Here is a 55,023-nt window from a genome sequence, read left to right on the forward strand (position 1 = left end):
GCAGCGTAAAAATCCAGGTTGGCGCCAACGACGCAACCGACGCTAACGTCATCAATATCGACCTGTCAGGTGCAGGCTTCCAGTCTTCTGGCCTGGGCGCAACCTTCAGCGTGACCGGCGGTAACCTGTCAGACCTCGACGCGCGTATCAAAGACGTTGATACCGCACGTAGCGGCCTGGGTGCGATTCAGAACCGTTTTGAATCCACCATCAACAACCTGAACACCTCTGTGACCAACCTGACCGCGTCACAGTCACGTATCCAGGATGCTGACTACGCAACTGAAGTTTCTAACATGTCGAAGGCGCAGATCCTTCAGCAGGCTGGTACCTCCGTGCTGTCAAAAGCCAACCAGGTTCCACAGGGCGTGCTGTCTCTGCTGCAGTAAGCCTCAGCTTTATCGGCAAAACTCCGCCCCGGCGGAGTTTTTTTTTGCCCTCTCCGCCTGCCCCGCCTTTATTTTCTGCGGCGGCTTCAAATCAAAACCTGCTTTAATGTGAATTCACTCACAAATCCCGCAACAACTTGTTTCTGACGCTATTCGGCGCGAGCGAGATTTAGCTCACAAAAATTAATCCATTAATAAACATATAGTTATATAAAAATCCCGAACTAACGCTGTTTTCCATGGTGATGTCCATCACAAAAATAAGTCATTTTTATTGCTGTCAATGACCGGCACGGGGCTATTTCATCCTTAAAGTGTGACCGGCTTCGAAAAATATAATTCAGGCATCTTTAACATCGATTCTCAGATTAACGATAAAAATTTAATTTGAGGTCGGCGATGAAAATAGGGCTGGTCATTAGCGGCGGTGATGTCAGCGGTATAAACAACGTCCTGTTTCAGATAAACAGAATGACGAATTATGAAATCGTTATTTTTGATGGTGGAATTAACGGCCTGCTTAAAAACAGCGCGAAGGATATAGCACGCCGCGATCTTGTTGATTTTTCCCTGTCGCCGGTACCGCTTATCGCCTCCGGTCGAAGAGAAGAAAAATGTAAAAAAGCTGAGTATGAAAAAATTGTAAAAAACATCCGTAAAAAGAAAATTGATTGTCTGGTTATGGGCGGCGGCGATGGTTCTTTCCAGTTTTTAAAAACCCTTAGCGGCTACGGTATTAACTGCTATGGCATAGGCATGACGATCGATAATGATATTATCGGCAATAGCTACACTATCGGCTTTTCCACCGCCTGCGAACAGGTTATCAGTGAGGTTGCCAAACTGCGCAATACCGGCCGCGGGCTTCCCGGCAGAATATTTATGATCGAATTACTGGGCGGCTACTGCGGTGAATTAACCCTACAGGCTGCCCTGAAAAGCAATGCGGATATTGCGCTTATTCCTGAATCGGTTTGGGATATCGATTTACTGGCAGAAACCATCAGGCAGAAAGCAGCGCAGCAGAACAGCGTTATTATCCTTTGCTCCGAAGGCTATACTAAAGAGTATACGCCCGGTTTCCAGGGTGCGATTGATACCATGATCGGCAAACTTGAGCACAAGGTTGGCATCAGGATCAGAAAAACCATTATGGGTTATGGTTTACGCAACGGTTTTCCAACAGGGGAGGAAATTATCCAGGGCGCGATCCTGGCTGAAGAAGTGGTCAGATGTATTAATAGCGGCCTGACCAATAAAATTATCGTCATCAACAACAATAACAAAGCCATCCCTATTGATCTGAATGACTCTGACAAACGTTTGCTAGATAAAGAGAGTAACTTCTACAAACTGGCTAAAGTAAATAATCTTATCTGAGGGTAATAACATGCTTAAAGTACTCTGCGTATGTGGCTGCGGCCTCGGCTCAAGCTTTGCTATTGAAATGAGCGCGAAGTCTGTTCTTCATAAATTATCTATTGATGCTGATATCGATCACACCACGGTATCGGAAGCTTCGTCATTTAAGTATGACATTATCCTCACACAAAAAATATTTGCTGACATTCTGAATTCCGACGCCAGTGAGGAAGAAAAAAAACGGGTCATCATCCTGAATAAGCTGACCGATAAAAAAGAACTGGAAGAGAAAATCCTGGCCTGGTTAGGCACCCAAAAAAAGTGAGGTGTTAAATGGACGCAATCATTCATTTTATTATTAAAGATTTTTTAGGCCAGGCTGCCATCTTAATCGCTTTAATTGCTATGACTGGCCTTATCCTGCAAAAAAAATCTTTCGGGAAAACGCTTGAGGGGACATTTAAAACCCTGCTCGGTTTTCTGATTATGATGGCGGGTATTAATATCATTGTAGAAACGCTGACCTTTCTCAATGATATCTTTACCAGCGGCTTTGGCATGAAAGGCTACATTACCGACGTGGCGGCCATCGCCGGCGTGGCTAACCGCGAATTGGGATCGGAAGTGGCGCTGACGCTGCTGGTCATTTTTGCCGTCAATATCCTGATTGCACGCCTTACGCCGTTTAAATATATCTTCCTTACCGGCCAGGCGCTGCTGTGGATGGCCACGATCGGCACGGTCATCGGCTACAAAGCCGGGCTGACCGGCCTCACGCTTATCCTTACCGGCGGCATATTTGGCGGCGTGATGGCCGTCCTGATGCCTGCTATCGCTCAGCCCGTAGTGCGGAAAATCACCGACTCGGACGATATTGCCCTTGGCCACTTTTGTACGCTTGGCTATCTGGTTCAGGCCGCCGTAGCGCGCGCTATCGGTAAGAACTCCCGTTCCACGGAAGATTTAGAGCTGCCCGATCACTTCAAATTTTTACAGGACACCTACCTGTCGATGGCCGTGGTGATGGTGCCGATGTACCTCATCCCCGCGTTTGTCGCCGGGCCGGAGTATATTGCCCGGTTCGCCGGGGGCACCAACTACCTTATGTATGCCTTTATGCAATCGATGCAGTTTGTCGCCGGGGTATTTGTGCTTTATAGCGGCGTACGCCTGCTGCTGAACGAGCTGGTTCCGGCATTCAGAGGTATTGCCATGCGCCTGGTGCCCGATGCCAAACCCGCGCTGGATTGTCCGGTGCTGTTCCCCTACGCGCCCAACGCGGTCATCGTCGGCTTTCTTGCCACTACCGTTGGTTCCCTTATTGGTATGATTGTTTTTCCCCTGTTTGGTCTGGCGATGATTTTGCCCGGCCTATTGACGAATTTCTTTGCCGGAGGAACGGCCGGCGTATTTGGCAACGCGCTGGGCGGCAGAAAAGGTGCCATTATTGGCGGCGTGGTGCATGGCTTATTTATCACTTTATTACCCGCCATTCTGGTGCCGCTGCTGGAAAACTTTGGTTTTCAAGGCGTCACCTTCAGTGATTCCGATGTTATCGGCGCAGGTCTGGTATTAGGGCACGCTCTGCAACATGACTGGCTGTTCGTGGCTGGCTTTATCGCCTTTGCCATTTTCATTACCTGGTTCGTTAATCGCAAACTGACCGGGCATTCCCTTCCTGACGTTGTTAAAACCGAAACGGATTAATAAAAAATGTGGAGAGGCTGATGTTTGCAAAATTGAAGAATATTTTTACATCATCGCACCAGCAGCAAAATAGTGAAGATGACGAAGAGGCATTAAGAACAGAAGACGAATTATCTCTACTGGAATCGGCGCTATCGAAAAACCCGACGGATAGCAACACGCAGAAAAAGCTAATGGTTAAATATAATCAGGCCATTAAGATTTTCTCTTCCCGGAAAAACTATCGTCACCGCGTCGATGACCTGTTTATAAGAATGGATGAACTGAGAAATACTATCCGCAGAAATATATGAGGTGATATGAGCATCCGACAGTTTCTTGCACAGAACCAGTATATTCAGATCGGCATAAACGTCGAAGCCTGGGAAGATTTAATAGCAATCGCCGCCGCGCCATTAATTAAAGGAGGATTCGTCACTGCTGAATATCCCCAGGCCGTTATCGATAACACCAGAAAATACGGCGCCTATTATGTGTTTGAAGAAGGCATAGCCATTCCTCATGCGCGACCGGAGTGTGGCGTTATTAAAAACGGTTTTAGTCTGCTCACTCTGGCGCGCCCTGTCTCAATCAGCGATAGCGAGCCAGTTGATATTATCGTGATGTTCAGCGGTATGGACAGCGACACGCATATTACGCAAGGGATTGCCTCTATTGTAGAACTACTGGACAAAGCGGAGACGCTGGCACAAATAAGACAAGCCACCACGGTTGATGAAATTATCAGGTTATTATGAAGAAAATAATTTTAGTCAATGGTATCCCGGCATCCGGGAAAAGCCGCATCGCGCAAATGCTTGCCGAACGCCTTAATGCGCCGGTATTAAGTATAGATGGGATTAAAGAGCCCTTTATGCTTCAGTTTGCGGACATTATCGACAGACCCTTAAACCGCAAGCTGGGCTATGCCGCCTATGAGGCCATGTTTAATATTGTGCGGATGGCACCGGAAAAAACGCTTTTCATTATGGACGCCTGGTTTGGCTTTCGTGAAAAAGAAATTTTAAAGCATTATCTGGCCGTCTCCGGCTGTCAGCACACTGTTGAAATATGGAATCAGATATCGCCGCAACTGGTCGCTCAACGTTATAAATCGCGCTGCGCCTGCCGGGTTAAAGGCCACCCGGGCGAAGACTATATTCCTGAATTAATGGATCTTGCAGGTAAAGCCCGGCCAATGCAATTGGGACATACCTTTATCGCCGATCAGGATAAAGGCATTAACGATAGCGAAATTATTTCCTGGATCGAATGTTTCCTCAGCCGCGTTTAGTTTATTTCCGATAATCAGCTCTATAAGGATCAGACTTATGAATAAAATGACAACAGCAGAACGTCGTGGTTATCAAATGATTTGTGATGCCACCGGTTCAATGATGGTCATCGCCTGCGATCAGCGGGGAGGAATGAGAACGCTGTTAGCCGCCACGCCCGAAGAGCAGGCAAAAATCAGCAACGAAACCTTAGGCAAAACTAAATATGACATTACCCGCTATCTGGCGGCAGAGGCAGGCTGCGTATTAGTCGATCCCATTTGTGCCGTGCCGGGAATTGTTGATGAAAACGTGGTGCCGCGTGATACCGCGCTGCTGGTTGGGCTGGATGCTTCCGGCTGGGATCTCTCCCCGCAGGGCTACCGTATTTCCAGAATGGTTGAAGGCATTAACGCGCGTAAGGTGCGTGAGCTGGGTGCCACGGGTGGAAAAATTATGATTTATTTACGTACGGATACGCCTGAGGCTAATACCGATAACCTTGCCACGCTGCGTGAGGTTATTGCCGACTTCGCGCGTGAAGATCTGCTTCTGGTAGTGGAGTTCCTGACTTATCAACTGGAAAATGAGAACAAGGAGACTTATCAGAATAAAATTCCTCAGCTTATTCAGGATGGCTGCCGTGCCTGTATTGACTGCGGCGCTAAGGTGCTGAAAATACCCTATCCGGGGACAGAAGCCGCCTGCGCCAGCGTCACCGAAATTTGCGGTTCCATTCCCTGGGCGGTGCTGTCTGCCGGCGTCGATCACCAGACCTTTCTGCAACAGGTGGAGATCTCCCTGCGCAACGGCGCTTCTGGCGTGATTGCCGGACGTTCACTCTGGAAAGACTGCATTTCCCTTGACCGCAACGTTTCCAGAGAGAAACTCACTTCGGTTGCGGTAGGCCGACTGCACGATATCCAGCAGCTTCTGCGTAAATATAAAAGGGCGATGGCTGACGCCTGACCGGAGGTGCCCTGGCCGCCGGATGCGATAAAAGGTAGCCAAATGTCCCCTGGCCACCGGATACGATAAACGGTGGCCAGGCGCCTCGGGACAGATTGCCCTCTGACTTGAGACTTTTCGTCAGCCGCCTGTCCGATTTTTATGTAACTAACTAATACTAATAGATAAATTATCTCATCTTTTTTTCCTTCGCCGGGTTTACCGCAGCCGATCTTCTACTATCCTTCTTTAAAACCTGCATTTTTCGTTATGGAGATACCCAATGAGCATGTATGCAACCCTGGAAGAGGCTATCGACGCTGCGCGTGAAGAGTTTCTGGCCGCTAATCCGGAGATGGAAGAGGACGATGCCGCGGTCAGCCAGTTCAACCTGCAAAAATATGTGATGCAGGATGGCGATATCATGTGGCAGGCGGAGTTCCTGGCGGATGATATCGAAGAGGGAGAGGTGCTGGCGCTGCGCAGCGGTGAAGCGGCACAGGCCATTTTCGACGGTGATTTTGACGAGATCGAACTGCGTCAGGAGTGGCTGCCGGAAAATACGCTGCATGAGTGGGATGAAGGCGAATTTCAGCTGGAGCCGCCGGGCGATACCGAAGAAGGCAAAGCAGCGGCGGACGAGTGGGAAGACGATAACAGCGATTCCGACCGCGCAGACCGCTGGGAGTAATTTTACTCGTAGGGTCCGTGGTGCGCATCCACCGGCAGCAGCAACGTATCGAGAACCAGCGACAGCGGCAAATCGATAATCGTCAGAAAGCGCCAGGGCGTATCACGGACATCCCACTGCACGCCAGGATAGTATTGATTGCCGTGCCCCTGTCCGGGCAGGGTTCGACTGATGATGCTGCCGCAGCCGGTCAGCATCGTCAGGCAGCATGCCAGCAATAAAGCACGTAACAGTGTGGTCATTACCTTTCCCGATCCGTATAAAAAACGCGCCATTGTACAGCAACGGCTAAGGGCAGTAAGCCTGCGCAGCGCAAAATATCCGTAAAATCTTCCTTAATTTTAGCCTTCTCTTTGTCCGATGTTTGACCTTTCGGCTCGCCGCGCGCCCTGCGTTCGTTTTTCATGTTCTATGCTTGGTAAACGCAAATTTTTTTGCCTTGACGTGAGACTGAAAAAAATACCGGAGCAGAGACTATGAGAGCCCTTACCTACCACGGCCCGCATCGGGTCAGCGTTGATAACATGCCCGACCCGACGATTGAAGCCGCAGACGATATTATTCTGCGCGTAACGGCCACCGCTATCTGTGGTTCCGATCTGCATCTTTACCGCGGAAAAATTCCCAGCACGGAGCATGGCGACATTTTTGGCCACGAGTTTATGGGCGAAGTGGTGGAAGCAGGCAGTGGCGTGACCAAAGTCGCAAAAGGCGATCGGGTGGTTATTCCCTTTGTGATTGCCTGCGGCGATTGTTTTTTCTGTCATCTGCATCAGTATGCCGCCTGTGAAACCACTAACAGCGGCCGCGGTGCCATTCTGAACCCGAAAAAAATCACGCCGCCCGCCGCGCTGTTCGGCTTCAGCCACCTTTATGGCGGTATTCCCGGCGGACAGGCGGAATACGTGCGCGTGCCGAAAGCCAACGCCGGCCCTTTTAAAGTGCCGGACACGCTGTCGGATGAGAAAGTACTGTTTCTTTCCGATATTCTGCCCACGGCCTGGCAGGCGGTACAGAACGCTGAAGTCAAACAGGGTTCCAGCGTGGCTATCTTTGGCGCCGGCCCGGTTGGCTTACTCAGCGCCGCCTGCGCCAGACTGGCGGGCGCCGAGCAGATTTTTATGATTGACCATCATAATTACCGGCTGGCCTTTGCGCGCGAGCGCTATGGCGTTATCCCGATCAATTTTGATGAAAATGACGATCCGGCCGCCTGGATTATTGAAAATACCAAAGGCCATCGCGGTGTGGATGCGGTGATCGATGCGGTAGGGTTTGAGGCCAAAGGCAGCCTGACGGAAACCGTGCTCAGCAACCTGAAGCTGGAAGGCAGCAGCGGCAAAGCGCTACGCCAGTGCATTGCGGCCGTGCGCCGTGGCGGCATTGTCAGCGTACCGGGCGTTTATGCGGGCTTTATTCATGGCTTCCTGTTCGGCGATGCCTTTGATAAAGGGCTGACCTTTAAAATGGGTCAGACTCACGTTCACGCTTACCTTCCCGATCTGCTGAAACTGATCGAGCAGGGCCACCTGAAACCCGAAGAGATCGTTACCCACCATATGCCGCTGGAAGAGGCGGCACGTGGCTATGAGATCTTTGAAAAGCGTCAGGAAGACTGTCGCAAGATTATCCTGGTGCCGGGAATGGCAAGCGCCCAGGCAACGGTTTAATTAATCTTAAGCCCGCCACAGTATCTGTTGGCGGGCAAAACGAACCGTTTTTCCGTAAAGTACCGCCGCTATTTTTGGAAGTCTGACGTTTCCAGATGCTTTATCTCCGGCGACTTTTTAACAGCTCGCCAGCGTGGGTCGTTGATAACGTTCAGGAGTTAACTATTTGTTAATTATATTTTTTCCCCTCTGTCTGTGACCGCTGTCTCAGAATATTCCTTGAAAAGGATATTCTCCCCTTCTTGCCTTCCGAAATGCTCAGACCAGGCTAACCTTATTCCTGTAGCTTTACAGAGTGTGAATTTGCACTTTCTTTCCTGTTATTGAAATGGAGTGAAATATGACCATCAAGACGCTGGAAGATTTATTTATTCATGACCTGTCGGATGTGTATAGCGCAGAAAAACAAATCTCTCGCGCCCTGCCTAAAATGGCGCGTGCCGCTACCGATGAAAAACTGGTAGCCGCTTTCAAACAGCATCTTGAAGAGACTCAGGGCCAGATAGAGCGTCTGGACCAGCTGGTGGAAAGCACCGACGGCGTGCGCATTAAGCGAATGAAATGCCACGCGCTTGAAGGCCTGGTAGAAGAAGCCCAGGAAATTATTGATTCCGTGGAGGCTGGCCCGGTTCGTGACGCTGGCCTGATCGGCGCGGCGCAAAAAGTCGAGCACTATGAGATTGCCACTTACGGCACGCTGCGCGCGCTGGCTTTAAAGCTGGGCTATAAAGAGGCTGCTCGCCTGCTGGGCGAAACGCTGGAAGAAGAGAAGGCCACTGACGAGAAGCTTACCGTCATCGCTGAGCAGCAGTAACGCCAGAAGCTGGCCCCCGGAAAATAATTCAATCAAGAGGTACACCATGACAACGCATGAAGAGAACTATTTAGCCTGGGTGAAAGATGCGCACGCGATGGAAAAACAGGCGGAAAGCATGCTGGAAAAACAGGCAGAACGTCTTGAGCATTATCCCGATCTGAAAGCCCGTATCGTGCAGCATATTGAAGAAACTCGTCAGCAGCAGGCGCTGGTACAGTCGGTTATCGACCGCTACGATACTTCAAATTCCGTCTTTAAAGATACCATGGGTAAACTGACCGCTTTTGGTCAGGCGATGGGCGGCATGATGGCGGATGATGAAGTCGTGAAAGGCGCTATCAGCAGCTATGTGTTTGAGAACCTGGAAATTGCCAGCTACACCTCGCTGATTGCGGCGGCTGAACTGGTTGGCGATACCGAAGGCGCAAGAATTTTCGCGCAGATCCGCGAGCAGGAAGTGGCAATGGCCGACTGGGCGCTGAATCATCTGCCGGACGTTACCGAGCAGTTTATGACGCGCGACGCCGCGCCGGGCGTAGAAGCGAAAAAGTAACGCCTCTTCCTTAAGGCAAAAAAAATCCGGGAACCTGCGTTCCCGGATTTTTTATTTATGCCTGCATCAGATTTTCGTCGGCTGAATAGCCAGCGGATTCATGCGCAGCGACTGATAGTAATCGAACCAGTCGTGATACTTATCGGCGTTCTGCCACAGACGATAGTGCATTCTGGAAAGCGTCACCGGGTCGCTAATCAGCGCCAGACGACGATCGCGATCCAGTTTCGCCGGTGACTCGCTCAGCGCCTGCTCGACACGGCGATCGCGGGCGAATTCCAGAATATCGCTTTTCAGGTGGCGCGAAGTGGCCATCGCGCTGGCCAGTGCGTTGAACGACGGATTGAACAGCGCGTGCATAAAGCCATCTTTCAGCGCACGTTCACGGTTCAGCGCGTTGTAGCGATCGGTGTCGACCAGCTCTCTCGGCGGCTCAAACTCTTCCGGGATCAGGAACAGATTAGCGCGTTTCGACGCCATTCCGGTCGTGGAGCGGCTTGAATACACCGACACGAAAGGCGAGAGGATCAGCGAGAAGACGATCGGTGCCAGCCACCACAGGAAGTTCAGATCCAGCCAGCCCATGCCTGCCGCCCAGACGATGCCAAGCGCCATCTGAGAACCGTGACGTTTAAACGCCTCGCTCCATGGGGTCGCATCGTCATCGCGCTGCGGCGAGTTCCAGACCACTTCCCAGCCCAGGAAGGCGCTGACCACGAACACCGTATGGAACAGCATACGCACCGGCGCCAGCAGGACGGAGAACAGCACTTCCAGGAACAGCGAAACGGTTACGCGCACCACGCCGCCATAAGGCTTCGCTCCCTTGAACCACACCAGGATGATACTGAGCAGTTTAGGCAGGAACAAGAGCACCATAGTGGTGGAGAAGAGCGCTATCGCCAGTTCGGGACGCCACTGCGGCCAGACCGGGAAAAGCTGTCTTGGCTGCAGGAAGTACTGCGGCTCCATCAGCGTATGCACCACCTGAAGCGCCGTTGACAGCGCCAGGAACAGGAACCACAGCGGCGCCGACAGATAGGACATCACGCCGGTCAGGAACACCGCACGGTGTACCGGATGCATCCCTTTAACCAGGAACAGGCGGAAGTTCATCAGGTTGCCGTGACACCAGCGGCGGTCGCGTTTCAGCTCGTCCAGCAGGTTTGGCGGCAGCTCCTCATAGGAGCCGGGCAGATCGTAAGCGATCCACACGCCCCAGCCCGCACGGCGCATCAGCGCGGCTTCCACAAAGTCATGCGACAGGATAGAACCGGCGAATGAGCCTTCGCCCGGCAGCGGTGCCAGCGCGCAATGCTCGATAAACGGCTTCACGCGGATAATGGCGTTATGGCCCCAGTAGTGCGACTCGCCCAGCTGCCAGAAGTGCAGACCGGCAGTGAACAGCGGCCCGTAGACGCGCGTGGCGAACTGCTGGCAGCGCGCATAGAGCGTGTCCATACCGGAAGCTTTCGGCGAGGACTGGATGATCCCCGCGTTCGGGTTAGCTTCCATCATACGCACCAGGCCGGTCAGACATTCGCCGCTCATGACGCTGTCCGCATCCAGTACCACCATGTAGCTGTACTGGCTGCCCCAGCGGCGGCAGAAGTCATCGATGTTGCCGCTTTTACGCTTCACGCGGCGACGACGACGGCGATAGAAAATGCGCCCTTCCCCGCCCACGTCACGTACCAGCTCCATCCACGCTTTCTGCTCGGCCATCGCGATGTCCGGGTTGTAGCTGTCGCTGAGGATATAAACATCGAAATGCTGCTGTTCGCCCGTTCTGACCACGGACTCCCAGGTAGCCCGCAGGCCAGCGAAAACGCGTTCCACATCCTCATTACAGATCGGCATAATCAGCGCGGTACGATGTTCCGGGTTAATGGGATCGTTATCATTACTGTTGTACGAGATACTGTATTTGTCTTTGCCGATCAGCAGCTGTAAAAAGCCCATCAGCGCCGTCCAGAAGCCGGCGGAAACCCAGCAGAACAGCACGGCAAACAGGAACAGGATCCCGGTTTGCAGCACGTACGGCAGAATTTGCAGCACCGACTGCTGCCAGTTCTGGTTGATCATCTCCATAGGATCGATCAGCGCCCAGCCCTGATAAGGCAGAATGGTTTTCATGTACCAGGTGGCGATCACCGTTTGCGCGATGGTCAGCAGCAGCAGGATATAGCGGCGAATCGATCCGACGTGACGCCATTTATCTTCTGCACGCTGCTCTTCGGCATTGGCATAGCGCGGTTTGGTTTTATGCCCGCGCAGAGAATCCCACGCGCGTGACACCGGGTTAGTACGCCAGGCTTCCGGGTACATAGAAGAACGCGTGTGGGGCGGCATCGCCTTCAGCGTGGTGCGATGCAGCGCATCTTCGGCAAACTGTTCGCCTTTACCCACGGCATCCGGCCACGTCATCTCAATCCGCGATTTCACCGAAGCCAGCGGCGCGTCGTCCGCGCGCTCCGGCATTGGCGGCTCGCCCAGCGTCTGATGCAGCTGGCTAAAAGCCGCCTCAGACTGGTCAGGCAGCGCGTTCAGCAGCGCCTCTTTCCGCTCCGCGGGCAGAGGCAGCGCATCAATATAATCAGCGTTAGTCTTATTCATTGGCAGGCAACTGATAGCTCCAGGTTTCGGTCAGCGTTTTGTCGCCGTTAACCAGCGCAGCACGCATCTCTGTAGGCTGTTTGTTGTCCTTAACGCGTAGACGGATCACCAGACGCCAGCCTTTGGTGACCGGATTGTAGCGAACGCTGTTTTCCACCAGCTCGCCGTTATTACCGATGCTGACCTGAGGCGCAACCGGCGTATCGGCCGGCAGCTTGCTCATATCCTGACCGGCGAAGTCGACGATAAAGGCGACCGTGCCGTCCGGCTGACGAACAAGGTTAGACTGTTTCACATCGCCGGTTGAGCGCAGCGTATCTTTTACAAACGCCATATCCGGCGAGTGCAGCTGGCTTTCGTCGCGGGTAAAGTGCAGACGATACTTAAAGTTCATCTCTTTGCCCGGCTCCGGCAGACTTTCCGGCGTCCAGTAGGCCACGACGTTGTCGTTGGTTTCATCAGCCGTCGGGATCTCTACCAGTTCCACCCGTCCTTTGCCCCACTCGCCCTGCGGTTCAATCCAGCCGCTTGGGCGCAGATCGTAACGGTCGTCCAGATCCTGATACTGAGAGAAATCGCGGCCGCGCTGCAGCAGGCCGAAGCCTTTTGGATTCTCTACGGTAAAGGTGCTGACCGCGAGGTGTTTAGGGTTATTCAGCGGACGCCAGATCCATTCGCCGTTGCCGGCATGGATCGACAGGCCGTCGGAATCATGCAGAGCAGGACGATAGTTAACCTGCGAGGAAGGCTGGTTAGCGCCGAACAGGTACATGCTGGTCAGCGGCGCTACGCCCAGTTTGCCGACTTTATCGCGCAGGTAGACTTTCGACTGTACGTCGACAGTGGTTTCTTTACCTGGCGTGATAAGGAAGCGATAGGCGCCGGTCGCGCGTGGCGAATCAAGCAGCGCGTAGATCACCAGATGCTTGTCGGCCGGTTTTGGTCGTTCTACCCAAAACGTTTTAAAACGCGGGAATTCCTCGCCGGAAGGCAGCGCGGTATCAATAGCCAGCCCGCGCGACGAAAGACCGTAAACCTGACCAGCCCCGATAACGCGGAAATAGCTGGCACCCAGGAAACTGGTGATCTCATCGTCTTTTTTATTTTTACTGTTAAGCGGATAAAGCACTTTAAATCCGGCAAACCCAAGGTTTTTGACGGTTTCAGGATCGTGCTTAACATTGCCGAAATTAAAATAGTCCGGTGAATATTTAATCTCATGAACGGTAGACGCCGTCACTTCATTAATTTGCACCGGCGTGTCGAAGTACATGCCCTGGTGATAGAACTCCAGCTTGAACGGGGTTTTCAGCTTGCTCCACCAGGCTTTATCGCGATTGAACTGGATCTGCTGATAGTCAGCATATTTCATCTCGCGCAGTTGGGAAGGTAAATTGCTTTTGGGCGCTTCATACCCTTTCCCGGCCAAATCTTTCGCCTGTTTTGCTACATCATCAATGCTGAAAGCCCAGCCGGAGCTGGCATACATTGACAGCAAAACCGTTGCGCCAATCAGACGCAATTTCATCAGTTTTGGCTTATTTTTCATTTTAATCAGCACATCCCCCCCTTTCGTGTGCTTAAATCAATCCCATCCATCTTAATGGATAATTCGCAATTCCGACAGCTCAACAACATTTTTGTTCCTCGCATTTGTTGCTTTTAGCGCCCTGTTCTCAACTGCTTAGCGGATACGGATTCCCCTGATAGTATACCTGTGTTTTCTCCACTAGAGTAAGCGGTAAGCTTTAGCGTGGCTCAGGGTGAGCAAACGCTGTAACGTGTTGAATATGGGACGAATATGACAAAACAATCCGGGCAGCGAGAATATTTTTTTGACTCGATCAGAGCCTACCTGATGCTTTTAGGCGTACCTTTTCACGTCTCGTTGATTTATTCCAGCCAAAGCTGGTCAGTAAATAGTCCGCACGCTTCCGAATGGCTTACGCTGCTGAATGATTTTATTCACGCATTCAGGATGCAGGTATTCTTCGTTATTTCAGGTTATTTCTCTTATATGCTCTTTTTACGCTACAGCCCGCAGTACTGGCTGAAGGTGCGTCTGGAGCGTGTAGGCATTCCGATGCTGGCGGCCGTGCCGCTGCTGACGCTGCCGCAGTTTTTTATGCTAAAGGCCTGGACCGCGAGAATTGGCGACTGGAGCCAGCTAACGCTTTATCAGAAATTTAATGCGCTTAGCTGGGATCTTATCTCGCACCTGTGGTTTTTGCTGGTGTTGGTTATGCTGACCCTGACCGGCGCATGGCTGTTTAAAAAACTGCGTGACGGCAGACAATTAACGGACTATTCCGAGCTGAACTGGACACGTCTTAGCCTGGCTATCCTGCTTTGCAGCGTGATTTGGGGAGCGATTCGGCGATTGCTGTTTATTTTCGAGCCGCAGCTGTTAAGCAATGCCCTGTTTAATTTTGTGGTTATGCAAACCTTGTTCTTCCTGCCCTTCTTTATACTGGGCGCGATGGCGTGGAAATATCCGGCGATTAAGGCCCTTTTAATTAAACCTGTGCCCTGGACGTTTATCGGTTCCGCGCTCGCGTTTGTCGCCTATATTGCTAATCAGACATGGAGTAAAGGCGAAGGCTGGCTCTATGAGATTGACGCCGTGGTATCAATGATGATGGGGCTGTGGATGGTTAACGTGGTGTTTTCATTGGGACATCGCCTGCTGAACAGCCATTCGCCTCGCGTGACCTATCTGGTCAACGCCTCCCTGTTTATCTACCTGGTGCACCACCCGCTGACTATCCTTTACGGTATTTTCCTGGTGCCGCATATCGGCAGCAATACGCTGGGCTTTTTCGCCGGTCTGGTGTTCGTCTTCGGTATCGCGTTTATGCTTTACGAGATCCATTTGCGGATCCCGGTGCTGCGCTTTCTCTTTTCGGGCAAGCTGCCGCAAAAATAGCGCCTGAAAACTGGCCCGGCGACGCCGGGCCTTTTATAACAGCCACTCTATAGGCAAACGCCAGACCAGCCGCACCAGCAGCCGCTGAATAAAACGCGTACCCGGCTCGTGACGATGAACGATCTCCTTATCGCCTTCTCCGGGATATTCCACCCAGTTTACCCTGCCCCATTTATCCAGCCGCAGCGTCCAGGCGCGGTCGCGGATCCGGCTGATAAAACGCTGATGGATGCTGGTGGCTAACGGTTCGCTTTCAATCACAAAACCCATTTCGGTATTGAGCATGGCCGAGCGGGGATCGAAATTAAACGAGCCGATAAACACCTTTTCACTGTCGACGCTAAAAGTTTTGGCGTGCAGACTGGAACCGGAGTTCCCGGTCAGGCCGCGATCGTGCGGCTTTTCACGTAGCCCGGTGTTAGGTTTCAGCTCGTAAAGCGTGATGCCGTGCCGCAGCAGCTTTTTGCGCCACTTAGCATAGCCTGCATGAACCACCGACACATCGTTTGCCGCCAGCGAATTGGTCAAAATCGCTATTTTTACGCCTTTTCTGACCAGCCCTAACAGCTGTGCCACGCCCGCGCGAGTAGGTACAAAGTAGGCGGAGATAATATCGAACTGCCGCTGGGGCTGGCCAATCACTTCCAACATACGCTGTGGCAGCAGCGTCGACGCTTTGGCACGGCCCAATCCCTTACGAGGATCGTCGCTGAGCAGGCGCGTTTTAGCCCAGGTAAGCGGCAGATCGCCCGCGGCCAGCTGCGTAGTAAAGGAGGAGGCTTCAATACGTTGCAGATAGCGTTTCACCTGCGGGTTATTCAGCCACTCGGCGGGCAGCGACGCCGCTGCGCGTTCAGCTTCATGCTCAATATCCACCACTTTACTGAAGGGCTGCACGGCATGGCTTTCCCAGTAACGTTCAAAGTCATCCGTCACCTCGTTCACTACCGGGCCGATAGCCATCACATCCAGATCGGAAAAGAGCGGTTCGTCGCCGGCGCCAAAGTATTCATCGCCTACGTTACGGCCACCCACGATGGTGACTTCCCGATCGACGGTAAAACTCTTGTTGTGCATACGGCGGTTAAGCCGGGCGAAATCGGTGAGATAGCCCAGCGCGCGCAGCGTACGAAACGAGAAGGCATTAAACAGCCGAACCTGAATATTTTTATGGCGGCTCAGCTCGCTTAGCGTGTGGTCCAGCCCCATCGTATTGTTGTCATCCAGCAGCAGCCGCACCTGCACGCCGCGATCTGCTGCCGCCAACACGGCGCTGAACAGCAGACGGCCGGACATATCGTCCTGCCAGATATAGTACTGAATATCCAGCGTGCGTTCGGCGTTAGCCATCAGCTGATAGCGGGCGGCAAAGGCGTCCAGGCCCTCTTCCAGCGGATAAATGCCGCTGTGTTCAGGGTGACTCTCTACCAGAGAGGAAACGGCGCTCGTCAGCGACGCGCGCGCGGCTGGCTCATCTTCTGGCGCAAAAGCTTCAACCACGGTTCTTCCTTATTTTAACTTCCCGATATACAGGCGGTGAGGAACAATTCAGGCACTCTCTATTATTGTTCCAGTTATGGCAGATTGTCATGCGACTGTTCTGATAGCGGTGCGGCAGCAGTGATAAACATAGTCGTTAATACCAATTGGTCTAGACTTAGCGCATATCGCGCAGGTTTTGCTATGAGGAAAACGTCATGAGAGTAACGCATCCGCTGCCGTCTCAGAGGCGCGACCAGCCGCTGTTCAAAAGCTTTTTCCAGGGCAGTTTCGCCTGCTCCACCGCCTGTCGGGGCGAGGGAAAAAGAGTGGATCTGGTGATCAACAGCGGCCACGATATGCTGCTGGAGAAGGATTATGCACAGCTGGCGGCTAACCAGCTGCTCACCGCGCGCGACAGCGCCCGCTGGTATTTGATTGAAAAAACGCCGGGCAACTACGACTGGTCGACCTTTCTGCCTATGCTGCACGCCGCGGAAAACAACGGGCTGGAAATTATCTGGGAGCTGGCGCACTTTGGCTGGCCCGACGGCCTGGATATCTGGCAGCCGGCCTTTGTCGATCGCTTTGCCGCCTTTGCGCGTGCTATGGCTTGTCTGATGCGGGACGAAGGCTACGAGACGCCTTTTTTCACCCCGGTTAATCAGATTTCGTTCTGGGCCTGGGCAGGCGCCGAAGCCGCGCTGTTTAATCCCGGCGTGACGGGCCGTGGCAAGGCGCTGAAGCAGCAGCTGGTCAGGGCTTCGCTTGCCGCGATGCGCGCTATTCGCGAAGAGCTGCCGGGCGCAAGATTTGTGCTGACCGATCCGCTGGTACATATCGCCACCCACGAAGCGTCAGCGGCCGCTCGCGAAGAGGCTCAGCGCCAGCACGACGCGCAGTTTGAGGCCTGGGATATGCTAAGCGGGCGGCTGATGCCCGAGCTGGGCGGCGATCCTTCGCTGCTGGATATTATCGGCCTTAATTACTATCCCGATAACCAATGGTATTTAAACGGCGATCCGCTTACGCCCGAACAGGCTGAATATCGCGAGCTGTCCAGCCTGCTGCTGGAGGTCTGGCAGCGCTATCAACGACCGCTGCTGATAGCGGAAACGGGCGCGGAAGGCGATAAGCGCGCGCCGTGGCTGCGAAACGTCGTAGCACAGGTCATGCAGGCCAGGGATCAGGGTGCAGATGTGGAAGGCGTTTCGATTTTTCCGGTGGTGGACTACCCTTCATGGGCCGACGATCGCCGCTCGCCGGGCGGGCTGTTTGGCCTGCCTGATGCCAACGGCAACCGCACGATTTGCGAGCCCTATGCGCTGGAGCTGCGCAGCCAGCATATCAGGATGAAGTCTTTAGGGGGATAACGGACGAGGGCGGCGCGCACTCCTGCAGTGGGTAAGGCACCGGCGTGCGCCGCACGTCTGACAGCCAGGTCAGCACAAAGATAACCGCCACGGCAATCAGCCCGGCGGCCAGCAATCCTGTGAGCGCCAGCAGGCGATCTTCGCGAGTGTCCATGCTCTTTTACCTCCATCCTGACAACCATTACGTCATTAATAACGTAACCAGTAGCACAAAGATTATCAGCGTAAAGGAAGCGACTGCAAGCACCACAATAGCAAAATGGGCATCGTCAAGCTGGTGACGCGACTCGCCGGAAAGGCTTTCTTGCGTTGGTTCTGTCATGTTAATCACTGTCGGCTGGCCTGACACGCTGCCAGCCCTGCTCTGTTAAATACGCAAGGCACTCCGGGCAAAGCGTTATCGTTCTGACAAGGCAGCGCATAAATAAAATTTACGCTTTAGCGTCGCTGATTCCTTCAGTTATCGTACATCTGCCGCGCATAAAAAAGGGAGTGTATCATAATCCCTGCCTGGGGACGCAAAGATAAATAGCCTTATTTAATGCTACTATCGTCTCAATTTTGAACCCCGATTTTTATTTATCGATAATTAAGCTCACTTATAATGCAATCCGCACGATAGTTTCATATTCGTTTAATAATAACAGGCATGCGCAATACGCCCCTCACCAGCATTGAGACCTGAGTTTATTTTCAATGAAAATTAATAGCAGCAACAATAAATATCAACAGAGAAAGAAAGTCTTTATTTTCCCTGAGCGGCAACAGCGCCAGAAAAGCAAACGCATAAAGCATACGTAGTTATTATTGCAAATTCATTACTACTGGAATAATTTATAGATGGCAAAGATAGTGATAAAGCTCAGCGTCCTTTTTATCCAGGGTAAATTTGTTACACAGCCAGCTCTGATGGCAGGTTTTCTTGTATTCGGCCAGCAGGCCCAGCTCGTGTAATATCCTTATCCAGCCTCGGGTACCGTATTGCGGCTTTTCGTAAATTTTTTCCCGGATGGCCTTAACATCAACCCGTAGAAGACAGGTATGTATATTGCCGTAATCAGGATGGATTTTGGTTGCGCCAATCTGTTCAAACAGCAAGTTTCTGATATAAAAAGCAGCCACTTTTTCTCTGACCTGCACCACGATGTCGTCCACTTTATCCACAAAAATGGCGTACATCATCGTCTTCAGATAAAGCATAAACACCAGGTTTTCCGTGCCCGCATCGCTCTTAATGGAGAGCGCGCCGATTTCCGTCACCTGTCGATGCTGGAGATTAAGCGTCTGCAGCTCTTCGGCAAAAAGCTTACTGCACGGCAGTTTATTATTTTTCTCTCTGATAACGCCTATCGTGCCTAACACCCGATCGCCTTTACGAGCCAGCAACAGCGTACTGTTTTTATCGACCAGTCCTTCATTATAAAGAAACAGAGCGCGATTTTTTTTAACGAATCCTTTCTTTGCATACTCTTCTTTTATTACATCCATACCCTTAAGAAAATCAATAAAGCCGCCCGCAGGCGAGACATCAATGTCGTTATCCAGTGATTTACTAAAGTTACAGATCCTTAGCGTACCGCGATGGAGCACCCCATCGCGCACGGCCTTTTTCAGGATGGAATCCCTTATTAAAGTCATGTCTTACCTCTCAGAGCAGCAGCGTGTACTCATAAAATATAATAAAGTATTGGCGCATGAAAAGCTAAGAATAATCTGAAGTAAAACAGGAAGGAAATAAGACGGGCGTTTAAAAAAAGAGGAGAGTCGGCTTCCCTGCCGGCCAGATAATAAAGCTTTAAGACAGACGTATCTTATTTAGTCCGTAAACGTTTTTTTTAGCTCTGTGCAGCGTGACGGCGATTGCCCAAAGCGCCACGACCGCCAGGAACACGCCCAGCCCCAGCATCGCCACAAAGCCGGCGAATCTGAACAGCAGCAGGCCCACGATACAGCCGGTCAAAAAGGAAAAGACGGTGGTCAGATGGGTATAAAGCTGTTTCTGCTGAAAGCGGCGCTCGCTGTAAGAAACATGGCTGATAAAGGAAGAGACGAACGAGCCTAAGGCGATACCCGCATCCGTCAGCGTGCCGGTGATGTGCGTTGCCCTGACCCGCCCGTTGGAAAGCTGCGTGGACGTCGAGTTATGGATGCCCATCAGGAAACCCAGCAGCACCGATATTTCCTTGTTATTGCCCGGCGAATAGAAAGCCAGCTCAAAAACGGAGATCAAGGAGAGCACCACGCTTTCTGCCAGGATAATCAGGCAGAAAATGGTTCTGAAATTCTTTTTTAGTCCCGCCAGCACCATAAATCTTGCACAGACGGAGCCAATGACAAAAGCCGCGATCAGCACCGCCAGAAAAATCAGGCCTTGCATATCGGCGCTGAAAACTTCTGAGGAGATCTGCGAGGTGTTTCCTGTCATATGCGAGGGGAAAAAGCCAAACGCGCCCAGCGCCATAGCGTTCAAAATCCCTGCCGTGGTGGCCAATACTAACGCCAGGTAACGATCTTCCGTGTGGGACCTGACCTTCTTTTTCTTAATCAGCACATTGTTCACCATTGAGTTGCGTGGAAGGAAAAGAGATAACGTAGGGTCCTGACAGTAAAACAGAACAAGCTTTAGCTTTATATGGCGCTAAAAGACGTTACGGAGCCTGATAATTGTTCAGCCTCACTAAAGCTTAACGCACCTTTGTTAGACAAATGTAAATGTAGAGTAATGTTTCTTAATATTACCAGTAAGAACAATAAATTACAGATTAATCTGGAAAATTCAGCCGGGCTGCCGGTGAAAATTGAGACGGTTTAAAGCGAGACGCTCGTCCCTTTTTTGCAACGAACGCCTCGCGGATTTAGCAGGAAATAATCAGAAATCGTAGGCCATTGAAAGCTTAAGCTGGCGAGGGTTTCCCTGATAGATATAAGAGCCATAGCTTTCCACGCCCGACCAGTACTTCCTGTTGGTGACGTTTTCCACGCCCAGACGCCAGGTCATCTCGTTTTGCTGCACGCTTATGCGGTAGCGCAGCCCTAAGTCCAGCGTGGTGTAGCTGTTCAGCTTTTTGCTATTGGCGGCGTTGGCGTACTGCGAACCGGAATGCGTCACCCGCGCCAGCGCCGTCAGCCCTTCAACCGGTTTGATATCATATTCCGCGCCCAGCACCGTATAGAAGTTCGCCACGCCGATAGCGTTTTTCCCTTCGTAGAGGCCATCTTCCGTTTTGGTCATTTTTGGATCCAGCCAGGTGGCGCTACCGTTCAGCCGCACGCCGTAAACCGGTTCGCCGAAGAGATTCAGCTCCACGCCACGGTTGCGCTGCTCGCCGTAAAGCCCAAACATCTGCGTTTGCTGGTTAATAATGCCGGTTGGTTTTTTGATTTCAAACAGCGCCAGCGACCCGCCGAGACGACCGCTATCAAGCTTCACGCCCACTTCATTCTGTTTGGAAAGTGAAATACCGGTGACCTGTCCCGCGTTCTTTGCGTCGCTGGTGGCCGTGTCGCCCGGCTGCAGCGCTTCAATATGGTTAGCGTAAAGCGAAACCGTTTCCCAGGGTTTCACCACCAGCCCGTAGCCCGGCGTCCAGCGCGATTGGGTAAAGCGCGAGTCGGTATCTTCGATCGCCGTGCCGTAAGCATAGTTACGCACCACCACCTTCTGATGCCGTACGCCTGCCGTCAGCAAAATCTTATCATCCAGAAAGCCGAGCGTATCGGCCAGCAGAACGCCCTGCGTACGGATCCGACTGGTGGGGCGAGGATCGTCAAGATCGCCGCCGAAATAGGTGTTGGCTGGCGCCGGTACGGCGGAGGTCTGATAGATATTGGTCGCCTGCGGCGTCAGCGCCATGCCATAGGCGGTTTTTTCACGTTTGGTCTGTGCCGAATAGCCGATGTTGACGCTGTGGCTGACGAAACCGGTGTGGAAATTACCGCGAACGCCGCCCATGCCGCTGAAGGCGTCGACATATTTATTGGTATCCATACGGCTGATGGTCGCCGATCCGTCTTCATCAAGCAGTTTCGGCGTACCGTAAGCGCCCATTTCGTGAGAGTGCTGGCCGCCCACGGCACCGTAAGCTGTCCAGCTGTCGGTGAGATCGTATTCCGCGCGCGCCATGCCAAATTCGCTTTCCAGGTTGCTGTAAACCCAGTTCTGGCTGTAGTTGCTGGTTGCGCGCGGCACGGCGGGAATAAAATCGACGCCGCTGACGTTAACGCCAATGCGCCCGCCGTGGAACGCCTGCTTCTGATAGCCAAGATCCAGCGAAGTGCGCAGCCTGTCGCCGCGATAGTCCAGTCCCAGCGAGGCTAATGTGGTGCGGCGCTTTTCGTTATCAATCGCCGTTTCACCTTCACGATGCAATACGTTGGCGCGCACGCCCCACTGGTTGCTGTCACCGAAGCGGCGTCCTACGTCCAGCGATGTCCCTGCCTGGGAAGAAGAGGTATAATCTACGCCCAGTTGAGTCAACGGCGCGTCTTCGGCATGTTTAGGCTCCAGGTTAATCATGCCGCCGACGCCGCTGGTGGCGGCACCATTAATCAGCGCGTTAGATCCCTTAAAGATTTCCACGCGATCCACCATCTGGGTAGAAACGACCTGACGCGGCATCACGCCAGGCAGCCCGCCGAAGGTCATATCGTCGCCGTCCAGATCGAAACCGCGAATGCGATAAGTTTCCGCAAAGTTGCCGTAGCCCTGCACGTTCTGTACCGAGGCGTCATTAGCAACCACATCCTTCAGCGTTTGCGCCTGCCGATCCTGGATCATCTTGCTGGTGTAGCCGATCACGTTGAAAGGCACATCATGCGCATTCTGCTCGCCAAGCATGCCCAGGCGGCCGCCGTTGGCGACCTGCCCTTCCAGATAAGCGGGCACCAGCTGGTCGCCGCCCGATTTGAAATTATCCGCGCCTGTGGCAATAACGGTCATGGTCTTGTCGGCCGGGACGTTGGCGGCGGCAGAGACTGTTTTTGCGGCGGCAGGCGTTTCTGCCGACATAGCTGGCATACCGGCGGACGCGATAAACGTCGCCAGCAACGTAAAATTGAAGCGGCGGTGAAACAGGCGTGTATGGGCCATGGCGGTTCCCTGATAGCAAGCTGAGTGATAATCATTATTATTCGGATTGCGATTATCTTTATAGCTACCGGGAATGCAAGCGGTAAACTCCACTTTTACCGCCACTTTAAGAGAAGTAATCCATTAGTTGCGCAGGGTTTTATCCGCTGCCAGCGTCTCCCGCCTGCCAGCCGCCGCCCAGCGCCCGATACAGATCTATCTGCGCCTGCAGTAAATTATTTTTTACCTGCACCAGGTTCAGCTGGGTGCTGAACAGCGTTCGCTGCGCGTCCAGCGCCTCCAGATAAGATGCGTAACCGTTCTGATAACGATTATTGGCAATATGCAGCGCTTCGCTCACTACCTGCTCCTGGGTTTGCAGCTCCGCCAGCTGCTCTTTATAGCGAGCAATAGCATCCAGATCGTTGTTCACCTCGCTGAAAGCGTTGCGCACCACCTTCTCATAGTTAAACAGCGCCTGATTGCGGGCCGCCATAGAGACATCGACCTGCGCCGTCAGCGCCTCGCGGTTGAGGATGGGCGCCAGCACGCTGCCGCCGATGCTCCAGAGCCGGAACGGATTATCCGCCAGCTGATGCAGCGCGGCGCTTTGCAGCGTGCCGCTGGCCGTCAAATTCAGCGAAGGCAGCAGGCGCGCTTTCGAGGAGGCCAGCGTGGCGTCCGCCGCCAGCAGCAGGCGCTGGGCCTGAACGATGTCCGGACGCCGCTGCAAAAGTTCGGAAGGCAGCAGAGAAGGCAGCTGCTGTGGAGCGACCTGCTTAAAACGGCCCTGTCGGGCGATTTCGCGAGGATTCATCCCCACCAGGATGCTGAGCGCATTTTCCTGCTGCGCAATCTGATGCCGCAGCACCGGGATCTGCGCTTTTGCCGTCTGGTATTCCGACTGCGACTGCACCCATTCCAGCCTGGAGGTATAGCCGGTTTCAAACTGCCGTTGCGCCAGCCGCAGCGAATTCTCACGCGTGGCGAGCGTCGCCTCCGTTACGCGCAGCTGCTCGTCCAGCGCCAGCAGCGTCATATAGCCAGAGGCCACCGAGCTGGCTACGGTCAACTCTGCGGCAGAAGACGCGGCCTGGATTGCCGCCAGCGAGGACTCAGCGGCCGCAATGTTGCTGCTGCGTGCGCCCCATAAATCCACCTCATAATTGGCCTGGAGCAACCCTTGAAATACGGCAGATTCATGGGGCTGGCCGCTGACCGACGAGAGCGCTCTGGCGTGGCTGGCGGAGCCGCCTGCGCTCAGCGTGGGAAAGTTATCACCCTCGGCCGCCCGCAGCTCAGCACGGTATTGATCGACGCGGGAGCGAGCGGTAAGGATATCCAGATTATGCTTCAGCGCCTGCTCAACCAGTACGTTCAGATCGCGATCGCCAAAGGCGCGCCACCATCCGGCTTCTACGGGTGAGGAAGGCCCGGCCTGATGGCGCCACTGCGCCGGAACGGGCAGCGATCCCGGCGCCTTTTCGACTTTGGTGGCGCAGCCGACGGGCAGCAGGATAACGATCAGCAGCGCCAGCGCCCGAGGCCTCATTTCGACTCTCCGGCGGCGGTATCGATATTCACCTCAACGGACATGCCGGGTCGCAGACGCTCTACTTTTTCGCTGGTAATGGCTATCCGCACCGGAATACGCTGGGCGATTTTGACAAAGTTGCCGGTAGCGTTATCCGGCGAAATCGCGCTGAACTCCGAACCGGCCGCAGGCGAAATATATTCAACTTTGCCCTGATACGTTTCGCCGTTCAGTGCATCGACGGTAAAGGTCACGGGCAGGCCAGGCCGGATATGCGCCATCTGCGTTTCTTTCATATTGGCAACGACCCACTTCTGCGGCGGCACCAGCGAGGTAAGCCGGGTGCCTGCCGCCACGTAAGCGCCCAGGCGAACGGCAATCTGCCCCAGCTGGCCGTCGCGCGGTGCGATAATGCGGGTATTGTCCAGATCGATCTGCGCCAGCTCCAGCGCGGCCTGCACATTCGCCACATCCGCCTCCATTGAGGCATGGTTAACAATCGCGGTTTGCAGATCCTGACGGGAAACTTCCAGCGTGGCTTTCGCCTGCTGTACTTCGGCCAGCGTCTGGGCATTGCTGGCGCGGGAGGCGTCGCGCTCGCGCACGGACAGCGAGCCGTCAGACACCAGATTCTCGACGCGCTTTAAATCCAGCCCGCTTTTAAGCGCCTGAGCTTTGGCATTTTCCAGCACGGCCTGGTTGCGGGCGATCACCGCCTGCGCGCTGCGCCGCTGCTGGACGTTGTTCTCCAGCGCCGCCTTTTTGATCGCCAGCTGCGCCTGCGCCTGATGCACCCGCTGCCGGTAAATACGATCGTCAATGGTCATCATCACCTCGCCCTTACGCACCGGCTGGTAATCCAGCACGTTGACGGCGGTGACGTAGCCGCTGACCTGCGGACTGATAAACGTGACCTGGCCGCGCACGTAGGCGTTTTCCGTAGACTGAACTGAACTGGTGAAAGGCGGCAGCTGCCAGGCATAAAGGATCACCAGCACCCCGACCAGGGCAATGCCTGCGCCCGTCACTATAGAGATGATCCGTAGCCTGTTATTGCGTTCACGCTCGGCGAGCTGGCTCTGTTCCTGCTGACTCATTCATTCCTCATTATTTTATTCGCCTGCAGCATCTGCCTTTCCGCTTCCGCTTCGCGTTTGGCCTGCTGCCAGTTGAGATAGCGCAGCCGCGACAGACGCCACAGTACCCAGATTAATGTGACAAAGGCCATGCCGGCCGTAAGAAGATAGGTATCGTTGTAAGCCAGCACGTTTGCCTGCAGCGTAGCTACCGTCTGTAGCTGCGCCGTACTCTGCGCGCTGAGCTGAGCGGGATCGCCGATCAGGCTGTTGAACAGCCCTGAATATTGCGACAGCCGCTCGGTGACGTTGGGATCCAGCAGGGAGAGCTGGTCGCCCAGCAGGCTGGAGTGATATTTTTCCCGCCACACCTGAAACGTTCCCAGCAGCGCCGATCCGATCAGGCCGCCCAGATTCTGGCTCATGCCGAACAGCACCACCAGGCTGACCAGGTTTTTCGGCTGGGTCACTACGCTGCCGATATTCAGCAGCAGCGCGGGCGCAATAAAGAAGGTGCTGCTGAAACCCAGCAGGAACTGGCTGAAATACATATTGTTGCCGCGGGTCAAAGGGCTTGACTGTGCGTCCATCAACGAGGCTACGATAATCAACAGCAGCGACACCACGATTGGCCAGCTAAGATGTTTAACATTGATGGTCAGCGCGCTGGTGGCGATGCCGGCAATCACCCCCAGCAGGATAGCCAGCGCCAGGCCCTGCATCTGATCGTTCAGCAGCCCGACCTGCTGTAAATAGCCAATAGCGCCGGTATTCTGCTCGGCCAGCGTGACGCGCAGCATCACCATCACGATGCCAAGACGGAAAATGGCACCGGTACGCAGCCAGCGCGTATTGATTAAGGGATTGCTGCGGTTATGTTCAAGCACCACGGCGGCAATCACCAGCACCAGCCCGAGCGCCAGACATACGCCCAGCCACGGCGTGCTGGTCCACCACTCAATGCGGCCCAGCGACAGCACGGCGCAAAACAGCGCCATACCCGGCGCCATCAGCATAAAGGTCAGAAAATCCTTCTTTTCAAACACCTTCATCCGATCGCCCGGCGGCAGCTTCAGGATCAGCACTGCCCCCAGGCAGATCATCGCCAGTCCCAGCTCAAACAGGTAAAGACCACGCCACTGCTCCAGCTGCAGCAGCTCGCTGGAAAAGAGGCGCGCCAGCGGGATAGCCAGCTGTGAAGCGCCCAGGCCGATAGCCATCGCTTTTAAGCGATGCTTTGCCGGCCAGGCCTGCACCTGATAATAAATGCCCAGCGAGCTAAGGGCCGCACCTACCATGCCGTGGGCGGCGCGCACGATAATCGCCGAGCTAAGATCGTTAACCAGCAGATGAAAGAAAGACACCAGCGCGTAAAGCACCAGGAAGGCTTCGGTAAAGGCGCGCAGACCATACTGCTGGCGGAATTTCACCAGCAGCAGGTTAATAGAAATGTTGCCCATCACGTAAACCGAAGGCAGCCAGGCTATTTCATTGCTGTAGGCGCCAAACACGCCCTGTAAATTGCTCAGGTTCGCCGTGACCAGCGCATTACTCAGCGCGCCGGTAACGGAAATCAGCAGTCCGATCAGACCAAAGGCGATGCGTTTTGGCGTGGGATGGAGAGGTGTTGAGGGCGATCCGGGCAGCATCGGCTTTTCGCCTGGCGCCCATTCGCGCGGCGCGAAAGGATCGGGACGGTTAGCGCGCACGCTATTTCGCCTCGGTCGCTTTCAACAGTTTTTGCAGCACTCGCTGTGCGACGATTAATTCGTCGCGGCTGATGGTCGCCAGCAGCTCGTTACGCAGCTTTTCTATCTCGCCCGCCAGCTGCTGATGCAGGGCCGTTCCCGCTGGCGTAATGGCGACCAGACGTTTGCGGCGATCTTCCGGCGGCTGCGTTCGCACCACCAGCTGCTGTTTAACCAGCCGATCCACCAGCGGCACTATCGTCGCCTCTTCCAGGCCCAGCGCCAGCGCCAGCTCTTTTTGGCTGACGGGCGCGGTTTGCGTTGCCAGCGTCGCTATCGCCATCCAGCTGCTGGTGGTTAAACCATCTTCTTTCACACGACGATCGATCGCCTGCCGCCAAGCCTGAGCAGTCAGGTGAAGCAGCCGGGAAAAGGTGAGATCCTGAATATTCAATATATAGAAGCCTGATAATTAGGTTGCTAACAAAAAACAGAGCATGATTATAATCAAGGATCATAGTCGACAGAAAGCGGTTTGCCGTGGTCCTGGGAAAATTATCGCAAAACAGGCTCTGCGCCTGCACGGCAAGCCAGCAGCCCGCGATAAAGGTTTTTTATTCCTGAAAAGCATTGACAGAATATAAAGCGAGGCGGCAGCGCCCCACCATACCAGAGCGGTTTAAATAGTTGCGGTGCCGGATAGTCAGGAAAAAGGGGTAACCATGTACGCATCATGATTTCAGACGGGGAATTTCAGGCGCAAAATATCGAACAAACTATGCGCTATGACAGAAAGGTTAAAATAGTTCCAGTGCCAGGTAATCAGGAAAAATGAATAGTCATTCACACACAAAAAAATGATGTCAGGCGGCATGTCAGGCGGGGAATTTCAGGCACAAAAAAACCGCCTTGCGGCGGCTTCACGACATTGCACAAAGTGCTTGTTTTTATTTGTTTTAATCGGTAGTCAAAGCGTGGTGCCCGGGGCGGGACTTGAACCCGCACAGCCATAAGCCGAGGGATTTTAAATCCCTTGTGTCTACCGATTTCACCACCCGGGCATGGGTGTAAAGTGGAGGCGCGTCCCGGAGTCGAACCGAGGTAGGCGGATTTGCAATCCGCTGCATGGCCACTCTGCCAACGCGCCTTTATTCTGCTTTGCTGCCAGCGCTACGCTGACCGCTAAATCTGGAGCGGGAAACGAGACTCGAACTCGCGACCCCGACCTTGGCAAGGTCGTGCTCTACCAACTGAGCTATTCCCGCATTTTTCAGCGTTCTTAACAGAACTTGCTGATTTACTTTATCTTCTGGCGACTCAGCTGCCTTTCGATGCGTTGCATTCTACTGACTGGACGAAATGAGTCAACACAAATATCCGCACTTTTTTCTCGTTTGCTGCTTTTTAAATCGCATTGATCATCGTTCGAGCAGATCGCCGCGTGCCGCGCTCAAATACTGATACATCGACCAGAAAGTGAGGACGGCGGCCACGTAGAGCGCCGCCACGCCGATGCCTTCTACCAGGCGATCCGGACGCCACAGCAGCGCAAACAGCGCCAGCATCTGTGCCGTGGTTTTCACTTTGCCGATCCAGGAGACGGCCACGCTGCTGCGCTTGCCGATTTCCGCCATCCACTCACGCAGCGCCGAGATAATAATTTCCCGCGCGATCATCGTAGCCGCCGGTAGCGTAATCCACCATTCGTGGTAATGCCCGGCCACCAGAACCAGCGCAATAGCCACCATCACTTTGTCCGCAACCGGATCGAGAAACGCGCCAAAACGCGTGGTTTGTTTCCAGCGACGCGCCAGCCAGCCGTCGAACCAGTCGGTGATCGCCGCCACGATAAAGATCAGTGCGCAAACCAGCGGCGCCCATTCAAACGGCAGATAAAAAGCCAATACAAAGAAAGGGATCAACACGACACGAAGCAGAGTAAGTAAGGTCGGAATATTAAAATGCATAGGTACGCTAACTGTCTGGGCAGAGTAGAATTTGTCCCTATGTTCCTACAATGCCTTAGCCAACGCAATGCTTAGTGTTTCAGCGAATAAAAGATTTTCTCCGCCAGCGCCTGCGAAATGCCGGGCACCCGAGCAATCTCCTCGACCGAAGCGTTCATCAGCGGCTGCAGGCCGCCCATATATTTAAGCAGCATTTGACGACGTTTAGGCCCTATGCCTTCGATGCTTTCCAGGGCGCTGGTATTTTTAACTTTCGCCCGTTTATTGCGATGGCCGGTAATTGCATGATTGTGAGAGTCGTCACGAATATGCTGGATGACATGCAGCGCTGGCGAGTCGGACGGCAGAGAGAATCCCTCCCCTTCCGGCTCGAAGAACAGCGTTTCCAGCCCGGCTTTGCGATCGCTGCCTTTGGCCACGCCCAGCAGGATCGGCCGATCTTTATCCCAGCCGACATCCAGTTCCGCAAACACGGCTTTCGCCTGCGCCAGCTGGCCTTTGCCGCCGTCGATCAGGATCAGGTCTGGAATTTTACTCTCTTCCAGCTCTTTGCCATAGCGACGGCGCAGCACCTGATTCATGGCCGCATAGTCATCGCCCGGCGTAATGCCGGTAATGTTATAGCGCCGATATTCAGAACGCAGTGGGCCATTGCTGTCGAAAACCACACAGGAAGCCACCGTCTGCTCGCCCATCGTATGGCTGATATCAAAGCATTCCATCCGTTTGATTTCCGGCAGATCCAGCACTTCACTTAACGCCTGTAAGCGTTGGTGAATAGTGGACTGCTGCGAAAGACGGCTAACCAGCGCGGTGCTGGCATTCGTTCTTGCCAGCTTCAGGTAGCGAGCGCGATCGCCGCGCGGATTGCTCTGAATGGAAACTTTTCTGCCGGCCATTTCGCTCAGCGACGCGGCTAACAGATCTTTTTCCGGCAGCGCGAAGTCCAGCAGAATATCAGCAGGCAGCGTGCGCGCCTGGCTGCCCTGTAGGTAGAACTGCCCGACAAACGTCTGCACCACTTCGGCGATATCGGTGCCGCCCGGCACTTTAGGGAAGTAGCTGCGGCTGCCCAGCACTTTGCCCTGACGGATAAACAGCACGTGCAGGCAGGCCATCCCGGCATCGAAAGCGACGCCGATAACATCCAGATCGTCGCCATTATTGGAAACGAACTGCCGTTCGGTTACGCGCCGTACCGCCTGGATCTGGTCGCGCAGCCGCCCTGCTTCCTCAAACTTCAGCGCCTGGCTGGCTTCCTCCATACGGCTAATCAGCTGCTTCAGCACCTGATCGTCTTTGCCGGACAGGAACAGCCGTACATAGTCCGTCTGTTGCGCATACTCTTCTTCGCTGACTAACCCCGCCACGCACGGCCCAAGGCAGCGCCCGATCTGATATTGCAGGCACGGGCGGGAGCGGTTGCGGTATACGCTGTTTTCGCACTGGCGGATCGGGAATATTTTCTGCAACAGCGACAGCGTTTCCCGCACCGCATAGCCGTTAGGGAAAGGCCCGAAATATTCGCCTTTGGCATGCTTGGCGCCGCGATGGCTGGCCAGACGAGGATGCTCATCCGCGCTGAGGAATATATAGGGATATGATTTGTCGTCGCGCAGCAGGACGTTATAGCGCGGCTGATACAGCTTGATGTAGTTATGCTCAAGCAGCAGCGCTTCGGTTTCGGTATGGGTGACCGTCACGTCTATCTGATGAATGCTGGCGACCAGCGCTTCGGTTTTTCGGCTGCCCAGATTGCCACGAAAGTAGCTGGACAGGCGTTTTTTTAAATCTTTGGCTTTACCGACGTAGATAACAGTGCCGCCAGCATCATACATGCGATAGACGCCTGGCTGGCTGGTGACCGTTTTCAGGAAAGATTTGGCATCAAAAACATCATTCACTACTGGTTAACGACTCCGCATTGAACAGCCCGTGCCGGATAGCCAGATGCGTTAACTCGACGTCGCCGCTAATGTTCAGCTTGCTGAACATACGGTAGCGATAGCTGTTAACGGTCTTCGGACTCAGGCTAAGCTGTTCGGAAATATCTGCCACTTTCTGGCCCCTGGTGATCATCAGCATAATCTGTAATTCGCGTTCCGACAAACAATCAAAAGGCGACTCCGTTTTTTGCGGCTCGATCTGGCTGAGGGCCATCTGCTGGGCGATATCCGAGGCAATGTAGCGTTGTCCGGCGTTAACCTGGCGAATCGCGCTGACCACTTCCTGCGGCGCGGCGCCCTTGCTGAGATAGCCGGCCGCCCCCGCCTGCATTACCCTGGCGGGCAGCGGATTTTCAGTGTGGATGGTCAGCATAATGATTTTCACATCCGGGCTGTAGCGCACGATTTTCCGCGTTGCCTCAAGCCCGCCGATGCCGGGCATGTTCATATCCATCAGCACGACGTCGACATCATTGCTGCGGCACCACTTCACTGCGTCTTCGCCGCAGCAGGCTTCACCGACAACCTGAAAGCCTTTGATGTCTTCCAGAATGCGTCGAATGCCGGCCCGCACCAGTTCATGGTCGTCAACAAGAAGAACGCGTATCAAAAGGCCTCTCCAAATGGGTATTAACGGGGGGAAGGATCATTAACAGACCGTCGATTTTACCTCTTTTTGATTGCCGTTAGAACATAAATAAACGCCTGTTCCGCCGGGTGTTATTGCACGCCGTGCGCGCCAGGTGCCTGTATAGATGGGGTAAATATGATATACTCGTTACTTAATTGTATTATCAGCACCAAAAATCGCGCAGCCGATCCGTTAATAAAAAAACCAGGAGAAAACATGAGCGACACTGATTTTTCAACCAGTAAAGATACGCAAACTTTGGCCGAAGAGATGGCCTGCATGAAAGCGCTGGTTACATTTATGTTGAAAGGTATGGGCCAGGCCGATGCCGGTAAGGTAATTATTAACATGGAAAAATATATTGCTCAGCTGACGGATCGCCAGCAGGCGGACGTGTTCAGTAGCACGATTAGTCAAATTAAGCAGGCTTACCGCCAGTAATTGCCCGCAGCAAAGTAGCCCATTGTCTGCCGGTCAGCGTGGGGCTCGCTTAACTCACCAATGACTTAAGGGAACAATGGGCTTAATTTTTAAAGCTGTTTTGGGTGCGCTGGTTGTCGTTTTGATTGGTATTTTATCTAAAACGCGCAGCTATTATCTGGCTGGCCTGCTGCCGCTCTTCCCTACCTTCGCGCTGATTGCCCACTATATCGTAGCCAGCGAACGCGGCATTGAGGCCCTCCGCACCACCATCATTTTTGGTATGTGGGCCATCATCCCCTATTTTATCTATCTGCTGACGCTCTGGTATTTTGTCGGCATGATGCGGCTCCCCCTGGCGCTTGGTGGCGCCGTGGGGTGCTGGTGTCTGGCCGCATGGCTGTTGATTACGCTGTGGGCGCGCAGTCAGGCTTAAGCCTGACGTCCTCTGCCGCTCCAGCTGACGGAAACACCCAGCGTCGGCAGCACCTCTTCAGGGCTGAAACGGCGCGCGCCACGGAATTTTTCCGCCAGATTAGGCTGGTTAACCGGGATCCTGACGGCGAAAAGATTATCTTCAGACTGAATGACGCCTGCCGTTAACGGTTCATAGACCACCAGATGCTGTTCGAACATTCTTTCCAGCATTGGCGTAGCCGCGCTATAAAGGTATTCCACGCCCGACTGTTCGGCCAGCTGCACGCTGTGCCAGAGAATGCTAAGCGGTAGCTCGGGGTCAACATCCAGACGGGCAGAAAAACGCGACATTTCCCAGATAGCCTGCTGGCGCTTCTCTCCGCTTTCCCTGTCGTTCCACTCCATCAGGCGAGCGCAGCCGCAAATGCCTTGCTGTGCGGTCCAGGCGATTAACCAGACCACGTCCGAGCGGTCAAAGCGATCGTACTCCTGGCCAGGCGTACTTAACCGCGATGGAATCGACCATCCTTCGCCCCGCGCGAAAACGCTGTAGCGATAACTTCCTAATTCTGCCAGCAAAGACGAGGGCATGTCCCTTAGCTTGGTCTGGATAATCTTCATCATTAATCCTCTGTTGCATTCACCGCTGAATGCCTTTCCATGTGGCTCAGGCCTGGCAACCCCAGGCGCAGGGTAGACAACCGACCGGCAATACGAAACTACTAAAATTGGTAGCTATGATTCGTTTAAAGTAGCCCAATCGCAGCGGCATAAGAGGCCACCTGCGTTTTATTTGGCGCGTTGAACTTTCTTTGCATATTTTTCTGATGAAAATTCACAGTATGTGTTGAAATGGACAGGATCAGTGAGATTTCCGCTGCGGTTTTGCCTTCTGCTGTCCATTTGAGTATTTCTCGTTCCCGCTGGCTTAAAGGCATCGTCATTACGCTGAGCGAACGATCCTTTACGCGCTGTAAAGCATCAAGTATCCGGTCCGACAAAAACTGGAGTTTAAGTTGTTTTTCAGCGCATAACGCTGTCTTTTCAAAAGATTTACCCGAGGCCATCGACAAAATGCCCACAACGCGGTTGCTGGCTATCCTGGAGCAGGAAAACCCGGAACGAATACCAAACTCTTTAGCGGCATCGAACACTTTTCGTCCTTCCTTGACCACCGGATCGTTCCACAGCAGCAAAGTGCCCGGTACCTGGCAATAGCGAATGATCGGATCAACTTCCGAAAAATTTTCTTCCTGCCATTTCCGCACCCACCTTTCAGGATAGTTGGAAAAAACAAATATTTTAGGGCGAGTAAAAGGAACAGGATGGCGTATATATAGCGCATAGAAATTTAGCCCCAGATCCAGCGTGTGTTGGGCAAGCAGTCGCATTATTTCAGTCGTATCTGTGACCTCAAGGAAAGCCGCCTCGGTTTCCTTACACCAGCTGAAATAATTTCCAGTAGCCATTGCTGCCTCGGATGGATGAGGCATCAGCCCGCATCCTGCTGTAAATTTAGGGTCAATTCTGAATACCAGGTAATATAGGGGGAGAATTAACGCCCACTACTTATCCTTATGTCGCGGGATAATAACAAGAAAAGGTGCTCCTGATTGTCCGAAAATCGCAGGCATAGCAGTAACCTTTTAAATTAACAGAAAAATGCAGCGTGATTGCGCCTGGTGACGCCGGTAGCCGTAGCTATCCACTATCCACTATCAGCCATCAGCCATCAGCCATCAGCCATCAGCCATCAGCCATCAGCCATCAGCCATCAGCCAAAAGGTTACCTTGTACCCGCCCGATGCCTCTTTTAAGAAACAAGAATAAGATTTTTCCTGGAAATATTCAATCATGCGCTTTTAAGGGTCGATTTTAAAGCCTGCTAAAAATTTATTGCTTAAAAGGAGGCACTTGCGGAAAATCAATTTGATACGACAGTATCAAATATTATAACCATCTGATTTACAGCAAATTAAAGCATTAAAGATAGAAATTTGTCTTTAGGATAATTATTAATTACGGCTGTAGTACGCCTTTTCTCCGCCCTCAATTGGCGACGACGCGCTTTTACCCGATCTGGAAATATGGCGCCGGCAGGTTACCGACAGACGCCAAATCCTCGCATGCCCAGATGAAAGTGCGAGGCGTGGGCGCGGTTGTAATCCGGGCCCAGTGAATTACCATACCAGGCGCAGCTTTGCTGGAAAACTTGCCGTAGCCAGAGCGCCTCGGGGCGCTGCTGTCCCCACGTCTTCTGCACGGTAATTTGTCTGCCATCCTGTAAGCGGAAACCCGCCACGTCCAGCGCTTCCGCCGTGGCATGTTCGCTTAGCCTGCCTGTGGCACGGTGATAAATATTTCTACAGGCGTAGCTGCCGACATGATCGATACGTGCCAGCGGTGAGCCGAGCTGCGCAGCCGCCAGTGGTTTTGCCGCCGTGATAAACATCGTGGTTGAGAGCGCCAGCGAGCAGCTGGCCAGAAACGAGGCGCTGAGACGCACATCGCCGAACCCCTGTACGCGCACCGGATCGGCAAGCGGACAATTTCCCCCAACGGGCCGGACGCGGCTGAAGCGGATATAGCCGCCTTCCTGCGCTCGCCGTAGTGCCGCCATACAGGCTTCGGGATCGTTTTGCAGCCGCTTTAGCTTATAGCGGGTGATCCAGCCCGGCGCGTCGGTGACGTTCAGCGGCGTAAAGGGGTTCCAGGCCGACGGCAGTTTTTTTTGCAGCCACGGCGTTATCAGCAACGTCAGCAGAATAATGATGCCTGCGCCAATCAGTGCTTTCATCATCTCCTCCCGTTCATGCCGCTCCGCCGGCCCGTTTTGTCGAATAATGAGTGTAGCGGCGTTTTTGTGCGATCGAACCAACTGTGAATAACTTTACCTGCCAGCCACGCGCTTTTACGTTAAGATTTGCGCCCTTAAGCGGAAAAACGATGTCGGCCTTATGCCGTTTTTTCCCGGAGAGCGCGGTAATACAACGAGTTGCCGACGCGCATTGACTAAATAACAGCCCTCAGAGCTGACACAACATCTACAGGATAACTTCTCGTTATGGTTGACCAATTGAAAAAGCCTCTTCAGGAGGAGGCGCCCGGCGAGCTGCGGCGCAACTTACATAACCGGCATATCCAGCTTATTGCAATCGGCGGCGCTATCGGCACCGGCCTGTTTATGGGGTCCGGGAAAACTATCAGTCTTGCCGGCCCGTCGATTGTTTTCGTCTATATGATCATCGGCTTTATGCTGTTCTTCGTGATGAGGGCGATGGGCGAGCTGCTGCTCTCCAACCTTGAATATAAATCTTTCGGCGATTTTGCCGCCGATCTGCTGGGCCCCTGGGCGGGTTACTTTACCGGCTGGACCTACTGGTTCTGCTGGGTGGTCACCGGTATTGCGGACGTGGTCGCCATCAGCTCTTATTTCCAGTTATGGTTCCCCAGCTTCTCGGTCGGCATGAGCGCCCTGCTCTGCATCGCCGTTTTCCTGACGCTGAATATCGCTACGGTGAAACTGTTCGGCGAGCTGGAGTTCTGGTTCGCCATCATCAAGATAGTGGCTATTGTCGCGCTGATCGTTACCGGCATTGTGCTGGTCGCTATGCACTACCCTTCACCGGGCGGCGGCACGGCGGCGCTGAGCAATATCTGGGATCATGGCGGCCTGTTTCCAAAAGGAATGAGCGGCTTTTTTGCCGGCTTCCAGATTGCGGTGTTCGCCTTTGTCGGTATTGAGCTGGTAGGCACGGCGGCTGCGGAAACACACGATCCGAAGAAAGTCCTGCCGCGCGCTATTAACGCTATCCCGCTGCGCATCATTATGTTTTATGTTTTTGCGCTGCTGGTGATCATGGCCGTTACGCCGTGGACGCAGGTCGTGGCCGACCGCAGTCCTTTTGTGGAAATGTTTATGCTGATTGGCCTGCCGGCGGCCGCCAGCATCGTTAACTTTGTGGTGCTGACCTCCGCCGCCTCTTCGGCCAACAGCGGTATTTTCTCCACCAGCCGTATGCTCTACGGCCTGGCGCAGCAGGGCGTCGCCCATCCACGCTTCGGCAAGCTGTCACGGCGCGCGGTGCCGACTACCGGCCTTTTCTTCTCCTGCTTCTGCCTGCTGGGCGGCGTAGCGCTGATTTACCTGATCCCGAACGTGATGAAGGTCTTTACGCTGGTGACCACCGTCTCCGCGATCCTGTTTATGTTCGTCTGGTCAATTATCCTTTGCTCTTATCTGGCCTACCGCAAGCAGCGCCCGCAGCTGCATGCCGAATCCGTCTATAAGATGCCGCTGGGCAAGGTGATGTGCTGGATATGTCTGGCCTTCTTCGTCTTTGTGCTGGTGCTGCTCTCGCTACAGGAAGATACCCGCCAGGCGCTGATGGTGACGCCGCTGTGGTTTGTGATGCTCGGCATCGGCTGGTGGCTACGTCAGCGCAAACAGCGTTAATACCAAGAACGGGCCTTTACGGCCCGTTCTGACTGCTGACAAATCTAAATAGCGCATGCATCCTGGTGTTTTTTTACAGCAATCTGGCTGTTTCACAGCGGCAGAGGCTGAGCGGATAAGCGGACCGTTTTGGCGCATGGACGCGCCAAACGAGCCTACAGGGACGTGCGCGTCCGTGTTCCGATCTGCCTCTGCCGCTTTTCACCAATCTGCAAGCGACCTGTTAGTTAAGGATAAGTTTGTCAACAATCTCAACGGGCCTTTACGGCCCGTTTTTTTTAGCGGACGCGGATACCTTCAATCACCATTCGCTGCACGTTTTCTACCGTTTCCAGGAAAAAAGCCTCGTCGTTGAGCGTACGTCCCGTGACGGCCTCGACCTGGCTGGCGAAATCCGCATAGTGCTGCGTGGTTGCCCACAGCATAAAAATCAGATGATGCGGCTCTACCGCCGCCAGCCTGCCCGCTTCTATCCAGCCTTTCACGATTTGTGATTTCTCATCCACCAGCGCTTTCAGATCGCCTTCCAGCTCCGCTTTCAGCAGCGGCGCGCCCTGTAGCATCTCCAGACAGAACAGCCGCGAGGCCTGCGGATGGTCCCGCGAGACTTCCAGCTTCAGCCGGATATAGTCACGTATAGCCACCAGCGGCTCCTGATCGCTGCGCAGCGCGCGCAGGGGCGCCAGCCAGACGTCCAGGATCTCCTTAAGCACGGCAATATAGAGCGCTTCTTTTGAAGGAAAGTAGTAAAGCAGATTGGTTTTTGAAACGTCTGCCCCTTCCGCCACCTTGTCCAGGCTGGTGCCGTGCAGACCATAAAGAGAAAACAGCTCAAGCGCCGCCGCCAGGATAGCCGTTCGCTTGGCGGCAACGGCTTTAGAACGCCGGGTCGGCGCGGGGGATTTTGCAGAATTCACCGTAACTCCATCCTTTAACCGGCGGGCGTCTTGCCACCGTGCACTTTTTTCGCTCACGTCCGCCTGCTTTTTGTGCATGAATTTTTACCAAATGGTCTGTTTCGGACCATATGCTCCACAACATTTTAACACAAATATCTCAACTGATTGAATCATAGCCTTTTTTATAAAGTGGCACAGCCTTTGCAATCTTTCTTTTGCGCCGCTCAACAGGGAGCAGGGAAGCAACGCAGCGCGGACCGTCACCGTTAACTATGAGGTATTCCCATGAAAGTTGGTGTTTTTATCCCTATCGGCAACAACGGCTGGTTGATCTCTACCACGGCTCCGCAGTACAAGCCGACTTTTGAACTGAACAAGGCTATCGTTCTCAAGGCGGAGCATTATCAGTTTGATTTCGCGCTGTCGATGATCAAACTGCGCGGCTTTGGCGGCAAAACCGAGTTCTGGGACCATAACATGGAGTCCTTCACCCTGATGGCCGGCCTGGCCGCCGTGACTTCCCGCATCGAAATTTATGCTACGGCCGCCACCCTGACGCTGCCGCCCGCCATAGTAGCAAGAATGGCTGCGACCGTGGATTCGATTTCCGGCGGCCGCTTCGGCGTCAACCTGGTGACCGGCTGGCAGAAGCCTGAATATGAGCAGATGGGCATCTGGCCCGGCGACGACTACTTCGCGCGCCGCTACGACTACCTGACCGAATACGTCACCGTGCTGCGCGATTTATGGGGCACCGGCAAATCCGACCTGAAAGGCGAATTCTTTACCATGAACGACTGCCGCGTCAGCCCGCAGCCGCAAAGCCCGATGAAGGTGATTTGCGCAGGCCAGAGCGACGCCGGCATGGCTTTCTCCGCGCAGCATGCCGATTACAACTTCTGCTTCGGTAAAGGCGTCAACACGCCGACTGCCTTTGCCCCAACCGCCGCCCGTATGAAAAGCGCAGCGGACCTTGCCGGTCGCGACGTCGGCTCCTACGTGCTGTTTATGGTCATCGCCGATGAAACCGACGAGGCTGCCCGCGAGAAATGGGAGCGCTACAAAGACGGCGCAGATGAAGAGGCGCTGGCCTGGCTTACCACGCAAAGCCAGCAGGACAAGCGCTCCGGCAGCGATACCAACGTGCGGCAGATGGCCGATCCTACCTCGGCGGTCAATATCAATATGGGCACGCTGGTTGGTTCTTACGCCAACGTGGCGCGCATGTTGGATGAAGTGGCTACCGTACCCGGCACCCAGGGCGTGCTGCTGACCTTCGATGATTTCCTGCAGGGAATTGAGAATTTCGGCGAGCGTATTCAGCCGCTGATGTCCTGCCGCAGCCATATTGCCCTGTCCGCTAAAGAGGTAGCCTGATGAGCCTGCAAGAAACCGTGATCTGCACCACCGCCGCCACTAAAAACAGCGTTACCCTGCCCGCGCGCCCGGAAGCCATCGCTTTCCCGCCGGAGCAGACCGCGCTGATCGTGGTGGATATGCAAAATGCCTATGCCACCACCGGCGGCTATCTGGATCTGGCCGGGTTTGACGTTTCCGCCACCGCGCCGGTTATTGAAAAAATCGCCGTCGCCGTGAAGGCGGCGCGGGATGCCGGGATCCAGATTATCTGGTTTCAGAACGGCTGGGACGACCAGTACGTCGAGGCGGGCGGCCCCGGCTCGCCAAACTGGCATAAATCCAACGCGCTGAAAACGATGCGCAACCGGCCCGAGCTGGCGGGCACGCTGCTGGCGAAAGGCGGCTGGGACTATGAGCTGGTTGACCAGCTTCAGCCGCAGCCCGGCGATATCGTGCTGCCGAAACCGCGCTACAGCGGCTTCTTTAATACGCCGCTGGACAGCATGTTGCGCAGCCGCGGCATTCGCCATCTGATCTTTACCGGCATTGCCACCAACGTCTGCGTGGAATCGACGCTGCGCGACGGGTTTTTCCTGGAATATTTCGGCGTGGTGCTGGAAGACGCCACCTATCAGGCCGGCCCGCTTTTCGCCCAGCAGGCCGCCATTTTTAACATCGAAACCTTTTTTGGCTGGGTAAGCAACGTAGAAACTTTCTGCACCGCGCTGCAAACCGCCAGCGTTGCGCAAACACAAACGGCCTGAGGCAGGAGAAAACGATGCCAAAAACGATTATTACTCCGCCGGGCACCGGCGTGCCCATTGCGCCTTTTGTGCCCGGCACGCTGGCCGATGGCGTGGTCTATGTCTCCGGCACCTTGCCTTTCGATCGGGACAACAACGTGGTGCACGTCGGCGATGCGGCGGCACAAACGCGGCACGTGCTGGAGACGATCAAAAGCGTTATCGAAACCGCAGGCGGCACCATGGCTGACGTCACGTTTAACTCCATATTCCTGACCGACTGGAGCAACTATGGCGAGATCAACCGGGTTTACGCCGACTATTTCCCCGGCGAAAAACCCGCACGCTTCTGTATTCAGTGCGGGCTGGTAAAGCCGGACGCGCTGGTGGAAATCGCGTCAATCGCGCATATCGGCAGCTAACGGAGGCGCCATGCATCTTGACATTTCCGGCCTGGCGCAGCCTTCTGCGCCCACGCTGGTGCTCTCTGCCGGTTTGGGCGGGCTGGGCAGCTTCTGGCAGCCGCAGCTCGCCGAACTGCGCAAGGCGTACCGCGTGGTCACTTACGATCAGCGCGGCACCGGACGCAGCCCGGATACGCTGCCCGCTGGCTACAGCATGCGCGATATGGCCGAAGAGCTGGCCTCGGCGCTGGCGGCGCGCGACATCGTCCGCTTCGACATTATAGGCCACGCGCTGGGCGGCATGGTGGCGATGCAGCTGGCGCTCGACTACCCCGAACGCGTGGCGCGGCTGGCGATCGTTAACGGCTGGCTGCGGCTTGACGCCCATACCCGCCGCTGCTTTCAGGTTCGTCAGGATCTGCTGCTGAACGTCGGCGTGGAAGCTTACGTTCGCGCGCAGCCGCTGTTTCTCTATCCTGCCGACTGGCTGGCGGAAAACGAAGCGCGTATCGAAGCGGAAGACGCGCTGCATAACGCGCATTTTCAGGGTACTGAAAATTTGCTTCGCCGCCTGCACGCGCTGATGAGCTGCGACTTTACGCAACAGGCCGGGCAGATTACCCAGTCAGCGCTGCTGATCTGTTCGCAGGACGATCTGCTGGTGCCGTCGATCTGCTCGCAAAAACTGTACGAGGCGCTGCCAAACGCCACGCTGGAGGCGATGCCTCGCGGCGGTCATGCCATGAGCGTGACGGAAAGCGCCGCCTTTAACGCCCTTTTACTGACCTGGCTGGACGAAACCGCGCCCGCCCACTTTTCCCCGGAGCCGCTATGGCAGAAGCCCTGAATTCCACCGCGCTGGCGACGCTGTTCACCGCCGCGCGCACCTACAATGGCTGGCAGGATCGTCCCGTCAGCGACCAGCAGCTTGCTGAACTTTATGATTTGATCAAGATGGGGCCGACCTCGGCCAACTGTAGCCCGGCCCGCTTCTGTTTTGTGCGTAGCGCGGAAGGCAAAGCGAAGCTGAAGCCTGCCCTTTCCAGCGGCAATCTGGAAAAAACCCTGACCGCGCCGGTGACGGCTATCGTCGCCTGGGATCCGTCTTTTTACGAGCAGCTGCCCACGCTATTTCCTCATGCCGACGCCAAAGCCTGGTTTACCAGCAGCCCGGCGCTGGCGGAGGAGACGGCCTTTCGCAACAGTTCGCTTCAGGCGGCTTATCTGATTAGCGCCTGCCGCGCGCTCGGTCTGGATACCGGCCCGATGTCCGGCTTTGACCGGGCGATGGTCGATACCACCTTCTTCGCCGACAGCGGCTGGAAAAGTAATTTATTAGTCAATATCGGCTATGGCGACGCGAGCAAAGTCTATGCGCGGCTGCCAAGACTGGCTTTTGCCGATGCCTGCACGCTTGTATAAGGGGAAAATTATGTCTGTGGATACGTTAATGCCTGAAGTCGTGTCGGGCGTGGAAAAACAGTCGTTTCGCAACGCAATGGCGCGCCTGGGCGCGGCGGTCAACATCATTACTACCGACGGCCCTGCGGGACGCGCCGGTTTTACCGCTTCCGCCGTTTGCAGCGTGACCGATTCGCCGCCAACGCTGCTGGTGTGCCTGAATCGCTCCGCCTCCGTTTATGAGGTTTTCAACGCTAACCGCCAGCTTTGCGTTAATACGCTGGCCGCCGGACATGAGGAACTCTCCGGCCTGTTTGGCGGCAAAACGCCGATGGAGGCGCGCTTCCAGGCCGCCGACTGGTCAACCCTGACCACAGGTTCGCCGGTGCTTGCGGGCGCGGTAGCCTCGTTTGACTGTCACGTTACGCAAATCGCCAGCGTCGGTACGCACGACGTGTTGATCTGCGAAATCCACGCGCTGGTCTGCAACGACCAGACTCACGGCCTGATCTGGTTCGATCGCGGCTACCACCACCTGGCGCGGCGGGATGCCTGATCCCCGCTCCGGCGGCTACTGATTCACTTCTCTGGAGAAGACGATGGCTGATTCCTGGTTCCCCCAATGGCGGCAGTCGGTGTCCGCCACGGGCCTTGTGGCCCCTGATGAAACGCTGCCGCCGGGCCAGACGATTATTATGGGACTGCAGCACGCGGTCGCGATGTTCGGCGCCACGGTGCTGATGCCGCTGCTGATGGGGCTCGATCCCAACCTTTCGGTGATGATGTCCGGCATCGGCACCCTGCTGTTCTTTCTGATTACCGGCGGGCGCGTGCCCAGCTATCTTGGCTCCAGCGCCGCTTTTGTCGGCGTGGTGATCGCGGTCACCGGCTTTAACGGCCAGGGCGTCAATCAGCATCTTGGCGTCGCGCTGGGCGGCATTATCGCCTGTGGCCTGCTGTATACGCTTATCGGCGTGGTGGTGATGAAGGTCGGTACGCGCTGGATTGAGAAACTCATGCCGCCGGTGGTGACGGGCGCGGTGGTGATGGCGATCGGCCTGAACCTGGCGCCGATTGCGGTTCGCAGCGTCTCCTCTTCCATGTTCGACAGCTGGATAGCCGTGATGACCGTGATCTGCATTGGTCTGACGGCCGTCTTTACGCGCGGCATGGTGCAGCGGCTGCTGCTGCTGGTTGGGCTGATAGCGGCCTGGGCGATTTATGCGCTGCTGACCAACGGTTTCGGCCTGGGTAAACCGGTGGACTTCGGCCTTATCGCCAGCGCGCCCTGGTTTGGTCTGCCGACCACGACCGCGCCGATTTTTAACAGCCAGGCAATGTTTACCATCGCGCCGGTGGCGATCATTCTGGTAGCGGAAAACCTGGGGCATCTTAAAGCGGTTGCGGGCATGACAGGTAAAAACCTCGATCCGTGGATGGGCAGAGCCTTTGTCGGCGACGGGCTGGCGACCATGTTGTCAGGCGGCCTGGGCGGCAGCGGCGTGACCACCTATGCAGAAAATATCGGCGTGATGGCGGTGACGAAAGTCTATTCGACGCTGGTGTTTGTGGCGGCGGCGGTTATCGCCATTCTGCTGGGCTTTTCGCCCAAGTTCGGCGCGCTGATCCATACCATTCCCGCACCCGTGATCGGCGGCGCGTCTATCGTAGTATTCGGCCTGATTGCCGTGGCCGGCGCGCGTATCTGGGTGCAGAATAACGTCGATTTGGGCCAGAACGGCAATCTGATTATGGTTGCCGTTACGCTGGTGCTGGGCGCAGGCGATTTTGCGCTGAAAATTGGCAGCTTTACCATGGGCGGGATCGGCACGGCGACCTTCGGCGCCATCATCCTTAACGCTATTCTCAGCCGACGCCGCGCCGCCGCGCTGAACGATGTGGCAAGGCAGCAAAGCTAGCTTTGTCTCTCAGCGGGCGAAGGCCGCTTCGCCCGCTTTTTCAGCTTGAGCTCGCTAATCAGCACGCCAGCGACAATCAGCGCGCCGCCGAGTAGCGCAACGCCAGGCAACCGCTCGCCCGCCACCCTTCCAACAATGCCCGCCCAAACCGGTTCACCCGCGTAGATAACCGTCGCGCGAGTAGGCGACACGCTGCGCTGCGCCCAGTTCATGGTGACCTGAATCAATGCGCTGGCCGCGCCCAGCCCCAGCGCGCTATACCATAAATAAGGGGAAGAAGCCGGTACGGCTTCGCCGTTGGGCACCATCAGCATAAACGAGCAAAGCGAGGCCGCTGCCAGCTGCACAACGGTGACTCTTTTGACGTCCACTTTGCCCGCGCTGGCGCTGATTAAAATAATTTCGCCTGCGATAGCCAGCGTGCTGAGCAGCGTCGCCGTTTCCCCGGCGCTGAACGAAAGCGAGCCGCTTTTCGGCCCGGCAAGCAGCATCAGGCCGCTAAACGCCAGCACGATACCGACCCAGGCCATCACGCCCGGCATGCGCCGCAGAAAAAGCCACTGCAGCAGCGGCACCAGCGGCACATACAGGGCGGTGATAAAGGCTGACTGGCTGCTCTCGATGGTTTGCATTCCCCAGGTTTGCAGGCCGTAGCCGCCGCTGATAGCGACGCCGATAGCCGCTCCGGCCCTGCATTCCGCCAGCGTCAGGCCGCGCAGCGACTTCCGCGCAACCAGGGCCAACAGCAGCGCCGCCGTGGCAAAACGCAGGCCAACGAAAAAGAAAGGGCCGCTGACGGTCATGGCATGGTGCACGGCCAAAAAGGTGCTGCCCCAGACCATGGTAATCAGCATCAGCACCAGCTCCTGCGAGCTGAGGGAAAATTTGTAGCGGGAAAGGAAAGACATAGCGCGCTCGTATAAATTTTTGGCGCAGTGTGGCAAGGGTTGTTGTGGGAATCAATCAGAAAAAGTTAAACGACGATCACGCCGCCGGGTGGCCCCGGCGGCGTAAGGATGGACTAACCGGATGTCTTGTCACGACTGCCCCGGCTGTTGCGTCCTCCTTTTTCCCCGGCCTGTGAAGCGCGCTGCGGGTCATTTTTAAAATTACCGCCGCTGGCCTTGCCGCCTTTACGGCCTGCTTCTGATGCTCTTTTACGGTCTTCAGCGAAATTTCCAGATCCACCACGATGTTCTGCCATTTCTTACCTCCGAATAGTTAAGCCATCATACTGCATTCATACGGTGAGCCTGTGGCTTCACCCTGGCGACGGTGGCCGCTCTTTCTGTGCACCGTCCCGTTATTAAGCATAGATTATCGACGCGAAGCGCGAATTATTTTATCAAAAAGCAGGTTTACCAGGCGCTTTTACGGCTAAAAATTGCTGAAAATCATATTATTAAATCTAATATTTATTTTAAGCATTTTCTGGAATGTACCCGTTTTTATCCCTCGCTTTTTGCGTTTCTGCAAGCTGGAGCAGCCTCATCTATACTTTTCTATCGAACGCTGTTTAAAACCACCTACTCAGGGAGTGAACGATGGCTAAAATTTTAGTGCTTTACTATTCGATGTACGGACATGTGGAAACCATGGCGAAGGCGGTAGCAGAAGGCGCACGACGCGTCAGCGGCGCGGAAGTGACCCTGAAACGCGTGCCTGAAACCATGAACGCTGAGCGTTTTGCTCAGGTCGGCGGCAAAACCGATCAGGATGCGGCCGAAGCCACGCCGGATGAACTGCCGCAGTACGACGCTATTCTGTTCGGCACGCCGACGCGCTTTGGCAATATGTCCGGACAAATGCGCACCTTCCTTGACCGCACCGGCGGCCTTTGGGCATCCGGCGCCCTGTTCGGCAAAATCGCCAGCGTTTTCGCTTCTACCGGCACCGGCGGCGGCCAGGAACAGACGATTACCTCAACCTGGACTACACTTGCTCATCACGGCATGGTTATCGTACCTATTGGGTACGGTGCGAAAGAGCTGTTTGATATTTCACAGGTTCGTGGCGGCACGCCCTACGGCGCCACCACGTTCGCTGGCGGTGACGGCTCGCGTCAGCCCAGCGAAGATGAACTGAATATTGCCCGCTATCAGGGTGAATATGTCGCCGGACTGGCGGTAAAACTGAACGGATAACCTCAACTCACAGGAGAACAGTATGGCTACGCAACAATCTAAAGAACATCGAGTGGGAGAATGGGCAAGTATTCGTTCCACCTCGCCTGAAATTGCCGAAGCCATTTTTGAAGTGGCGAACTACGATGAGAAGCTCGCCGAGGGGATTTGGGAGCAACAGGGTAATGATGAAGTTCTGATCCGCGCGTTTGAAAAAACCGATCAGGACGTGCTGACCTGGGATAACGTCCCGGTCGAGCGTAAAAACGTCTGACCTCCACTGCGACGAAACAGCAGTGCATTCTGCTGTTTCGTCGCGTTGCACAGCACAAACTGACACCCTTCCGCCTTGTTAAATCAATAAATCCTCTACTACGCTTATTCTCACCATTTAGCCTGACGGCCTTGAGAAGGAGCCACCATGTCCTATAAAACCATCAATCCTGCCAATAACGAACTGATTAAATCCTGGCCGGAGCATGACGATCGGCAGGTGGAAGCCGCGCTGAAAACCGCCGACGACCTTTATCATTCTTCCTGGTCCAAAGGTCCAATCCAGCCGCGCCTTCAGGTGCTGGCAAAGCTGGCCGATCTGATCGACAGCCGCGTGGACGAACTGGCAAAAACCGCCAGTATTGAAATGGGTAAACTGATTGAGCAGAGCCGTGGCGAAGTGCAGCTTTGTGCGAAGATTGCTCGCTACTATGCGGAAAACGCTGAGCGTTTCCTTGCCCCAACCTCTTATCCCACCGATCTGGGCGAAGCCTGGGTGGAAAATCACCCAATCGGCGTGCTGGTGGCCGTAGAGCCGTGGAACTTCCCTTACTATCAGCTGATGCGCGTGCTGGCGCCTAACCTTGCTGCCGGTAACCCGGTGCTGGCGAAACATGCCGCCAACGTGCCGCATTGCGCCACGCTGTTTGAAGAGCTGGTAACGGAAGCCGGCGCGCCAAAAGGCGCCTGGACTAACCTTTTCGTCAGCAACGATCAGATCGCCTCGCTGATTGCTGACGATCGCGTTCAGGGTGCGGCCCTGACCGGTTCCGAGCGCGCAGGCAGCGCCGTAGCGCAGCAGGCCGGTAAATACCTGAAAAAAACCACGCTGGAGCTGGGCGGCAACGACGTCTTCGTAGTGCTGGACGACTGCGATTTGGATAAAGCCGTGAAGGCTGGCGTTGGCGCGCGTCTGAGCAACTGCGGCCAGGTTTGCACCGCCGCTAAACGCTTTATCGTGCAGGAAAAAGTGGCCGATGCCTTTATCGAAAAATTCACTCAGGCCTTCCGCGAAGTGAAGATCGGCGATCCGCTGGATAAAAGCACCACGCTTGGCCCACTCTCTTCCGCCAGCGCGCGCGATACGCTGGTTAAGCAGGTAGAGAACGCGGTAGCCAAAGGCGCGAAGCTGCACCTGGGCGGCAAGGCGGTAGAAGGCGAAGGCTGTTTCTATGAGCCGACAATCCTTTCCGGCATTACCCGCGACAACCCGGCTTACTTTGAAGAGTTTTTCGGCCCGGTTGCGCAAATCTATGTGGTAAAAGATGACGAGGAAGTGGTGAAACTGGCCAACGATTCGCATTACGGCCTTGGCGGCTCGGTCTTTACCAGCAATATCGAGCGCGGCAAAACTTTGGCCTCGCGCATTGAAACCGGTATGGTTTATATCAACTCCGCCAGCGATACCGCACCAGAACTGCCGTTTGGCGGCGTGAAACGCTCAGGCTACGGCCGCGAGCTTTCCGATCTGGGCATCAAAGAGTTTGTAAACCAGAAACTGGTTGTGGTCAGCAAAGGCTGATCGCCAGACGTAAAAAAGGCCGACAGCGTCGGCCTGAAATCAGGTTCTGACAGAGCATGATAAGACCGGCAATCAGCCGGTCTTTTTTTCGCCCGCCGTCAGGAAGATTTGTTTTCCGTCTGCGCTGCCGGAGCCGCTTTGTCGTCCGCAGGCTTGCTGGCGGTATCGGCCGCGTTGTTATCCACCGGCGCGGCGTTAGCTGATGCCTTTTTGGCATCAGCTTTATCAGCAGCGGCTTTATTGGCCGCAGCTTTCTCCTCAGCGGCCTGTTTTGCCGCGGCGTTGTCCGCTACGGCTTTGTCAGACGCCTGCTTTGCTGCCGCTTTATCAGCAGCCGCTTTATCGGCGGCGGCCTTATCCGCTGCGGCTTTCTCCGCCGAGGCTTTCGCTTTCGCGGCTTTGTCCGCTGCCGCTTTATCCGCTGCGGCCTTATCGGCGGCCGCTTTGTCGCTGGCGGCTTTCTCCTGCGCGGCTTTTTCATTCGCTACTTTTTCGGCCGCGGCTTTATCCGCCTCGGCTTTGTCCGCTGCCGCTTTATCCGCAGAGACTTTGGCCTGCGCCGCTTTTTCGGCCGCCGCTTTATCCGCTGCTGCTTTATCGGCTGCGGCCTTATCGCTGGCGGCTGTTGCCTGGGCTGCCGCCATCGGCGTACCGGCAATGGCTTTATTCAATACCTGAGTAAACTGATCCCACGGGCAAAAGCCGTTGGCATCGGTCTTACAGCCGTTCATCTCAAGCGTCACGCGTTTTGGCGGCGTATCCAGAGAAAGTGGCGTCGCGTCGCGCAGCTGATCGCTGCTCTGGTAAACGTATTCCACCTTCACCAGCTCCTGATTGTTTTTCTTGTCGTGCCAGCGCTGGAACTGGATCATACCGCCGATTGGCGTACGTTCAAACTGGCCGGGCAGCGTGTAGGCTTTAAAATCCAGCGCGCTCAGCAGCGAAGCGATATTGGAATCGTGCCCCACCATCAGGGTCACCTTTGGCGCACTGGCTTTATCTTCATCCACCAACAGGCTGCGGATATAGTCGACCAGCGGCGCCGCTACGTCGCGCGCCACTTGCGGCGAGGTAAACAGCGTATCCTGATAGCCATTTTTGATCGCCGACAGCTCTTTCCACTGCTCAGGGGTTTTAATCTGTCCCCAGGCGACCTGGTCGGTCGGCAGACCTTCATAATATTGCAGGGTAAAGGCGTCAACCAGCGAGTTGCCCACCTTCAATGGGCCGCTTACCGTTGGCTCTTTACCGTTTTCCGCAAAGAATTTGTTCTGGTTAGTGCTGCTCAGGTCGCACTGTTTTTTGCCATCGCAGGCCGGCGAGTTTTTATAATCAATGATTTTTTCCAGCCGCTGGAACGCTGGCTTCAGCGTCAGCTTTTCGGCGGTGCTGTTCATCGCGGTCAGCGCCTGCTGGTTAAAGGCTTCACTGCCGTCGGTAATAATCGGATTAAAGACGGGATCCATGGTTCCCATTTCATCCTGATGGGAAACCGCGACGTCGCAGCCGGGGAAAGCGCCGGTAATAAAGTACTGTGCCGTAGCAACGGTACGCTGCAGGCTATTGGCATAAGCGTAAATTTCATCGCTGCCCGGACACTGGTCCTGTTTGATCAACCCTTGCTGCGCCAGCCACTCGCGGGTATAGCGTCCCATATAAACTTCCAGCACGCCGCCTTTCGTCGTGAGCTGGCCGCCCGGTACGTCCCACTGCGGCCACTTCTTCTTCGTCGACTGCGCCAGCACGCTGCCGTTGTCGGCCAGCGGCGCCCGAAGATTATGGCGGCTCATCATTAACACCTGTTCAAGCTGATAGTTATCGTCGGCGGCGAAAGCGGAGAGGCTGGTCAGAGCCGAGCAGACCGCCAGCGCGCAAAGACTATACTTTTTAATCATGTGTTTTTTCCATTGATCCAAGGGTAAATCACCCGGCCAGCAAAGCGATACGTCCGGCAAAAGGCGGGCGTCGGAAAAGCTCGCCGCCGCACGGCAAAATGGGGCCGGGACCGGGCATTATTCGTGTTGAGAATATAGCAGACTATCGCCTTTGCCGTTACGGCGCATCAGGAGATTGAAAAGAAACGGGATGTTTTTCGTAAGCAGGATAATCGTCCGGCAGAACAGGGCCAGTGAGCAGGTAGAAAATAAAAAGCAGAACGCAGAAAGCAGAAAGCAGAAAGCAGGAAGCAAAACGGGCCGGCAATTGCCGACCCGTTAAATTTGATGGCGGAGGAGGAGAGATTCGAACTCTCGAACGGTTTCCCGTCGCCGGTTTTCAAGACCGGTGCCTTCAGCCACTCGGCCACCCCTCCGCACTTTTACCATCTGCACCTGAAGTGCATCTGATGGCGCGCAGTATAGGAGAAAGCCCAAAGGCTGCCAAGCATTTTTTTAGCTATTTTGTTGAATTTATGCGCTTTTATACATCTTTTTTTTGGTTGCTCAGGAAATGCGCCGCAGTGGTTCAAAAAGCCGCCAACAACGGGCCTGGAATAGCTAACAGCGATGCCGTAATAAGATAAGGTAGTTGAGAGTGGTTGAGTGGTTGAGTGGTTGAGTGGTTGAGTGGTTGAGTGGTTGAGTAGTTGGGCTGTTGGGCTGTTGGGCTGTTGGGCTGTTGGGCTGTTGGGCTGTTGGGGAAGCAGGGATCCTAAATCAGGCAGCTATGCCATATCACGCGCAAAGCAAAACGGGCCAGCTTTCGCTGACCCGTTGAATTTGATGGCGGAGGAGGAGAGATTCGAACTCTCGAACGGTTTCCCGTCGCCGGTTTTCAAGACCGGTGCCTTCAGCCACTCGGCCACCCCTCCGCAATGACCCGAACTATAAACATCCTCCGCGCCGATGTAAAGCAGGGCCTGATTCAACTGCCGCAAAAACAGCCAGTTTTGGTTTTTTTGTTGTTATTAGCGCCAGCCTGCTCACAGAAACGCCGCCTTAACGAGTAAAGAAGGGTAAAACGTCTTCCCCCCTTCAGGCGCGGTCCTTATTCTCACTGCAATCTAATGACCTTAAGAGGCATTTCTATGGATCGCATCGTTACTCATACCAGGCAAAGCTCGCTGCTTGCCACGCATAAAGTTTTGCGTAACACCTATTTTCTGCTGGGGCTGACGCTGGCTTTTTCAGCGGTCACCGCCACGCTCAGCACCGTCTTCGCCCTGCCCGCGCCGGGCTTAATCATTATGCTGGCTGGCTTTTATGGCCTGATGTTTCTGACTTACCGCCTGGCGGACAGCCCAACCGGCATTCTGGCTGCCTTCGCCTTTACCGGCTTTCTCGGCTATTGCCTGGGGCCGATGCTGAATACCCTGCTGTCGGCGGGCATGGGCGATGTTATCGGCCTGGCGCTCGGCGGCACCGCGCTGGTGTTCTTCTGCTGTTCAGCCTACGTGCTGACCACACGCAAGGATATGTCGTTCCTGGGCGGCATGATGATGGCCGGTTTTGTGGTGCTGCTGGTGGCCGTTCTGGCTAATCTGTTTTTGCAGATCCCTGCCCTGCATCTGGCGATTAGCGTGATGTTCGTACTGTTTTCTTCAGGCGCTATCCTGTGGGAAACCAGCAATATCATCCACGGTGGCGAAACCAACTATATTCGCGCCACCGTCAGCCTGTATGTTTCCATCTACAACATTTTTGTCAGCCTGCTGAGTATCCTTGGTATGTCCCGCAGCAACTGATGCGCTGAACAAAGACAACAAGCCCCGCAGCGCGGGGCTTTTTTTTGCTCATCCGCGCCGGAAAATTTTTGGTAAACTGCATCCCGGTTATCACTACAGAGGCAAAACGGTGTTTTTTGACGGTAAAGAAATTTCGCGCGACGCGCAGGGGTATCTGACTAAAACTTCGGACTGGAGCGAGGCGCTGGCTCCGCTGTTGGCGGAGGAAGAAGGCATTGAGCTGAGCGAAGCCCACTGGGAAGTCGTGCGCTTTGTACGGGAGTTCTATCTGGAATTTAATACTTCTCCAGCCGTGCGCATGCTTGTTAAAGCCATGGCGAAAAAATATGGCGAAGAGAAAGGCAACAGCCGCTACCTGTTCCGCCTTTTCCCTAAGGGCCCGGCAAAACAGGCAACTAAAATTGCCGGCCTGCCTAAACCGGCTAAATGCCTGTAGCGGCGGTCTTTATCCGGTGGTGAAACCCGCAGGCTGCTCCTGAAGCGCACAGGGTTCCGTCAGCACTTTGTCGACCCTGGCCGAACGCGGCCCGCCCGCCTTCAGCCAGGCAATCAGCGCCTCAACCTCTTTTTCCTCCCCACAGGCCAGTACCTCCACGCTGCCATCGTCAAGATTGCGGGCATAGCCATTCAGCCCGCGCGCGCGGGCTTCGTGCTGGGTTGTATAGCGAAATCCCACGCCCTGTACGCTGCCGTGGACCCACGCTCGTTTACAGATTGCCGTCATATTTCCCCCTGAAGAGACAGTTTGCTTTTTGTGGCCAGGCACCGGACAATGACGCCTGTTTTTCTGACTGTAAGCATAGCAAATATGACCGTTCGTTTGATTCTCGCTAAAGGACGTGAAAAGTCCTTACTCCGCCGCCATCCCTGGGTTTTCTCCGGTGCCGTAGCCCGTATGGAAGGCAAAGCCCAGTCGGGCGAAACCATTGACGTTTGCGACAGCCAGGGTAAATGGCTGGCCCGCGCCGCCTGGTCGCCCGCTTCGCAAATCCGCGCCCGCGTCTGGAGCTGGGAACAGGATGAAGCGATCGATATCGCTTTCTTTACCCGCCGTTTGCAGGCAGCTCAGCAGCTGCGCGACTGGCTGGCGGAGCGCGACGATCTCGACAGCTATCGCCTGATAGCCGGCGAGTCTGACGGCCTGCCGGGCATCACCATCGATCGCTTTGGCAATTTCCTGGTGCTGCAGCTGCTTTCCGCCGGTGCCGAATACCAGCGCGCCGCCCTGATTACCGCACTACAGCACTGCTATCCGCAATGCGCCATCTACGATCGCTCTGACGTATCGGTACGTAAAAAAGAGGGTCTTGAGCTGACGCAGGGCGTGGTGCTGGGCGAAACGCCGCCTGAACTGCTGCCGATTACCGAACACGGTATGAAACTACTGGTCGATATTCAGACCGGCCATAAAACCGGCTACTACCTCGACCAGCGCGACAGCCGGCTGGCTACGCGCCGCTACGCAAAAGATCGCCGCGTGCTGAACTGCTTCTCCTATACCGGCGGCTTTGCCGTTTCGGCACTGATGGGCGGCTGCCAGCAGGTGATCAGCGTCGATACCTCACAGGCGGCGCTGGATGTGGCTCGCCAGAACGTAGAGCTGAACGGTCTGGATCTCAGCAAAGCGGAGTTTCTGCGCGATGACGTATTTAAATTGCTGCGTCGCTATCGCGAAAGCGGAGAAAAATTCGATCTGATCGTGATGGATCCGCCAAAGTTTGTTGAGAATAAAAACCAGCTGGCCGGCGCCTGCCGTGGCTATAAAGATATCAACATGCTGGCAATGCAGCTGCTAAATCCTGGCGGGATGTTGATGACGTTCTCCTGCTCCGGCCTGATGCCTACCGAGCTGTTCCAGAAAATTATTGCTGATGCTGCGCTCGATGCACAGCGTGATGTACAATTTATAGAACAGTTCAGGCAGGCAGCCGATCACCCGGTGATCGCCAGCTATCCGGAAGGTCTCTATCTGAAAGGATTTGCCTGCCGCGTGCTGTGACTTGAAAACGCTAACGCTGCCCCCATAAAGGATGACAGGGTTATGTTTCTCGGGAGGTCACGATGATTGCCAGCAAATTTGGACTTGGCCAGCAGGTACGACACAAGCTGCTGGGTTTTTTAGGGGTGGTGGTTGATGTGGATCCGGAATACTCGTTAGAGGATCCTAAAATTGACGATATCGCCGACGGCGCGCTGCGTAATGCCCCGTGGTATCACGTTGTGATGGAAGACGATAACGGCGAAACGGTGCACACCTATCTGGCGGAAGCGCAGCTGGGCTGGGAGATACCGGGCGAGCACCCCGAGCATCCTTCAATGGATGAACTCGCCGCTTCCATTCGCAAACAGCTGCAGGCGCCACGCCTCAGAAACTGACAAAGACCCCGCTTGCGGGGTTTTTTATTATCTGCCCAACCCCAGACGAGGAATTTCTATCATTGGGCAACGATCCATCACCACTTTCAAACCCGCATCGGCAGCCAGCACCGCAGCCTGCTCATTGATGACGCCCTGCTGCAGCCACAGCGATTTGGCACCTATCGCTATCGCCTCCTGCGCCACGCCCCAGGCCGCTTCCGAATTACGGAACACGTCAACCATATCCACCGGCTCGGGGATCTCTTCCAGCTTTGCATAAACCCGCTGTCCCAGCAGCGTTTGCCCGGCCAGTTTAGGGCTGACCGGCGTCACCTTGTAACCCTGCCCAAGCAGATACGCCATCACGTAATGGCTGGCCCTGGTGGGTTTCTCGCTGGCGCCTACCAGTGCGATATGGCGAGTCGTTGTCAAAACTTCAGTAATAATGTTGTCGTCCATAGCGGCTCCGTTAACTATTTCTGTTTTGCAAGACGATCGTATTTTGCGCTTATAATCATAGCCGCAAAAGATTTAGCATGAATAAATATGTAAAAATGTTAATATGCTGTCATACTGAAAGACTTTGATACATTCGCTCTTTTTTATATTTCGGGCATCTGGAGAAACAATGAAGCTGGGTCTGCTCCTGACAGGGTTGATGGCAATGTGGGTTGCGGCTGCGGCCCATGCAACCACCTTAAAACTCGCGCCTGAGATCGATCTGCTGGTGCTCGACGGTCATAAAATTTCCGGTTCACTGCTGAAAGGCGCCGATGGGCTTGAACTGGAGCAAGGACAGCACCAGCTGCTGTTCCGCGTAGAAAAAAGGCTGGAAAACAGCCATACCTCGTCCTGGCGTTCGCCGCCGCTGATCGTGACTTTTACTACCAACGTTAAATCAATTGCTATCGCGTTGCCCGCTATCCGCACGTCTGCCCAGGCACGTGCGTTTGCCCATCACCCCGATTTTCAGCTGCATGACGAGCACGGCAAGGTTGTGCAGAGCGAGCAGGACACACTGACCGGCACCGCTGGCGAAAATTATGAACGGGAAATGGCGGCTTATAATATGCAGGGCCATTCGGCTTCGGTGCCTCGCTTTGCGCAGCCGCATACTACCGGCAGCCCGACCGACGATACGCTGACTTTCGCCAGCAGCCATTATCCGGCTGGCCGGGTACTGCAGTTATGGTATCAACAGGTTGACGCCGCTACCCGCCAACGTTTTGTTCTGCTGATGAAAGCCTTCCGCACAGGTTAAGCCTGCCCTGCTGGCATCCCGGGATCGGAAGCCGTATAGTTTGCTTTTCAACGAAACAGGATATCGCCATGGAGCAGACTACCCGCACCCTC

General features: G+C 54.8%; 59 protein-coding genes and 5 tRNA genes (1 of these 64 only partly in view). 33 read left to right on the plus strand and 31 right to left on the minus strand.

Annotation, left to right across the window (positions count from 1 at the left end):
- From QCD69_RS04385 to QCD69_RS04425, 9 genes are all read left to right on the plus strand, one after another.
- Window positions 1-389, plus strand: a 389-nt coding sequence (locus QCD69_RS04385) for a flagellin (protein ID WP_301251168.1), incomplete at its 5' end; no start/stop codon positions are given.
- Between the two features lie 399 nt (window positions 390-788).
- The gene (locus QCD69_RS04390; protein WP_253454625.1) at window positions 789-1,769 is read left to right on the plus strand and encodes a 6-phosphofructokinase; all 981 of its coding nucleotides are present in this window, start codon (window positions 789-791) and stop codon (window positions 1,767-1,769) included.
- Between the two features lie 10 nt (window positions 1,770-1,779).
- A complete protein-coding gene (locus QCD69_RS04395; RefSeq protein WP_253454626.1) occupies window positions 1,780-2,076 on the plus strand; it encodes a PTS sugar transporter subunit IIB in 297 nt (98 codons plus the stop codon).
- An 8-nt stretch (window positions 2,077-2,084) separates the two neighbouring features.
- Window positions 2,085-3,458, plus strand: coding sequence for a PTS sugar transporter subunit IIC (locus QCD69_RS04400; RefSeq protein ID WP_253454627.1), 1,374 nt, complete (start codon window positions 2,085-2,087; stop codon window positions 3,456-3,458).
- Between the two features lie 20 nt (window positions 3,459-3,478).
- A complete protein-coding gene (locus tag QCD69_RS04405; RefSeq protein ID WP_253454628.1) occupies window positions 3,479-3,751 on the plus strand; it encodes a hypothetical protein in 273 nt (90 codons plus the stop codon).
- Between the two features lie 6 nt (window positions 3,752-3,757).
- Window positions 3,758-4,195 (plus strand): PTS sugar transporter subunit IIA, encoded by a 438-nt coding sequence (locus tag QCD69_RS04410; RefSeq protein ID WP_253454629.1) that lies wholly within the window; start codon window positions 3,758-3,760, stop codon window positions 4,193-4,195.
- Window positions 4,192-4,731: an AAA family ATPase gene (locus QCD69_RS04415; protein ID WP_253454630.1), complete on the plus strand. Its 540-nt coding sequence runs from the start codon at window positions 4,192-4,194 to the stop codon at window positions 4,729-4,731. Before QCD69_RS04410 ends, QCD69_RS04415 begins: the two co-directional genes overlap by 4 nt.
- A 37-nt stretch (window positions 4,732-4,768) precedes the next feature.
- A complete protein-coding gene (locus QCD69_RS04420) occupies window positions 4,769-5,680 on the plus strand; it encodes a tagatose-bisphosphate aldolase (RefSeq protein ID WP_253454631.1) in 912 nt (303 codons plus the stop codon).
- A gap of 262 nt (window positions 5,681-5,942) precedes the next feature.
- Complete coding sequence (locus QCD69_RS04425; RefSeq protein ID WP_125288639.1) at window positions 5,943-6,350, plus strand: MysB family protein; 408 nt, start codon at window positions 5,943-5,945, stop codon at window positions 6,348-6,350.
- Window positions 6,351-6,352: 2 nt separating this feature from the next.
- Here QCD69_RS04425 and QCD69_RS04430 read toward each other — a convergent pair whose 3' ends face one another.
- Together QCD69_RS04430 and QCD69_RS04435 are read right to left on the minus strand one after the other, a co-directional pair.
- On the minus strand, window positions 6,353-6,592 hold the full coding sequence (locus QCD69_RS04430) for a YceK/YidQ family lipoprotein (protein ID WP_253454632.1): 240 nt from the start codon (window positions 6,590-6,592) through the stop codon (window positions 6,353-6,355).
- Window positions 6,592-6,756 carry a hypothetical protein gene (locus tag QCD69_RS04435; protein WP_253454633.1) on the minus strand — a complete coding sequence of 55 codons (165 nt, stop codon included), beginning with the start codon at window positions 6,754-6,756 and terminating at the stop codon, window positions 6,592-6,594. The genes QCD69_RS04430 and QCD69_RS04435 overlap by 1 nt, the downstream gene beginning before the upstream one ends.
- Window positions 6,757-6,826: 70 nt before the next feature.
- On the opposite strand from QCD69_RS04435, the gene QCD69_RS04440 reads away from it, so the two are divergent.
- The 3 genes from QCD69_RS04440 to QCD69_RS04450 all read left to right on the plus strand — a co-directional run bounded on the left by QCD69_RS04440 (window position 6,827) and on the right by QCD69_RS04450 (window position 9,390).
- Window positions 6,827-8,020: a zinc-dependent alcohol dehydrogenase gene (locus tag QCD69_RS04440; protein ID WP_253454634.1), complete on the plus strand. Its 1,194-nt coding sequence runs from the start codon at window positions 6,827-6,829 to the stop codon at window positions 8,018-8,020.
- A 340-nt stretch (window positions 8,021-8,360) separates the two neighbouring features.
- Complete coding sequence (locus QCD69_RS04445; RefSeq protein ID WP_125288642.1) at window positions 8,361-8,834, plus strand: YciE/YciF ferroxidase family protein; 474 nt, start codon at window positions 8,361-8,363, stop codon at window positions 8,832-8,834.
- Between the two features lie 46 nt (window positions 8,835-8,880).
- A complete protein-coding gene (locus tag QCD69_RS04450; protein WP_125288643.1) occupies window positions 8,881-9,390 on the plus strand; it encodes a ferritin-like domain-containing protein in 510 nt (169 codons plus the stop codon).
- 66 nt (window positions 9,391-9,456) lie between these two features.
- On the opposite strand, the gene mdoH is transcribed toward QCD69_RS04450, so the two are convergent.
- Window positions 9,457-12,006: a glucans biosynthesis glucosyltransferase MdoH gene (mdoH, locus tag QCD69_RS04455; protein ID WP_253454635.1), complete on the minus strand. Its 2,550-nt coding sequence runs from the start codon at window positions 12,004-12,006 to the stop codon at window positions 9,457-9,459.
- Window positions 11,999-13,537, minus strand: coding sequence for a glucan biosynthesis protein G (locus tag QCD69_RS04460; RefSeq protein ID WP_301251305.1), 1,539 nt, complete (start codon window positions 13,535-13,537; stop codon window positions 11,999-12,001). The genes mdoH and QCD69_RS04460 overlap by 8 nt, the downstream gene beginning before the upstream one ends.
- 270 nt (window positions 13,538-13,807) lie before the next feature.
- On the opposite strand from QCD69_RS04460, the gene mdoC reads away from it, so the two are divergent.
- Window positions 13,808-14,932, plus strand: a complete 1,125-nt coding sequence (mdoC, locus tag QCD69_RS04465; protein ID WP_253454636.1) for a glucans biosynthesis protein MdoC — start codon at window positions 13,808-13,810, stop codon at window positions 14,930-14,932.
- Between the two features lie 33 nt (window positions 14,933-14,965).
- Here the strand turns inward: mdoC and QCD69_RS04470 are convergent, their stop codons facing one another.
- The gene (locus QCD69_RS04470) at window positions 14,966-16,432 is read right to left on the minus strand and encodes a phospholipase D family protein (RefSeq protein ID WP_369894866.1); all 1,467 of its coding nucleotides are present in this window, start codon (window positions 16,430-16,432) and stop codon (window positions 14,966-14,968) included.
- A gap of 197 nt (window positions 16,433-16,629) precedes the next feature.
- Between QCD69_RS04470 and QCD69_RS04475 the strand changes: the two genes are divergently transcribed.
- On the plus strand, window positions 16,630-17,784 hold the full coding sequence (locus QCD69_RS04475) for a beta-glucosidase (RefSeq protein ID WP_301251172.1): 1,155 nt from the start codon (window positions 16,630-16,632) through the stop codon (window positions 17,782-17,784).
- Here QCD69_RS04475 and QCD69_RS04480 read toward each other — a convergent pair.
- From QCD69_RS04480 to uvrY, 15 genes are all read right to left on the minus strand, one after another.
- Entirely contained in the window at window positions 17,759-17,938 is a 180-nt protein-coding gene (locus QCD69_RS04480; protein ID WP_125288648.1) for a hypothetical protein, read from the minus strand. The two genes, QCD69_RS04475 and QCD69_RS04480, sit on opposite strands and share 26 nt — an antisense overlap.
- 27 nt (window positions 17,939-17,965) lie before the next feature.
- Entirely contained in the window at window positions 17,966-18,106 is a 141-nt protein-coding gene (locus QCD69_RS04485; RefSeq protein ID WP_199746402.1) for a hypothetical protein, read from the minus strand.
- 512 nt (window positions 18,107-18,618) lie between these two features.
- Entirely contained in the window at window positions 18,619-19,422 is an 804-nt protein-coding gene (locus QCD69_RS04490) for an N-acyl amino acid synthase FeeM domain-containing protein (RefSeq protein WP_301251174.1), read from the minus strand.
- Between the two features lie 157 nt (window positions 19,423-19,579).
- On the minus strand, window positions 19,580-20,335 hold the full coding sequence (locus QCD69_RS04495; RefSeq protein ID WP_253454640.1) for a YoaK family protein: 756 nt from the start codon (window positions 20,333-20,335) through the stop codon (window positions 19,580-19,582).
- Window positions 20,336-20,653: 318 nt separating this feature from the next.
- On the minus strand, window positions 20,654-22,873 hold the full coding sequence (locus QCD69_RS04500) for a TonB-dependent receptor (protein ID WP_301251176.1): 2,220 nt from the start codon (window positions 22,871-22,873) through the stop codon (window positions 20,654-20,656).
- A gap of 139 nt (window positions 22,874-23,012) precedes the next feature.
- Window positions 23,013-24,404, minus strand: a complete 1,392-nt coding sequence (locus QCD69_RS04505; protein WP_301251178.1) for an efflux transporter outer membrane subunit — start codon at window positions 24,402-24,404, stop codon at window positions 23,013-23,015.
- Window positions 24,401-25,483: an HlyD family secretion protein gene (locus QCD69_RS04510; protein ID WP_301251180.1), complete on the minus strand. Its 1,083-nt coding sequence runs from the start codon at window positions 25,481-25,483 to the stop codon at window positions 24,401-24,403. Before QCD69_RS04510 ends, QCD69_RS04505 begins: the two co-directional genes overlap by 4 nt.
- Window positions 25,480-27,111 carry an MFS transporter gene (locus QCD69_RS04515; protein ID WP_301251306.1) on the minus strand — a complete coding sequence of 544 codons (1,632 nt, stop codon included), beginning with the start codon at window positions 27,109-27,111 and terminating at the stop codon, window positions 25,480-25,482. The genes QCD69_RS04510 and QCD69_RS04515 overlap by 4 nt, the downstream gene beginning before the upstream one ends.
- Before the next feature lie 61 nt (window positions 27,112-27,172).
- Window positions 27,173-27,604 carry a MarR family winged helix-turn-helix transcriptional regulator gene (locus QCD69_RS04520; RefSeq protein WP_253454643.1) on the minus strand — a complete coding sequence of 144 codons (432 nt, stop codon included), beginning with the start codon at window positions 27,602-27,604 and terminating at the stop codon, window positions 27,173-27,175.
- A gap of 521 nt (window positions 27,605-28,125) precedes the next feature.
- A tRNA-Leu gene (locus tag QCD69_RS04525) sits at window positions 28,126-28,211 on the minus strand.
- A 12-nt stretch (window positions 28,212-28,223) separates the two neighbouring features.
- Window positions 28,224-28,297 (minus strand) — tRNA-Cys (locus QCD69_RS04530).
- A 42-nt stretch (window positions 28,298-28,339) separates the two neighbouring features.
- Window positions 28,340-28,415, minus strand: a tRNA-Gly gene (locus QCD69_RS04535).
- Window positions 28,416-28,568: 153 nt separating this feature from the next.
- Complete coding sequence (gene pgsA, locus QCD69_RS04540) at window positions 28,569-29,117, minus strand: CDP-diacylglycerol--glycerol-3-phosphate 3-phosphatidyltransferase (RefSeq protein ID WP_253454644.1); 549 nt, start codon at window positions 29,115-29,117, stop codon at window positions 28,569-28,571.
- Between the two features lie 71 nt (window positions 29,118-29,188).
- Complete coding sequence (uvrC, locus tag QCD69_RS04545) at window positions 29,189-31,021, minus strand: excinuclease ABC subunit UvrC (protein ID WP_253454645.1); 1,833 nt, start codon at window positions 31,019-31,021, stop codon at window positions 29,189-29,191.
- The gene (gene uvrY, locus QCD69_RS04550; RefSeq protein WP_253454646.1) at window positions 31,014-31,673 is read right to left on the minus strand and encodes a UvrY/SirA/GacA family response regulator transcription factor; all 660 of its coding nucleotides are present in this window, start codon (window positions 31,671-31,673) and stop codon (window positions 31,014-31,016) included. Before uvrY ends, uvrC begins: the two co-directional genes overlap by 8 nt.
- A gap of 237 nt (window positions 31,674-31,910) precedes the next feature.
- Between uvrY and QCD69_RS04555 the strand changes: the two genes are divergently transcribed.
- Both QCD69_RS04555 and QCD69_RS04560 read left to right on the plus strand, forming a co-directional pair.
- Entirely contained in the window at window positions 31,911-32,135 is a 225-nt protein-coding gene (locus QCD69_RS04555; protein WP_125288658.1) for a DUF2594 family protein, read from the plus strand.
- Between the two features lie 76 nt (window positions 32,136-32,211).
- Complete coding sequence (locus tag QCD69_RS04560) at window positions 32,212-32,550, plus strand: GlpM family protein (protein ID WP_253454647.1); 339 nt, start codon at window positions 32,212-32,214, stop codon at window positions 32,548-32,550.
- Here QCD69_RS04560 and QCD69_RS04565 read toward each other — a convergent pair.
- The 3 genes from QCD69_RS04565 to QCD69_RS04575 all read right to left on the minus strand — a co-directional run bounded on the left by QCD69_RS04565 (window position 32,547) and on the right by QCD69_RS04575 (window position 35,328).
- Window positions 32,547-33,152, minus strand: coding sequence for an autoinducer synthase (locus tag QCD69_RS04565; protein WP_253461038.1), 606 nt, complete (start codon window positions 33,150-33,152; stop codon window positions 32,547-32,549). The genes QCD69_RS04560 and QCD69_RS04565 overlap by 4 nt on opposite strands.
- A 125-nt stretch (window positions 33,153-33,277) precedes the next feature.
- Window positions 33,278-34,000, minus strand: a complete 723-nt coding sequence (gene sdiA, locus QCD69_RS04570; RefSeq protein ID WP_436829863.1) for a transcriptional regulator SdiA — start codon at window positions 33,998-34,000, stop codon at window positions 33,278-33,280.
- Window positions 34,001-34,632: 632 nt separating this feature from the next.
- On the minus strand, window positions 34,633-35,328 hold the full coding sequence (locus tag QCD69_RS04575) for an extensin-like domain-containing protein (RefSeq protein WP_301251307.1): 696 nt from the start codon (window positions 35,326-35,328) through the stop codon (window positions 34,633-34,635).
- 267 nt (window positions 35,329-35,595) lie between these two features.
- On the opposite strand from QCD69_RS04575, the gene cycA reads away from it, so the two are divergent.
- The gene (cycA, locus tag QCD69_RS04580) at window positions 35,596-36,987 is read left to right on the plus strand and encodes a D-serine/D-alanine/glycine transporter (protein WP_301251181.1); all 1,392 of its coding nucleotides are present in this window, start codon (window positions 35,596-35,598) and stop codon (window positions 36,985-36,987) included.
- Window positions 36,988-37,265: 278 nt separating this feature from the next.
- Here cycA and rutR read toward each other — a convergent pair whose 3' ends face one another.
- On the minus strand, window positions 37,266-37,904 hold the full coding sequence (gene rutR / locus QCD69_RS04585) for an HTH-type transcriptional regulator RutR (protein ID WP_301251182.1): 639 nt from the start codon (window positions 37,902-37,904) through the stop codon (window positions 37,266-37,268).
- Between the two features lie 267 nt (window positions 37,905-38,171).
- Between rutR and rutA the strand changes: the two genes are divergently transcribed.
- Genes rutA through rutG form a run of 7 tightly spaced genes read left to right on the plus strand, consistent with a single transcriptional unit; the run spans window position 38,172 to window position 43,712 of the window.
- On the plus strand, window positions 38,172-39,263 hold the full coding sequence (gene rutA / locus QCD69_RS04590; protein ID WP_253454652.1) for a pyrimidine utilization protein A: 1,092 nt from the start codon (window positions 38,172-38,174) through the stop codon (window positions 39,261-39,263).
- Window positions 39,263-40,009 (plus strand): pyrimidine utilization protein B, encoded by a 747-nt coding sequence (rutB, locus tag QCD69_RS04595; protein WP_301251183.1) that lies wholly within the window; start codon window positions 39,263-39,265, stop codon window positions 40,007-40,009. The genes rutA and rutB overlap by 1 nt, the downstream gene beginning before the upstream one ends.
- Before the next feature lie 14 nt (window positions 40,010-40,023).
- Window positions 40,024-40,410, plus strand: a complete 387-nt coding sequence (gene rutC / locus QCD69_RS04600; RefSeq protein WP_253454654.1) for a pyrimidine utilization protein C — start codon at window positions 40,024-40,026, stop codon at window positions 40,408-40,410.
- 10 nt (window positions 40,411-40,420) lie between these two features.
- Window positions 40,421-41,239 carry a pyrimidine utilization protein D gene (gene rutD / locus QCD69_RS04605; protein ID WP_301251184.1) on the plus strand — a complete coding sequence of 273 codons (819 nt, stop codon included), beginning with the start codon at window positions 40,421-40,423 and terminating at the stop codon, window positions 41,237-41,239.
- Window positions 41,224-41,814, plus strand: a complete 591-nt coding sequence (locus QCD69_RS04610; protein ID WP_301251185.1) for a malonic semialdehyde reductase — start codon at window positions 41,224-41,226, stop codon at window positions 41,812-41,814. Before rutD ends, QCD69_RS04610 begins: the two co-directional genes overlap by 16 nt.
- A gap of 10 nt (window positions 41,815-41,824) precedes the next feature.
- A complete protein-coding gene (gene rutF, locus QCD69_RS04615) occupies window positions 41,825-42,349 on the plus strand; it encodes an NADH-dependent FMN reductase RutF (RefSeq protein ID WP_253454657.1) in 525 nt (174 codons plus the stop codon).
- A 43-nt stretch (window positions 42,350-42,392) separates the two neighbouring features.
- Window positions 42,393-43,712, plus strand: a complete 1,320-nt coding sequence (gene rutG / locus QCD69_RS04620) for a pyrimidine utilization transport protein G (protein WP_301251186.1) — start codon at window positions 42,393-42,395, stop codon at window positions 43,710-43,712.
- Here the strand turns inward: rutG and QCD69_RS04625 are convergent.
- Together QCD69_RS04625 and QCD69_RS04630 are read right to left on the minus strand one after the other, a co-directional pair.
- A complete protein-coding gene (locus tag QCD69_RS04625) occupies window positions 43,709-44,620 on the minus strand; it encodes a DMT family transporter (protein ID WP_301251187.1) in 912 nt (303 codons plus the stop codon). The two genes, rutG and QCD69_RS04625, sit on opposite strands and share 4 nt — an antisense overlap.
- Window positions 44,621-44,733: 113 nt before the next feature.
- Window positions 44,734-44,916: a general stress protein gene (locus tag QCD69_RS04630; protein ID WP_125288670.1), complete on the minus strand. Its 183-nt coding sequence runs from the start codon at window positions 44,914-44,916 to the stop codon at window positions 44,734-44,736.
- 340 nt (window positions 44,917-45,256) lie between these two features.
- Between QCD69_RS04630 and wrbA the strand changes: the two genes are divergently transcribed.
- From wrbA to QCD69_RS04645, 3 genes are all read left to right on the plus strand, one after another.
- Window positions 45,257-45,856 carry an NAD(P)H:quinone oxidoreductase gene (gene wrbA / locus QCD69_RS04635; RefSeq protein ID WP_253454660.1) on the plus strand — a complete coding sequence of 200 codons (600 nt, stop codon included), beginning with the start codon at window positions 45,257-45,259 and terminating at the stop codon, window positions 45,854-45,856.
- 22 nt (window positions 45,857-45,878) lie between these two features.
- Window positions 45,879-46,109 (plus strand): YccJ family protein, encoded by a 231-nt coding sequence (locus tag QCD69_RS04640; protein WP_253454661.1) that lies wholly within the window; start codon window positions 45,879-45,881, stop codon window positions 46,107-46,109.
- 147 nt (window positions 46,110-46,256) lie between these two features.
- Window positions 46,257-47,630, plus strand: a complete 1,374-nt coding sequence (locus tag QCD69_RS04645; RefSeq protein ID WP_125288673.1) for an NAD-dependent succinate-semialdehyde dehydrogenase — start codon at window positions 46,257-46,259, stop codon at window positions 47,628-47,630.
- 98 nt (window positions 47,631-47,728) lie between these two features.
- Here QCD69_RS04645 and agp read toward each other — a convergent pair whose 3' ends face one another.
- The 3 genes from agp to QCD69_RS04660 all read right to left on the minus strand — a co-directional run bounded on the left by agp (window position 47,729) and on the right by QCD69_RS04660 (window position 50,439).
- The gene (gene agp / locus QCD69_RS04650; protein WP_301251189.1) at window positions 47,729-49,525 is read right to left on the minus strand and encodes a bifunctional glucose-1-phosphatase/inositol phosphatase; all 1,797 of its coding nucleotides are present in this window, start codon (window positions 49,523-49,525) and stop codon (window positions 47,729-47,731) included.
- Window positions 49,526-49,853: 328 nt separating this feature from the next.
- Window positions 49,854-49,941: transfer RNA gene (locus QCD69_RS04655), tRNA-Ser, on the minus strand.
- Between the two features lie 410 nt (window positions 49,942-50,351).
- Window positions 50,352-50,439: transfer RNA gene (locus QCD69_RS04660), tRNA-Ser, on the minus strand.
- Window positions 50,440-50,655: 216 nt separating this feature from the next.
- Here QCD69_RS04660 and yccA point away from each other — a divergent pair.
- Both yccA and tusE read left to right on the plus strand, forming a co-directional pair.
- Entirely contained in the window at window positions 50,656-51,312 is a 657-nt protein-coding gene (gene yccA / locus QCD69_RS04665) for an FtsH protease modulator YccA (RefSeq protein WP_253454663.1), read from the plus strand.
- A 109-nt stretch (window positions 51,313-51,421) separates the two neighbouring features.
- Window positions 51,422-51,748 (plus strand): sulfurtransferase TusE, encoded by a 327-nt coding sequence (tusE, locus tag QCD69_RS04670; protein WP_253454664.1) that lies wholly within the window; start codon window positions 51,422-51,424, stop codon window positions 51,746-51,748.
- Between the two features lie 9 nt (window positions 51,749-51,757).
- Here tusE and yccX read toward each other — a convergent pair whose 3' ends face one another.
- Window positions 51,758-52,036 (minus strand): acylphosphatase, encoded by a 279-nt coding sequence (gene yccX, locus QCD69_RS04675; protein ID WP_125288677.1) that lies wholly within the window; start codon window positions 52,034-52,036, stop codon window positions 51,758-51,760.
- Between the two features lie 84 nt (window positions 52,037-52,120).
- On the opposite strand from yccX, the gene rlmI reads away from it, so the two are divergent.
- Together rlmI and hspQ are read left to right on the plus strand one after the other, a co-directional pair.
- Window positions 52,121-53,311, plus strand: a complete 1,191-nt coding sequence (gene rlmI / locus QCD69_RS04680) for a 23S rRNA (cytosine(1962)-C(5))-methyltransferase RlmI (protein ID WP_253454665.1) — start codon at window positions 52,121-52,123, stop codon at window positions 53,309-53,311.
- Between the two features lie 62 nt (window positions 53,312-53,373).
- Complete coding sequence (gene hspQ, locus QCD69_RS04685; protein WP_253454666.1) at window positions 53,374-53,688, plus strand: heat shock protein HspQ; 315 nt, start codon at window positions 53,374-53,376, stop codon at window positions 53,686-53,688.
- A gap of 27 nt (window positions 53,689-53,715) precedes the next feature.
- On the opposite strand, the gene QCD69_RS04690 is transcribed toward hspQ, so the two are convergent.
- Window positions 53,716-54,129: a CoA-binding protein gene (locus QCD69_RS04690; protein WP_301251192.1), complete on the minus strand. Its 414-nt coding sequence runs from the start codon at window positions 54,127-54,129 to the stop codon at window positions 53,716-53,718.
- 169 nt (window positions 54,130-54,298) lie between these two features.
- Between QCD69_RS04690 and QCD69_RS04695 the strand changes: the two genes are divergently transcribed.
- Entirely contained in the window at window positions 54,299-54,931 is a 633-nt protein-coding gene (locus QCD69_RS04695; protein WP_253454668.1) for a YccT family protein, read from the plus strand.
- Window positions 54,932-54,999: 68 nt separating this feature from the next.
- Window positions 55,000-55,023, plus strand: partial view of a methylglyoxal synthase gene (locus QCD69_RS04700; RefSeq protein ID WP_253454669.1) — the 5' end (the start) only. The gene runs 435 nt beyond the window's last position; only the first 24 of its 459 coding nucleotides appear in the window; it begins with the start codon at window positions 55,000-55,002; its stop codon lies off the right edge, out of view.

Origin of the sequence: Erwinia sp. PsM31 (assembly GCF_030433775.1) — a bacterium.
Taxonomy (GTDB): domain Bacteria; phylum Pseudomonadota; class Gammaproteobacteria; order Enterobacterales; family Enterobacteriaceae; genus Erwinia; species Erwinia aeris.

Excerpts from the sequence above, each read along its gene's own strand:
- QCD69_RS04485 (WP_199746402.1), bottom strand. The coding sequence starts at position 18,106 with ATGACAGAACCAACGCAAGAAAGCCTTTCCGGCGAGTCGCGTCACCAG.
- QCD69_RS04645 (WP_125288673.1), top strand. The coding sequence starts at position 46,257 with ATGTCCTATAAAACCATCAATCCTGCCAATAACGAACTGATTAAATCC.
- QCD69_RS04445 (WP_125288642.1), top strand. The coding sequence starts at position 8,361 with ATGACCATCAAGACGCTGGAAGATTTATTTATTCATGACCTGTCGGAT.
- yccX (WP_125288677.1), bottom strand. The coding sequence starts at position 52,036 with ATGACGGCAATCTGTAAACGAGCGTGGGTCCACGGCAGCGTACAGGGC.
- QCD69_RS04640 (WP_253454661.1), top strand. The coding sequence starts at position 45,879 with ATGGCTACGCAACAATCTAAAGAACATCGAGTGGGAGAATGGGCAAGT.
- hspQ (WP_253454666.1), top strand. The coding sequence starts at position 53,374 with ATGATTGCCAGCAAATTTGGACTTGGCCAGCAGGTACGACACAAGCTG.
- QCD69_RS04410 (WP_253454629.1), top strand. The coding sequence starts at position 3,758 with ATGAGCATCCGACAGTTTCTTGCACAGAACCAGTATATTCAGATCGGC.
- QCD69_RS04390 (WP_253454625.1), top strand. The coding sequence starts at position 789 with ATGAAAATAGGGCTGGTCATTAGCGGCGGTGATGTCAGCGGTATAAAC.
- QCD69_RS04400 (WP_253454627.1), top strand. The coding sequence starts at position 2,085 with ATGGACGCAATCATTCATTTTATTATTAAAGATTTTTTAGGCCAGGCT.
- rutD (WP_301251184.1), top strand. The coding sequence starts at position 40,421 with ATGCATCTTGACATTTCCGGCCTGGCGCAGCCTTCTGCGCCCACGCTG.
- QCD69_RS04625 (WP_301251187.1), bottom strand. The coding sequence starts at position 44,620 with ATGTCTTTCCTTTCCCGCTACAAATTTTCCCTCAGCTCGCAGGAGCTG.
- QCD69_RS04690 (WP_301251192.1), bottom strand. The coding sequence starts at position 54,129 with ATGGACGACAACATTATTACTGAAGTTTTGACAACGACTCGCCATATC.
- sdiA (WP_436829863.1), bottom strand. The coding sequence starts at position 34,000 with ATGGCTACTGGAAATTATTTCAGCTGGTGTAAGGAAACCGAGGCGGCT.
- rutB (WP_301251183.1), top strand. The coding sequence starts at position 39,263 with ATGAGCCTGCAAGAAACCGTGATCTGCACCACCGCCGCCACTAAAAAC.
- QCD69_RS04480 (WP_125288648.1), bottom strand. The coding sequence starts at position 17,938 with ATGGACACTCGCGAAGATCGCCTGCTGGCGCTCACAGGATTGCTGGCC.
- pgsA (WP_253454644.1), bottom strand. The coding sequence starts at position 29,117 with ATGCATTTTAATATTCCGACCTTACTTACTCTGCTTCGTGTCGTGTTG.
- mdoC (WP_253454636.1), top strand. The coding sequence starts at position 13,808 with ATGACAAAACAATCCGGGCAGCGAGAATATTTTTTTGACTCGATCAGA.
- QCD69_RS04450 (WP_125288643.1), top strand. The coding sequence starts at position 8,881 with ATGACAACGCATGAAGAGAACTATTTAGCCTGGGTGAAAGATGCGCAC.
- QCD69_RS04565 (WP_253461038.1), bottom strand. The coding sequence starts at position 33,152 with ATGAAGATTATCCAGACCAAGCTAAGGGACATGCCCTCGTCTTTGCTG.
- mdoH (WP_253454635.1), bottom strand. The coding sequence starts at position 12,006 with ATGAATAAGACTAACGCTGATTATATTGATGCGCTGCCTCTGCCCGCG.
- QCD69_RS04555 (WP_125288658.1), top strand. The coding sequence starts at position 31,911 with ATGAGCGACACTGATTTTTCAACCAGTAAAGATACGCAAACTTTGGCC.
- rutG (WP_301251186.1), top strand. The coding sequence starts at position 42,393 with ATGGCTGATTCCTGGTTCCCCCAATGGCGGCAGTCGGTGTCCGCCACG.
- QCD69_RS04425 (WP_125288639.1), top strand. The coding sequence starts at position 5,943 with ATGAGCATGTATGCAACCCTGGAAGAGGCTATCGACGCTGCGCGTGAA.
- QCD69_RS04515 (WP_301251306.1), bottom strand. The coding sequence starts at position 27,111 with ATGCTGCCCGGATCGCCCTCAACACCTCTCCATCCCACGCCAAAACGC.
- rutF (WP_253454657.1), top strand. The coding sequence starts at position 41,825 with ATGTCTGTGGATACGTTAATGCCTGAAGTCGTGTCGGGCGTGGAAAAA.
- wrbA (WP_253454660.1), top strand. The coding sequence starts at position 45,257 with ATGGCTAAAATTTTAGTGCTTTACTATTCGATGTACGGACATGTGGAA.
- cycA (WP_301251181.1), top strand. The coding sequence starts at position 35,596 with ATGGTTGACCAATTGAAAAAGCCTCTTCAGGAGGAGGCGCCCGGCGAG.
- QCD69_RS04510 (WP_301251180.1), bottom strand. The coding sequence starts at position 25,483 with ATGAGTCAGCAGGAACAGAGCCAGCTCGCCGAGCGTGAACGCAATAAC.
- QCD69_RS04490 (WP_301251174.1), bottom strand. The coding sequence starts at position 19,422 with ATGACTTTAATAAGGGATTCCATCCTGAAAAAGGCCGTGCGCGATGGG.
- rlmI (WP_253454665.1), top strand. The coding sequence starts at position 52,121 with ATGACCGTTCGTTTGATTCTCGCTAAAGGACGTGAAAAGTCCTTACTC.
- QCD69_RS04610 (WP_301251185.1), top strand. The coding sequence starts at position 41,224 with ATGGCAGAAGCCCTGAATTCCACCGCGCTGGCGACGCTGTTCACCGCC.
- agp (WP_301251189.1), bottom strand. The coding sequence starts at position 49,525 with ATGATTAAAAAGTATAGTCTTTGCGCGCTGGCGGTCTGCTCGGCTCTG.
- rutC (WP_253454654.1), top strand. The coding sequence starts at position 40,024 with ATGCCAAAAACGATTATTACTCCGCCGGGCACCGGCGTGCCCATTGCG.
- QCD69_RS04500 (WP_301251176.1), bottom strand. The coding sequence starts at position 22,873 with ATGGCCCATACACGCCTGTTTCACCGCCGCTTCAATTTTACGTTGCTG.
- QCD69_RS04440 (WP_253454634.1), top strand. The coding sequence starts at position 6,827 with ATGAGAGCCCTTACCTACCACGGCCCGCATCGGGTCAGCGTTGATAAC.
- QCD69_RS04415 (WP_253454630.1), top strand. The coding sequence starts at position 4,192 with ATGAAGAAAATAATTTTAGTCAATGGTATCCCGGCATCCGGGAAAAGC.
- QCD69_RS04420 (WP_253454631.1), top strand. The coding sequence starts at position 4,769 with ATGAATAAAATGACAACAGCAGAACGTCGTGGTTATCAAATGATTTGT.
- QCD69_RS04475 (WP_301251172.1), top strand. The coding sequence starts at position 16,630 with ATGAGAGTAACGCATCCGCTGCCGTCTCAGAGGCGCGACCAGCCGCTG.
- QCD69_RS04695 (WP_253454668.1), top strand. The coding sequence starts at position 54,299 with ATGAAGCTGGGTCTGCTCCTGACAGGGTTGATGGCAATGTGGGTTGCG.
- QCD69_RS04405 (WP_253454628.1), top strand. The coding sequence starts at position 3,479 with ATGTTTGCAAAATTGAAGAATATTTTTACATCATCGCACCAGCAGCAA.
- QCD69_RS04560 (WP_253454647.1), top strand. The coding sequence starts at position 32,212 with ATGGGCTTAATTTTTAAAGCTGTTTTGGGTGCGCTGGTTGTCGTTTTG.
- QCD69_RS04630 (WP_125288670.1), bottom strand. The coding sequence starts at position 44,916 with ATGGCAGAACATCGTGGTGGATCTGGAAATTTCGCTGAAGACCGTAAA.
- yccA (WP_253454663.1), top strand. The coding sequence starts at position 50,656 with ATGGATCGCATCGTTACTCATACCAGGCAAAGCTCGCTGCTTGCCACG.
- QCD69_RS04395 (WP_253454626.1), top strand. The coding sequence starts at position 1,780 with ATGCTTAAAGTACTCTGCGTATGTGGCTGCGGCCTCGGCTCAAGCTTT.
- QCD69_RS04505 (WP_301251178.1), bottom strand. The coding sequence starts at position 24,404 with ATGAGGCCTCGGGCGCTGGCGCTGCTGATCGTTATCCTGCTGCCCGTC.
- QCD69_RS04430 (WP_253454632.1), bottom strand. The coding sequence starts at position 6,592 with ATGACCACACTGTTACGTGCTTTATTGCTGGCATGCTGCCTGACGATG.
- QCD69_RS04435 (WP_253454633.1), bottom strand. The coding sequence starts at position 6,756 with ATGAAAAACGAACGCAGGGCGCGCGGCGAGCCGAAAGGTCAAACATCG.
- rutA (WP_253454652.1), top strand. The coding sequence starts at position 38,172 with ATGAAAGTTGGTGTTTTTATCCCTATCGGCAACAACGGCTGGTTGATC.
- QCD69_RS04575 (WP_301251307.1), bottom strand. The coding sequence starts at position 35,328 with ATGAAAGCACTGATTGGCGCAGGCATCATTATTCTGCTGACGTTGCTG.